40 protein-coding genes and 1 pseudogene are annotated in these 40,617 nt (G+C 44.8%); 15 read left to right on the top strand and 26 right to left on the bottom strand.

All coding sequences use genetic code 11. The features are described 5' to 3' along the window. Positions 1–186: 186 nt before the first annotated feature. Both LEP1GSC060_RS20775 and LEP1GSC060_RS20780 read right to left on the bottom strand, forming a co-directional pair. Positions 187–483: a tyrosine-type recombinase/integrase gene (locus LEP1GSC060_RS20775; RefSeq protein WP_080634616.1), complete on the bottom strand. Its 297-nt coding sequence runs from the start codon at positions 481–483 to the stop codon at positions 187–189. Continuing rightward, the gene (locus tag LEP1GSC060_RS20780; RefSeq protein ID WP_080634617.1) at positions 458–682 is read right to left on the bottom strand and encodes a tyrosine-type recombinase/integrase; all 225 of its coding nucleotides are present in this window, start codon (positions 680–682) and stop codon (positions 458–460) included. Before LEP1GSC060_RS20780 ends, LEP1GSC060_RS20775 begins: the two co-directional genes overlap by 26 nt. Positions 683–1,344: 662 nt before the next feature. Here LEP1GSC060_RS20780 and fliF point away from each other — a divergent pair. From fliF to LEP1GSC060_RS18715, 7 genes are all read left to right on the top strand, one after another. Beyond that, positions 1,345–3,045: a flagellar basal-body MS-ring/collar protein FliF gene (gene fliF / locus LEP1GSC060_RS18680; protein WP_003011245.1), complete on the top strand. Its 1,701-nt coding sequence runs from the start codon at positions 1,345–1,347 to the stop codon at positions 3,043–3,045. Continuing rightward, entirely contained in the window at positions 3,045–4,013 is a 969-nt protein-coding gene (locus tag LEP1GSC060_RS18685) for a FliG C-terminal domain-containing protein (RefSeq protein ID WP_003011251.1), read from the top strand. Before fliF ends, LEP1GSC060_RS18685 begins: the two co-directional genes overlap by 1 nt. Positions 4,014–4,016: 3 nt before the next feature. Beyond that, positions 4,017–4,940, top strand: coding sequence for a flagellar assembly protein FliH (gene fliH / locus LEP1GSC060_RS18690; RefSeq protein WP_002626492.1), 924 nt, complete (start codon positions 4,017–4,019; stop codon positions 4,938–4,940). 424 nt (positions 4,941–5,364) lie between these two features. Continuing rightward, positions 5,365–6,729, top strand: coding sequence for a flagellar protein export ATPase FliI (gene fliI, locus LEP1GSC060_RS18700; RefSeq protein WP_003011266.1), 1,365 nt, complete (start codon positions 5,365–5,367; stop codon positions 6,727–6,729). Positions 6,730–6,732: 3 nt separating this feature from the next. Continuing rightward, entirely contained in the window at positions 6,733–7,305 is a 573-nt protein-coding gene (gene fliJ, locus LEP1GSC060_RS18705; protein WP_003011181.1) for a flagellar export protein FliJ, read from the top strand. Positions 7,306–7,464: 159 nt separating this feature from the next. Then, positions 7,465–8,112 (top strand): periplasmic-type flagellar collar protein FlbB, encoded by a 648-nt coding sequence (locus LEP1GSC060_RS18710; RefSeq protein ID WP_003011187.1) that lies wholly within the window; start codon positions 7,465–7,467, stop codon positions 8,110–8,112. Between the two features lie 13 nt (positions 8,113–8,125). Continuing rightward, a complete protein-coding gene (locus LEP1GSC060_RS18715; RefSeq protein WP_003011272.1) occupies positions 8,126–8,536 on the top strand; it encodes a hypothetical protein in 411 nt (136 codons plus the stop codon). Positions 8,537–8,745: 209 nt separating this feature from the next. Here LEP1GSC060_RS18715 and LEP1GSC060_RS20695 read toward each other — a convergent pair whose 3' ends face one another. The 20 genes and pseudogenes from LEP1GSC060_RS20695 to asd all read right to left on the bottom strand — a co-directional run bounded on the left by LEP1GSC060_RS20695 (position 8,746) and on the right by asd (position 28,020). Beyond that, positions 8,746–9,159 (bottom strand): hypothetical protein, encoded by a 414-nt coding sequence (locus tag LEP1GSC060_RS20695; RefSeq protein WP_155119721.1) that lies wholly within the window; start codon positions 9,157–9,159, stop codon positions 8,746–8,748. Positions 9,160–9,411: 252 nt separating this feature from the next. Beyond that, positions 9,412–9,708, bottom strand: a complete 297-nt coding sequence (locus tag LEP1GSC060_RS20700; protein WP_003011234.1) for a hypothetical protein — start codon at positions 9,706–9,708, stop codon at positions 9,412–9,414. A gap of 31 nt (positions 9,709–9,739) precedes the next feature. Then, the gene (locus tag LEP1GSC060_RS18730) at positions 9,740–10,306 is read right to left on the bottom strand and encodes a guanylate kinase (RefSeq protein WP_080634618.1); all 567 of its coding nucleotides are present in this window, start codon (positions 10,304–10,306) and stop codon (positions 9,740–9,742) included. Beyond that, positions 10,303–10,584 (bottom strand): DUF370 domain-containing protein, encoded by a 282-nt coding sequence (locus tag LEP1GSC060_RS18735; RefSeq protein WP_003011184.1) that lies wholly within the window; start codon positions 10,582–10,584, stop codon positions 10,303–10,305. Before LEP1GSC060_RS18735 ends, LEP1GSC060_RS18730 begins: the two co-directional genes overlap by 4 nt. After that, on the bottom strand, positions 10,584–11,726 hold the full coding sequence (locus LEP1GSC060_RS18740) for a hypothetical protein (RefSeq protein WP_036097207.1): 1,143 nt from the start codon (positions 11,724–11,726) through the stop codon (positions 10,584–10,586). The genes LEP1GSC060_RS18735 and LEP1GSC060_RS18740 overlap by 1 nt, the downstream gene beginning before the upstream one ends. 49 nt (positions 11,727–11,775) lie before the next feature. Beyond that, positions 11,776–12,129 (bottom strand): hypothetical protein, encoded by a 354-nt coding sequence (locus LEP1GSC060_RS18745; protein WP_036097195.1) that lies wholly within the window; start codon positions 12,127–12,129, stop codon positions 11,776–11,778. A gap of 8 nt (positions 12,130–12,137) precedes the next feature. Beyond that, on the bottom strand, positions 12,138–14,123 hold the full coding sequence (locus LEP1GSC060_RS18750; protein ID WP_003011210.1) for a FapA family protein: 1,986 nt from the start codon (positions 14,121–14,123) through the stop codon (positions 12,138–12,140). 30 nt (positions 14,124–14,153) lie between these two features. Next, positions 14,154–14,954 (bottom strand): RNA polymerase sigma factor WhiG, encoded by an 801-nt coding sequence (whiG, locus tag LEP1GSC060_RS18755; RefSeq protein ID WP_003011217.1) that lies wholly within the window; start codon positions 14,952–14,954, stop codon positions 14,154–14,156. Between the two features lie 148 nt (positions 14,955–15,102). Continuing rightward, positions 15,103–15,576: pseudogene (locus LEP1GSC060_RS18760) on the bottom strand (hypothetical protein). 3 nt (positions 15,577–15,579) lie between these two features. Beyond that, positions 15,580–16,491, bottom strand: coding sequence for a MinD/ParA family protein (locus LEP1GSC060_RS18765; protein WP_003011163.1), 912 nt, complete (start codon positions 16,489–16,491; stop codon positions 15,580–15,582). 27 nt (positions 16,492–16,518) lie between these two features. Continuing rightward, positions 16,519–17,808: a flagellar biosynthesis GTPase FlhF gene (gene flhF / locus LEP1GSC060_RS18770; RefSeq protein ID WP_003011205.1), complete on the bottom strand. Its 1,290-nt coding sequence runs from the start codon at positions 17,806–17,808 to the stop codon at positions 16,519–16,521. A 50-nt stretch (positions 17,809–17,858) separates the two neighbouring features. Continuing rightward, positions 17,859–19,982 carry a flagellar biosynthesis protein FlhA gene (gene flhA, locus LEP1GSC060_RS18775; RefSeq protein ID WP_003011257.1) on the bottom strand — a complete coding sequence of 708 codons (2,124 nt, stop codon included), beginning with the start codon at positions 19,980–19,982 and terminating at the stop codon, positions 17,859–17,861. A 9-nt stretch (positions 19,983–19,991) separates the two neighbouring features. Beyond that, positions 19,992–21,269, bottom strand: coding sequence for an EscU/YscU/HrcU family type III secretion system export apparatus switch protein (locus LEP1GSC060_RS18780; protein WP_230458360.1), 1,278 nt, complete (start codon positions 21,267–21,269; stop codon positions 19,992–19,994). A 140-nt stretch (positions 21,270–21,409) separates the two neighbouring features. Then, on the bottom strand, positions 21,410–22,189 hold the full coding sequence (fliR, locus tag LEP1GSC060_RS18785; protein WP_003011269.1) for a flagellar biosynthetic protein FliR: 780 nt from the start codon (positions 22,187–22,189) through the stop codon (positions 21,410–21,412). Between the two features lie 6 nt (positions 22,190–22,195). Then, the gene (gene fliQ / locus LEP1GSC060_RS18790; protein WP_003011190.1) at positions 22,196–22,459 is read right to left on the bottom strand and encodes a flagellar biosynthesis protein FliQ; all 264 of its coding nucleotides are present in this window, start codon (positions 22,457–22,459) and stop codon (positions 22,196–22,198) included. Next, on the bottom strand, positions 22,456–23,253 hold the full coding sequence (gene fliP / locus LEP1GSC060_RS18795) for a flagellar type III secretion system pore protein FliP (RefSeq protein ID WP_036097209.1): 798 nt from the start codon (positions 23,251–23,253) through the stop codon (positions 22,456–22,458). Before fliP ends, fliQ begins: the two co-directional genes overlap by 4 nt. A gap of 44 nt (positions 23,254–23,297) precedes the next feature. After that, positions 23,298–24,119 carry a flagellar biosynthetic protein FliO gene (fliO, locus tag LEP1GSC060_RS18800; protein ID WP_003011248.1) on the bottom strand — a complete coding sequence of 274 codons (822 nt, stop codon included), beginning with the start codon at positions 24,117–24,119 and terminating at the stop codon, positions 23,298–23,300. Further along, the gene (gene fliN, locus LEP1GSC060_RS18805) at positions 24,116–25,180 is read right to left on the bottom strand and encodes a flagellar motor switch protein FliN (RefSeq protein WP_003011258.1); all 1,065 of its coding nucleotides are present in this window, start codon (positions 25,178–25,180) and stop codon (positions 24,116–24,118) included. Before fliN ends, fliO begins: the two co-directional genes overlap by 4 nt. Before the next feature lie 198 nt (positions 25,181–25,378). After that, entirely contained in the window at positions 25,379–25,708 is a 330-nt protein-coding gene (locus LEP1GSC060_RS18810; RefSeq protein WP_003011237.1) for a DUF971 domain-containing protein, read from the bottom strand. 80 nt (positions 25,709–25,788) lie between these two features. Continuing rightward, positions 25,789–28,020, bottom strand: a complete 2,232-nt coding sequence (gene asd, locus LEP1GSC060_RS18815; protein ID WP_003011178.1) for an archaetidylserine decarboxylase — start codon at positions 28,018–28,020, stop codon at positions 25,789–25,791. 64 nt (positions 28,021–28,084) lie between these two features. On the opposite strand from asd, the gene LEP1GSC060_RS18820 reads away from it, so the two are divergent. Next, positions 28,085–28,957, top strand: coding sequence for an LIC_11366 family protein (locus tag LEP1GSC060_RS18820; RefSeq protein WP_003011228.1), 873 nt, complete (start codon positions 28,085–28,087; stop codon positions 28,955–28,957). A 131-nt stretch (positions 28,958–29,088) separates the two neighbouring features. Here the strand turns inward: LEP1GSC060_RS18820 and LEP1GSC060_RS18825 are convergent, their stop codons facing one another. Further along, entirely contained in the window at positions 29,089–30,285 is a 1,197-nt protein-coding gene (locus tag LEP1GSC060_RS18825; protein WP_003011213.1) for a sterol desaturase family protein, read from the bottom strand. 6 nt (positions 30,286–30,291) lie between these two features. After that, positions 30,292–31,077: an SDR family NAD(P)-dependent oxidoreductase gene (locus tag LEP1GSC060_RS18830; RefSeq protein ID WP_003011255.1), complete on the bottom strand. Its 786-nt coding sequence runs from the start codon at positions 31,075–31,077 to the stop codon at positions 30,292–30,294. Between the two features lie 385 nt (positions 31,078–31,462). On the opposite strand from LEP1GSC060_RS18830, the gene LEP1GSC060_RS18835 reads away from it, so the two are divergent. Beyond that, complete coding sequence (locus tag LEP1GSC060_RS18835) at positions 31,463–32,128, top strand: glutathione S-transferase family protein (RefSeq protein ID WP_003011281.1); 666 nt, start codon at positions 31,463–31,465, stop codon at positions 32,126–32,128. Positions 32,129–32,205: 77 nt separating this feature from the next. Next, a complete protein-coding gene (locus LEP1GSC060_RS18840; protein WP_003011263.1) occupies positions 32,206–32,442 on the top strand; it encodes a hypothetical protein in 237 nt (78 codons plus the stop codon). Between the two features lie 3 nt (positions 32,443–32,445). Here the strand turns inward: LEP1GSC060_RS18840 and LEP1GSC060_RS18845 are convergent, their stop codons facing one another. Next, positions 32,446–34,401 (bottom strand): M3 family metallopeptidase, encoded by a 1,956-nt coding sequence (locus LEP1GSC060_RS18845; RefSeq protein WP_003011261.1) that lies wholly within the window; start codon positions 34,399–34,401, stop codon positions 32,446–32,448. A 169-nt stretch (positions 34,402–34,570) separates the two neighbouring features. Between LEP1GSC060_RS18845 and lsa23 the strand changes: the two genes are divergently transcribed. Next, positions 34,571–35,182 carry a surface adhesion protein Lsa23 gene (gene lsa23 / locus LEP1GSC060_RS18850; RefSeq protein ID WP_003011240.1) on the top strand — a complete coding sequence of 204 codons (612 nt, stop codon included), beginning with the start codon at positions 34,571–34,573 and terminating at the stop codon, positions 35,180–35,182. A gap of 63 nt (positions 35,183–35,245) precedes the next feature. Continuing rightward, entirely contained in the window at positions 35,246–36,424 is a 1,179-nt protein-coding gene (locus LEP1GSC060_RS18855; protein WP_003011199.1) for a MaoC family dehydratase, read from the top strand. A 379-nt stretch (positions 36,425–36,803) separates the two neighbouring features. Here LEP1GSC060_RS18855 and LEP1GSC060_RS18860 read toward each other — a convergent pair whose 3' ends face one another. Further along, a complete protein-coding gene (locus LEP1GSC060_RS18860; protein WP_003011175.1) occupies positions 36,804–37,403 on the bottom strand; it encodes a TetR/AcrR family transcriptional regulator in 600 nt (199 codons plus the stop codon). A gap of 119 nt (positions 37,404–37,522) precedes the next feature. On the opposite strand from LEP1GSC060_RS18860, the gene LEP1GSC060_RS18865 reads away from it, so the two are divergent. From LEP1GSC060_RS18865 to LEP1GSC060_RS18880, 3 genes are all read left to right on the top strand, one after another. Next, positions 37,523–38,305, top strand: a complete 783-nt coding sequence (locus tag LEP1GSC060_RS18865; protein ID WP_003011170.1) for a crotonase/enoyl-CoA hydratase family protein — start codon at positions 37,523–37,525, stop codon at positions 38,303–38,305. 235 nt (positions 38,306–38,540) lie between these two features. Beyond that, the gene (locus LEP1GSC060_RS18875; protein ID WP_003011208.1) at positions 38,541–39,569 is read left to right on the top strand and encodes a zinc-dependent alcohol dehydrogenase; all 1,029 of its coding nucleotides are present in this window, start codon (positions 38,541–38,543) and stop codon (positions 39,567–39,569) included. Between the two features lie 420 nt (positions 39,570–39,989). Further along, positions 39,990–40,526 (top strand): DUF1564 domain-containing protein, encoded by a 537-nt coding sequence (locus tag LEP1GSC060_RS18880; protein WP_003011231.1) that lies wholly within the window; start codon positions 39,990–39,992, stop codon positions 40,524–40,526. The last annotated feature ends 91 nt before the right edge of the window (positions 40,527–40,617 follow it).

Raw genomic sequence — 40,617 nt, forward strand, 5'->3', positions numbered from 1 at the left:
AAGAAAGAGTCAATGATTTTTTCGATAATTTGGCCAAAATGATTTTGAAACTGATAAATAGAGAAAAGTAGAAATTTTTGCTGACTTGCGTCTAACTCAAACTCGCCGAATGTTCTATAAAAGTCGGATCTGCGATCGTCTTATAAACGCTTCAATCGGCATGATAACCAAACGTCGTATAAACGTCTAATCTTCTTTGAGATTCGGAAGATCAAGAGGACTTACAACTTGAGCGAGACGGACATGACCGACTCTTGTATAGATCACAGTAGTTCGAACACTTTTGTGTCCCAACAAAAATTGAATGGGTTTCCTATTGGCTCCTGCCTCAAGAAGATGAGTCGCAAAAGTATGGCGGAGACTGTGGACACTCACTGACTTTTTAATGCCTGCTTTCTCTTTTTGCCATCTCGAAAATCCTTTCAACAGTCCTGGTAAAAATGTGTTTGGAAGAATCTTACCCGGGAAAAACCCATTCCTCATACGGATGAAATTCTTTCCAAAAAAGAACGCTGGCTTGAGACAAGATCGTAAACCGATCCTCCTTCCCTTTACCTTCTTTTGCTATCAAAATTTTTCTTTTCTCATCAATGTCCGTTGGTCTTAGGTTGACGAGCTCGCTCGCCCTCAACCCGGTTGCGTAACAAAACGAAAGCAAAAGTCTATATTTCGGATTTGGCATCGCAATAATAATTTTAGAAACTTCTAATGTAGAGAGAATATCCGGAAGTCTTTGTTCTTTCTTAGGTCTTGGAAAATCTTTGATCCAAGGTTTCCCAAGAAAGACTCAGAATTGAGAGCCTGAATTCACACATGATTGATCATAGCCGAACTTAATTTATTTACAAAAAAGGAATTTTCGATAAAAGCCGTAACGTCTCCCTTAACAATTTCTCTTGGATTTTTTCCGGACCGTTTCAGAGAAGCGATCGTATTTGCATAATAGGATCGGATCGAATCGTCCTCTTGGAAGTGTTTTCCAGTTTCAATTTTTTGACCCGAATTCTAAGTTCTAATTTTCCCTTAAATTCTATATTAGAATTTTATAAATCCAAGAAACGTTCCAAATTCTCCTCCGAAAATGAGAAAATCCGGAATTTATTTTTTGGATCCCGTCTCACTTTGGAAAAAGATCTTACGAACTGATAGGAATTTTGATCGTAGCCAAATCGAATACAGAGGAATCTCCCGTTCTTCTTTATGTGGAAACGCATGAGGAAGCTTTAAAGAATACTTAACATTTATGTACCGAAATAAATTTTTCCAAAAAAATCCGAAAAGGGATTGTACTTTCTTTCCGATATTCAATTATGTCCCGTATTGTAAATTCGGTGGAGATTCGTTATGCCTGAGCAGTTACAGAAAATCTTAAACAACATCCGGGAGTTTTTCACATCCCTGGACACGACTAAAAAACTAATCCTCGGCGGGGTTGCGTTAACCGTCTTGATCGCAATCGGAATTCTTTCCACGATCTCACTCCAAAAAAACCGAGTGGTTCTGTTTAAGGACTTAACGAGCAAGGACTTTGCCGAAGTAACCAAAAAACTGGATTCTCTCGGTTATCAATACGGCAGTTCGGACACGAGTATGGTCACGGTCGATCCGGAACAAAGACAAGAGATCGTCACCAAACTCGCACAGGAAAATTTAATTCCTGCGGGAGTTCAAGGTTGGGAACTTTTTAACGTGGACAAATTCACCGAGACCCAGTTCGACAAAGACATCAAAAAATACAGAGCCTTAAAAGGCGCCATCGAACAATCGCTCATGACGTTACGCTCCGTCGATAAGGCTTACGTAAACATCGCCTTTCCGGAAGACGAACTCTTCACGTCGAACGCTTCCCCTGTGAAAGCATCCGTCATCCTCCACTACATTCCAGGAGTTGAATCTCTTTCCAGAAAAGAAGTCAAAGGGATCGTCAACTTGGTTTCCAGAGCGGTTCCCAAATTAAAATCCGAAAACGTAAGCGTTGCCGACGCGGACGGAAAGATCATCAGCGACTTTGAAGAGGATCTGGAAAAAGAAAGACTCGAACTCAGAATCGTTCAGGAAAAATTAAGAATCGGAGAAGAACAACGAATCCAACGTTTGATCGATATGAGAAACACTCTGCGTTGGTTGCTCGGCGGAGAAGAAAGAGTCGATATTACACGTTTTGAATATAACTTAAACTGGGACAAGGAATCCTACAAAGACAACTCCGTTTCTCCGGTTGTGGCGATTCCGGATAATCCGAACACTCCTTATTCCGAACTAAAACTCGTGGACGGGTATTCTCTCAAAGTTTCCTCCAAAGAAACCAAAGAAGACTTCAAAGGAAGAGGTTTCACTCCGGACGGACCTGCGGGAACCGAACCGAACATTCCTCCGGGTTATAAGGACACGGACTATCAAAAATCGGAATATAGCAAAGCCGAGAACATCAACAACTACGAATTCAACAGAAGAGTTTCCGAAGTTCAGAAACAACCTTGGAAAGTGGAGAAAGTAAATCTCTCCGTAGTCATCGACGGAATGTGGGAGAAAAAAGAAAAGGAAGACGGAACCGGTTTCGATCGCAAATACGTTCCGGTCTCCGAAGACGAACTCAGACAAATCCGCAAAAACCTCGAGTCCGCGGTCGGGATCGACAAGGCGAGAGGGGATCAGATTTCAGTCATCACAATGCCGAAAGACAGATCGGCACAGTTCGCGGCGGAAGACGAAGAACTCCGCAAACAAAAAGCAATCCGTCAGATGATCATCGCATCTTTGATCATCGTTCTCCTCTTGATCGTAAGTATCCTGGTCTACAGAGCGGTTAAAAAAGAAATCGCAAGAAGAAGAAGACTCAGAGAAGAGGAACTCGCGGCTCAACAACAAATGATGAGAGAAGCGGCGCTTCGAGTGATGGACGAAGGCGGAGCCGAAGTGGAACTTTCTCTCGACGAAAAATACAGAAGAGAACTTCTCGAAAACGCGATCAACCTCGCCAGGGAAAAACCGGAAGAAGTCGCGCAGCTCCTCCGCACTTGGCTCTCTGAAGAGGAAGCAAGCTGATGAACTCCCTGTCCTCCAGACAAAACAGAGCGGGAAGTCTTCTCCGGATTTTGGGAGAACACCTCCCTCCCGAAGTCTACCGCCATCTGGGCCCGGAAACGACAGGGAAACTGCTGGAAACGTTTCACAAAACCGGAAAGCCGGATTCCAAAGAAGAGAGAGAGGTTCTCTCCTCTTTCTTAAACTCTCTGGGCAAGATTCAAAAAGAAGAAAACATCGATCCCGAAAGTTTACATCTCATCCGAGAACTCGAGGCCCTTCTCAAAGAAGAAAAAGAAGAAAGAGATCTTCTCCAAGAACTAAAGACAAAAAACGCGATGGAAATTTCTAGAATCATATCCGGTGAAAAACCGAGTATGATCGCTCTCGTTCTTTGTTTCGGAAATCCGGACGCCGCCGCTGCGGTGTTAAACGACTTTCCCGAAACGATCCAGGAAGAGATCCTGATCCAGATCCACGATTTGGATCTTTCCAGCGAATATGAGAAGAATCGTTTGGAAAGATTTTTAAGGTTCAAACTCGAGGCTTTGGCCCTTGAGGAAAAAAGTCTCCCGATCCATAACCCGAGAGGAAAGAAGGCCGCCGATCTTTTGGGGAGATTACGGCCCGGAGATTCGCAAAAAATCTTCGATCGAATCCGCGAGAAGCGGCCCGGTTTTGCCGAAAATATAATGGAACACTTCTTTCGGATGGAAGATCTGTTATTCTTAGAGAGAGAACCGTTAAATCGGTTTTTTATTTCCTTTCATCCGATCGTCCTCGCGTGTGCGCTCAAAGGCACCGAAACGGAAGTTCAGATGCGGATTCTTGAAAAATTAGAACCCGCCCTCTCCGCTTCGATTCGATTGGAATCCGATTCCATGGGTCCGATCAGTCTCGCGGAAATGGAGACCGCTCAAAACGGAATTTTGGAAAGACTCCGGGATGAGATCGAGGAAGGAAGTATCAAATTTTGGAGAGCGACTTAACTCATGGCGAAACTCGTCTTTAAACCGATACAAATCGCGGACATCAAAGATCAGGTTGAATTAGCAATTCCTGATAAATATAAAAAGTTTCACAGAGACGAGGACGCGGAAGAGTTCGAGGTAGACCAAGAAGGAAATATCATCGAACAGTATCAGGGGCCTTCGATCGAAGAGATCGAAGCGGAACTGAGTCGTTATCGAGAAGAGAACGAAGAACAAGTTCGTAAACTTCTCGAAGACGCAAGAAGAAAGTCCGAAGAGATCGAAGAAGAAGGTCGCAAACGCGCCTTCCAGATGATCCAAGACTCCAAAGAAAAAGTTAAATTAGAGGAAGATACCGGCAAAGCGAAAGCCGAACAGATTCTCGACCGCGCCAAGATGGAAGTCGAGAGGATGATCAAAGAAGCCGAGATGAAGGTCGCGGAGATCGAACACGAGGCTTACTTAAAAGGGTATGACGCGGGTCGCGAAGTCGGTTTTAAAAAAGGTCAGGGAGAAGTTAGGCGTCTTATCGACCGTTTGGGAACCATCGTGGGTAAGGCGATCGATATCCGAGAAGAAATCATCCAAGCTTCCGAAAAACAGATGGTCGAGATGATTCTCATCATCGCTCGTAAGGTCATCAAAGACGAAATCATAGAGAGAAAGGAAATCGTTCTCAACAATATTAGAGAAGCCTTAAAAAGAATCAAGGATCGCGACCGTGTGGACATTCGAGTCAACTTTGCGGACCTGGAACTTACCACGGCACACAAGGACGAACTCATCAAACTTATGGAATCTCTTCGCAAGGTCAATATTTACGAGGACTCCCGTGTGGATCGAGGCGGGGTCATCATCGAAACGGACGTGGGGGCGATCGACGCGAGAATCTCCACTCAGCTCAAAGAAATCGAGGAAGCGATCCGGAATGCGGAGCCGATTTAAAAACGACCGGCTCGCAGCTCGAGAAGTTTCCAGGGAACCCCTCTCGTTTCAGAATTTGTTTTTTAACCAAGACATTCTTCCCCCTTCTTATGGATCTCCCGGAAAAACCGAGAGATCTTTTCTTTTTGTGGGAACTCCCTCAATTTCTGCGTTGATTGTAGTTCCTACAATATTTCCGGAAAAATCTTCTCAGAGAGAAAACGCCAGAGTTTTTAAGAATCGAAAAGACATTCTCAAAAGAAGTGTGAGTTCCCACAAATTTTTTCCTAACCGAAATCTTCGTGGGAGTTCCCACAAATCCACTTTCGACGGGAATCTGTTTGGGAACTCCCTCACCCATTCTTTCTTAAGCGACATAATTCTTTTATTTTCGCATAGATACTTGACTTTCCTACAAATTCCCGGTACGAAGAAATAAGCTTCTATGATTGAGAAGAAATTTCACGAAAAAGTGGACGTAATGTCCAAATATTTCCTGATCATGGATCGCACGGAAACGATTCGAAAATCGGGAAAGGTCGTTCGAGTTTCGGGAAATGTCATTTATTCGGAAGGCCCGCCCGATTCTAAAATCGGAGAACTCATGGACGTTCAAAAGAGCGGAAAAGAAGGGTATCTCCAGTGCGAAATTGTGGGTTTTGAGGGCCACGTTTACACTCTTATGCCCCTCGGTCCCGTAGAAGGAATTTATCCGGAAGCGTTCGTATTCTCTTCGGGTCGCAAACTGGCGATCCCTGTCGGTAAAGAACTACTCGGCCGTGTTCTCAACGGGGTCGGAAGACCGATCGATAAAAAAGGCCATATCATCACCAAGGAAGAACGGCCTCCCGACAGCGAAGTACCCAATCCTTTGGATCGCCCCATCATTCGAGATATCCTTGCCACGGGCGTTCGGGCCATCGACGGAATTCTTACCATTGGAAGAGGACAACGTGTCGGGATCTTTTCAGGTTCCGGTGTCGGTAAATCCAGCCTACTCGGTATGATCGCCCGTTATACCGACGCGGACATAAACGTCATCGCTCTCGTGGGAGAAAGAGGTCGGGAAGTGAACGAGTTCATTGAAATCGATCTCGGAAAAGAAGGTCTTCAAAAATCGATCGTCCTTGCCGCTACATCGGACGCGCCTAAGATGGAACAGGTCAATTGCGCCCTACTCGCCACTTCCATCGCGGAATACTTTCGAGATCAAGGAAAACACGTAAACCTTATGATGGATTCGTTAACTCGTTTTGCCCAGGCAAACCGGGAAATCTCGGCGTCCAATCACGAACCTCCGATTACGAGAGGTTTTAGTTCATCAGTTTTTTCTAAATTAGCAAAACTTGTTGAACGTTCGGGAACATCCAAGTCCGGAGGTACGATCACCGGTTTTTATACGGTCCTTACGGAAGCGGACGAAATGGAAGACCCGATCGCGGACGCGGTTCGAGGTTACATAGACGGACATATCATCTTAAGTAGAAAACTCGCGGAAAGAAATCATTATCCCGCCGTGGACGTTCCCGCTTCTCTTTCCAGAGTGATGGCAAGGATCGCTCCCGAAGATCAAAACCTGAGAGCGGGTATGATTCGAGAACTCATCAGCGTTTATAATTCTGCGGAAGAATTGATCCGCTTGAGCGCGTATGTTTCCGGTTCCGACGATAGAGTGGATCTCGCGATTCGTAAAAAAGATAAAATCGATCGTTATCTAAAACAAAAGATCCAGGAACGAAGCACCTATTCCCAGGCGTTACAAGGTTTGAAAGATGTTCTCGACGACGAACAGGAAGACGAGGAATTCTAATCCTTGAAACGTTTTCAATTCAGTCTGGAACCGGTTTTAAATCTTCGAAAGAAAAAAGAAGACGAAAAACTCAAGGTGTTTTCCCTCGTCGCGGGAGAAATCAATCAGATCCGCAATTCCATCCAAGAAAACGAAAGGCAGATCGAACTTCTCACCGGCGAATCCGTTTCCCTTCACGGAGCTACTTTGAGGGATTATCAACTTCATCAGGGTTATATCCGTTCCCTCATCACTCAAAATGAAAACTTGGAGTCCGATATCGAAAGTAGAAGGCCGGAACTCGACGCCAAAAGGGCCGAGTTGATTGCCGCTCAGAAAGATCGTAAAATTTTGGAAATCCTCAAAGAGAATCAGTTCAAGACCTACAAAAAGTTATACTTTAAAAAAGAAAAATTCGAACTCGAAGAACATTACAATCAGCTAAAGTCCATCCAATGGAGAGAAATTTATGAATCCTCTGAACCCGAAACGGCTCCTAGAATCTTTACATACGACACGGGATCAAACACCGAATCCGCAAACGAAGACTCAGGCGCTTCCGAAATTAAAAAACTCTACGATCGATTCAAAAAATGAATCCCTATTTCAGAAAATCCTAAACGTAACGACCGGACATTCCCCTCAGGCGACGGATTCCATGTTTAACCTTCAGAAAAAAATCACCGATTTTCAAAACAAGGCGGAACAATTGGAAAATAAGATCAACGAAAATCGAATCGATCTAAGGGTTTAAATATGGCATCGTTAAGCGACAAGGCAAGAGCAACCTATCTTGTTTTTCTAATTCTATTTCTTTTGGCCATCGGCTTTTTTGTTTTTGATTATTTCCAAATCATCAACTCTTCCGAAATTTTTCCGTTTCTCCGAAAAGAGCCGGCGCTCGTCAATCAAGACAACGAATCTCCGACCGCGCTCCAAAAACTGGAATTCTCTAAAGCGCAGGAAAGGTTTGCGGAGGAATTGGACGAGCTTGAAAAAAGAAAAACGGAACTTCTCGCAGAAAAAGGAAAACTCGACTCTGAGATGGAAAAACTCGACGAAATGCGTAACGGTCTCATCGCAAAAGAGAAAGAGATGAAATCGGCCGACTCTGAAAAAAACAGCCGTCAAAAACTCGTGAAAGTTCTGGCGGATAAGGTAGGAAATATGCCTCCCGAATCTTCAGTGGGAATGTTGGTCAATTGGCCCGACGGAGACATCATCGACGTCTTTATTCAAATGGACAAGGACGCCGAAGAAGACGGAAGACCGACGATTACGACTTATCTCTTGACTCTTTTTCCCGCAGACAGACGCGCTATGATTACCAACAAATGGCTCAGCCGATCCGGTGGAATCAAAACCCCCGGTATTCCGGACGACGCAATCGAAGCCAATCCATAATTCCGGAGAAACCATGAACTTAAAACTAAATTCAACTTCACTCATATTTGGTGCTTTTGCGCTCATCGCATTTTTACTGTTAGTCGAATCTTCGATCGCTACAAAAAAGAAAACGAATTTCCCGCCGCCTAAAGTCAGCGGTTATGAACTTGTTTCCAATCCCTCCGCCGCTTTCGGAAAAACGATCCAAATCGCAGGAACCGTTTCGGAAATTTTGTATAAAGGAAATTCGATTCGTTTTGTCGTCTATTTTTCCGGCAAACCGGTCGCCTTGGATTCGGATTCGGATTCTTTAATCTCGAACGTTCAAGTGGGAAGTTACGTTTCCGTATGCGGCTTTTATCTCAAAGATCGGGAACTGAAAGCGAACGGGGTTCCTACCACGATGCCTTTTATTCTGGTGGATGCGCCGGATTGTAGATAAGAATCGATCCAGAACGGGAATCAAAGTTAGATTCATAATCTTATCTTAATTCTTATTTTTTTGAAAGTACAGTAAACGTTATTTTCGCTTATTTTAAAAATGCGTTTCATCCGATTTCAAAGCGCTTGCGCCTTAGAACCGCAGCATAAATTTTCCACCACGCCTCTCGGCATTTCGAAGATCATACTTTGAAATTAGGCCGGGCAAGATTATAAAGATAGATTTTTCAGGTATTTACTAAAATCATCAACTGCTTTTGCATAAAGATCTTGATCAAGTTTATTTGTAAAAATGGCAAAAAAGATGTTAAAATTTTTAATTCCATAACTTACTTTTATTTTTGGATAAGGGTGGCCGATGAATATGAAGTTTCCTGTAAAACGATTGAATTTTACTAATTTTATATCATGCCATGCAATTTTTTTTACTTTCGAAAATAAAACCCTCTCCGTCAAACCGATTTGATCCGTATACAACGTATAAAATTTCGAATAAGGAATTATGTAAATTCCTAACAAGCTAAGTACTGCGAAAATTATCGACACATAGAGGAAGTTTTCGGTTTCGAAAATCGCCAAAAAATAGAAGCCTATAGAAATTAGAGCAAAAAGAATCGCAAGCATGTAACCGGTTCGCAAGCATGTAACCGGTTACAATAAAACTTTTTGGCAATACGAAAATATTTCTTGCCGACTCCAAACTGTTACCTTGATCAGAAACAATTAATTTCTTAATCCAATATTTGAACAGAACTGCGGATATTAGATTTACGATAACCGCGACTATAACTCCGGAAATAATTTTAGTAGATAGATCAAACATTTAAAAAATTGAATATCGATCAGACCTTCTGCTCCAAAACGTCCATTCGAACTTCAATTTCCGGAACAGACCTTCTTTCCGAAACCGCCGTTCACACACTTACCTGCGCCGATACAATCCGCGTCTATATTGCAGGACTTTCCGCTTTTACCGCTTCCGCCGTAGTCAAATTCCTGCTTTTTGACGCATACATTTTCTTTGCACTGGAACTGAAACGCACATTCCGTATCCGCGATACATCGTTCACCCGCTTGACGATCTCCGGCCTGTAAAGAGAAGGCGAAAAAAAGGATAAAGGCGCAGAAAATCCATCTCGCCCGAATCATGTTTGTATTTGATTTAGAATTCATATCTTTCCTAGTAATTGAGTATTGTTGAATATTATGATTTCGTATCGGAGAATATAATTTTTTCCAATTGTTCAAGCGCCTTCTCCAAAACGTCGTTCACGATTTTATAATCAAACTCGTCCTGACGTTGCAGTTCCAACTTACCGTTTCGGATTCTTTTCAAGATATTTTCTTCCGAATCGGTTCCCCTTCCTCGAAGGCGTTTTTCCCATTCCATTTCGTTAGGCGGAAGAATAAAAATCGTCACGATTTTTTCCGGAAGTTTCTCTTTAATGATCTTCGCACCTTGAACGTCTATGTCCATGATCACCGAGGCGCCTTTTTCAAAAGCCTCTTCTATAAATTTCAAAGGAGTGCCGTAGTATTGGTCGTGAACCAAAGCCCATTCCAAAAACGCGGATTCTGAAATTCCCTTTTCAAATTCTTCTTTCGTTAAAAAGAAATACGTTATGCCCTCCTTGTCGCCGAGACGAGGAGGGCGGGTCGTACAGGAAATCGAAAACAGAATCTCGGGATGTTTTTCCCTGAGTTTTTGAATGAGTGTGGACTTCCCTCCTCCCGCCACGGAAGAAAGAACAAAAAGTTTGGGGGAGTTCAGTCTAAATCTTCCTCTTCGGAAGCGATCGAGTTATCGCTGGCCTCGATTCTTCTTGTAAGAGATTCCACTCTCAGATTGGAAAGAATGAGATGATTGCTGTCGGTAACGATGATCGAACGGGTTTTTTTTCCTTGAGTGGCGTCTATCAAACTGTTGTTGCTTTTAGCCTCGTTCCGAATTCGTTTAGCGGACGCCGAATCGGAATGAACGATGCCGACGATCTTAGAAACCAGAACGATATTCCCGAATCCCACGTTGAGTATTCTAAACTGCGACATCAGAACCTCCTATTTCTGTCCAACCTGAACCTTTCGATGATATCCACTTCTCCGAGCGCAAGGTCCAAAACTTCCGAAATTTCTTCATGAGTATATTTTCTTTTTAAAAGGAAAACAACTTTCTCGATTTTTGTGGAATCTTCTGCGATTTCGAGTAACGTCGCTTCGGCGGAAATACGGGTCGAATCCGGTTTGGGAGGTGTATAACCGGTAATATTATCCCGAAAAATTTTCGTAAAGTCCCCTTCCGTCGATTTGAGATTGTCCTTAAAATTCGGCGTTGCACTTAACGTGGAATCTAAAACCGGTGCGAACGGATCCTCGTCCAAGGAAATATCCAAAGTGGAATTTCGAGTTCCCGGAAAAAAATCGTTCAGAGCGGAATCGTCTTCTTCTCGGATCGTTTTGATTTCCCGGATTCCGAAAAATTTACGAACTCCCCTACCGATCGTTTCCAAAACGAGATTGGAAGTCGATCCCGGAGAAACGGACTCGGATTTGTTTTGCGGTCGAGAATTTTTCTGCGGAGCCGCAGGATTACTTTGCTGTTTTTGAATATAAGAATTGTGTGTTGTATTTTTTCGAGCGACGGAAGCGGGACCGACGTGAATATTCGGCCTTTCTCCCTCTTCTCCGATAAGATCCAGATTTTCTTTGTAGATATGCCCGATCCCTTGTTGAACGGAATCGGGAACATGAGCCGCGTTTACATTTCTGAGAGTCGCTTTTTCTCCATTTGCAACCTTCGCATTTTTTAAAGTCGGTTTTTCCTCTTCGGTCCGAGTAGACGAGATATACGGCCTTTCATCGAAAAAACGATTTGAACTTTCCTGACTTTGATTTTCGGAATTCAAGTTTTCGATCCGAATTTTGTCGAGAAGATCCGGAGTTGTAACCCGTTCGATTCTTTTGACGAGCTCTTCCGCCTTGGAAATCATCTCTTTGAAGGTGAGAATTCTGGAACCCATCAGATCGACCTGTCTGAGCGACTCCGTTTCCAACTCGTCCACAAAGTCCCGAATTTCCTCGTTGATCCGTTTGAGCATATGGCTACGAATCCTTTCGGTAACTTTCGAAGTGATCGTATAATATAGAACTACGGAAATAACCGCGTTGATCGTTAAAACTGCAAATAACTCCATACCTTTTTCTCCCGGTACCGTCTCCAACAACATTCCTTCGGAAAAAAGTCTAAGCGTAAAATTCGATTTGGCCTCGATGGGTCGGTGCGTTAGACACCTTTTGACCGTCGGCGGAATAAGTATCGGTCCTACCGTCCGAAGCCGGTTTGTATGTTTTTAACCGATCCTTAATCTGATCTATTTTTTGATTTCGTGCCGAAGCCATTCTTTCCCTGGATTCCGGAGAAAGGGAAAAAACGTCGGTATACAACTCGACGGCGTATTTGCGAGTATCGTTATATTCTTTGACCATCCGAGCGGTTTCGGAGATCATATGAGGCATGGTGAAAGGATTTTCCACCTGTTGCTTCCGGATCATGTCCGGAGCTTGACCGTAACCTAAGAATGTATCGCTCAGCCTCATCCTATGGTTTAATTACCACGGTTTCGCTTTTTTCTCCAGTCTTTTTTGTCCGGTTCCGGATCCTCGTAAGGCACTTGGCGAATCATACCGTTCTCTTCCACAAAGGTTTTGTTTTTAATTTCGTTTCTCGTTTTGAAATCCGAGTTTCGAATTTTCATCGTTACTCCGCCGTAGAGAACTTTTTCGATACTGATCTTACCGTGAGAAGATTTCTCTTCCATATAGTTTTTGAGATTGCTGATTTCCGTTTCAAATTCCCGAATCCGAGACTCGAGCTTGTCCACCGCCTTTTGCATTTTGCCGAGCTGATTCTCGTGTTCTTCCGTAAAAGACGCGGGATCGGATTCTTTTCTGGCCTGGAGAGTCTTGAGGCTTTTAAAAACCTGTTCGTGTTTGGACTGACTTTCGTGCATCTTGGCTTCGTAGTCGGCGATCTGTTTGAGGACCTTCGGATCGATTCCAACCACGAGCTCGGTCGCGGGGTTTGCAGAAGAGCCGATACTTCTCGCGCCGATCAACTCGGACGCGCGGACCGTACCTCCCACGATCTGACCTCGTTTCCCATTGCAGAGAATTTTTCCTCCTGCACTCACAAAGGAATGTAAAATTCCCTCTTGAACGAGGACGTCCTTTTCCGTGATCACGGTCGCGCTCTGAATGAACTTTGCGATCACGTTTCCGCCGGTGGATTCAATATGTGCTTCTTCGCGTCCGGAAATTCCCTGACGGATGATGATGTCTCCGTCCGCTTCGACTCTCGCCTTTTGAACCGTTCCGTAGATTTCTATATTGCCCGCGGCCTTGACGGAATAATTGTCTTCCACGTTACCCGTAATCACGATCGAACCGAGGAAGGTAACGTTACCGGTTTTGATACCGACGTCTCCGTTGACTCTGTAAACCGTTTCCACGGAAAGTCTTCCCGTAGCAAAAACGACCTGACCGTTTACCTCCGCCGTCAGTTTGCTTCTGTCTTCGGAAAGAATGGTTCCCTTACCTTGTTTGAGATCGGTATCGGTTCCGTCCTTAGCGGGAAGAAGTTCGCTAAAAAGAGTACGACCGTATTTTCCTTTTTCGGCGGGAATTTTTTCGGCGAGCAACTGACCGACGACTACGTTTTCGATCAGGTCCAAATCTTTGAAGTCCACTCTACCCGTTTCGTCCTCTCGGAAAGAAACGTTTTTGGAAGTTCGAACGTGATAGATGATCTGAGCGTTTTTACCGTTGATCGGATAATCCCCTTCCGCGGCGATGAAGGGTTGGTTGAAAAATTCCTCTTCGAGTTTTCTTTGGATCTCTTCTTCTTTAAACCCGTATTTGACCCCGGCGTTTTTAAGATGATTGACGATATCCCGAACGTCAAAGTCCCGACCTCCGGGACGAGGTGGAATCACGGTGACTTTCGCTTTCATCTTATCCGGAGAAATATCCAAAAGGAGTTTTGCTTCCATTCCTTGTCTCGGTTTTTGATCCGAGATGAGAACCGGTTCTCCCTTTGCTTCTTTTACGATTTTGCGGACGAGTTTGCCGTCTTCTCCGGAAACCCCTTTTAACGAAAGTTTTTTAGAGAGTTCGTCCATATCCACGGAATGACCATCACCTAACGGCGCAAAGACGGTGAGATACACGCCGTTTCGAAGAATTTGAATCAGAGCTTTTCCGTTTTTGTCCTTCGGTTGAATGAATTCTTTGAGATCCTTGGATACGAGTTTGCCCGAACCACCGGTGAGTTTTTGATCGAGTTCGGTGAGTTCGTCCAGGAAGTTGTCTTCGGGAAGAATGGAAACCCGAATATGCCAGGGTTCGTGCCCGAAAAGTTTTTTCTTTCCACGTTTTAAGACGACGTAGTCCAGTTCGTGAATTTGTTTTTTAAGATGTTTCGAGGCGAGACGGAGAGAATTTTCCAACGTGTCTCCGTAAACTTCCACCTGTTCTTTCTGGACTCGATCCAGTTCCCGGCCTTGGTCTTGTAAGAATGGTATTAGAGAACCCATATATTCTCCGTCCTAGTAGTCAATCGAAGATTACTTGCGAGAAATGACGGACTTTACTTTACCGAGTTTACTTCTCAGTCTGGAAACGGCTCTCGTATGGAGCTGCGAAATTCTGGATTCCGTAACTTCCAATACCTCGCCGATTTCCTTTAAAGTTAGATCTTCATAATAATATAATACGATTACTTTTTTTTCCTTTTCCGGAAGGGTTTTGATCGCTTCCACGATCACGTTTTTAATCTCTTCTTTTTCGATGATCGTGTCCGGGTTCATGTTCATCGGAGATTCGAGGGTTTCCATAAAGGAAACTTCGTCGTTCTCGTCTCCTAAAAACCAAATATCGTTTAACGAAACGAGAGAGGTTCCGCTGATCTTTGTAAGAAGAGAATTGTACTCTTCCATGGAAATTCCCAATTCTTTTGCGATCGCGTCGTCGTCGACTTGCTGGCCTTCTTTGTTTTCCAACATTCCGATAATCTGTTCGAGTTGTTTCGCTTTTTGACGGATGGATCTCGGAATCCAATCGATGGAACGAAGTTCGTCGAAGATACTTCCCCGAATCCGGGTCATCGCATACGTTTTGAATTTGATCAGTCTGTCCGGATCGAATTTTTCAATCGCGTCCAAAAGTCCGAAAACTCCGTAGGATACGAGATCGTCGAATTCCACATTCTGAGGCATACCGATAGCGATTCTACCGGCTACGTGTTTGACTAAGGGAGAATATTTCTCTACGAGGTAAGCTCGGATGTCCTGATCTTTGGTATCCCGATAGGATTTCCATAGTTCCGTCTCATCCTGCTGGTTATATTTATCATACTTTTTGGACATAAGCTCGGATCTGGAAGACCTTCATTCTAAAGTGTCGAGCTTCTCAGAAAATTGCAATAGCATTTTTTAAGCCAAAAACGGGGAAATCAAGCAGTTTTTTGTCTCATTCACTTTCTAAAACGGAATGAAACGAGTTTAGAAAGAACTCTTACTTTTCTCCCATGTCGTCTCGAGCCAACATCGTACGAATCGCTTCCGCCATGAGTTTCGGTTCGTTTTTGATCGCTATATTTTCGACCATAATATGATCCCCGAAGTTTCCGCTCTTTTGACGTTTGGGAGTCGCCGAGGCAAAAACTTACGCGCTGGAAGAAGAACCGCCGCTCAATTCGTCTTCGCTAGCCTGACTCGTATAATCGAATCCACCTGCACGGGAGTTATCGGAAGAAACGGCGGCAGGTGTATAGTCTCCGCCTAGATTGGAAAGAAAATCCAAAAACTCGGGTACTTTCATTTCCAAAATCGTATGAACTCCGAATCCAAGAACGGCAAAAACAACGACGGATAGGACGGTTACGAAAAGAATATGACCGAAGGAATTTCCGGTAAGAAATCCGCAGAGCGGACTTACGATCATTGCAAAAACGGCAAAAACGCCGGCGAATAAAATCTGAAGGTTCAAGGACTATTCTTCGTCGTTCTGGTCGAACTCTTTTTTCCGGACGTCCATAAAGTTGAAAAACTTTTTGAAAAACCCGCCGATACCGGCGTCTTCCAAGGGTTCTATTTCCTGATTTAAGAGAGAATACGTTATACGATTCAGGCAGGCCGCCGCCTTACTTTTCGGCGAATTGACGATATACGGTTTTTGTTCCCGAATACTCTTTTCCACCTCTTCATCCTGAAAGATAAATCCTAAATTTTCGACCTTCACTTCTAAGAATTGTCCGCTGATGTCGATCACTCGGTCCGCGACTTTTTTTCCTTCGATCGCGCTTCTGACTCGGTTTACTACCATCTTCAAATTCTTATCTCTGCTCTGGGATACGATGGCTTTGATCAGTCCGTAAGAATCGGTGATCGCCGTCGGTTCCGGAGTTGTAATCACGATCACGTCGTCGGCGGGAAGCGTAAGACCGATGACGTTGGAACTGATTCCGGCGCCGGTATCGATAATCATAATATCATAATTGTCTAATTCGGAAAAACCTTTGATCAGTGAATTTCTCTGCGTGTCGTTTAAGTTGGCAAGTTGGGAATATCCGGAGGCTCCCGCGATGATATCCACTCCTTCCGGAGTTTGGATAACGATATCCTTCAAGCTTTTGTGTCCCTTAACGACGTGATAAAGATTGTATTTGGGAATGATCCCGAGGATTACGTTTACGTTGGCGAGTCCCAAGTCCCCGTCGAACACGAGAACTTTCTGTCCGGCCCTTGCCATGGAGATTGCGAGATTTACCGAGATCGTACTTTTCCCGACTCCTCCCTTCCCGGATGCGATCGCTATGATCTTAGTCGTGGGTTTTCTGGACGACAGAACTTTTAGATTCGTATTCCCCTCGGTGAGTTTCCGTAAATGAGCCGCCTGGTCCATTCTTTACCTCTTCGAAAGCCGATCGAATCAGTCACCTACAACGGTGAAAACCTCTCCTCTCAGCTCAGCAATTTTCTCCGGAGTTACCACACATTCAGCCATTAGGTTTTTATCCGCAGGAAGAATATCAAAAGGAACTTCCTGTCCCACGCTGAAATAAGTGAAACTCTTAGAGTATGTATCGGCCAGTTCGAGAAAACCACCTAAAAAATCCGCCTCATCCAATTTTGTGAGAAGAATTCTTCGGTAGTTTAGGGACTCATAGGCTTTCAATACCGTACTCGTATGATGGTAGGAGGAAGTCGCGGAAAGGACAAGAAGATTTTCCACAGAGTCTTTTTCCCCGAAACAGGAAAGCAATGAATTCATCCTTTCGAGTTGTTCTAGATTTCGATGACTGTAACCCGCGGTGTCGATCAGGATCAGTTCGGAACCGTCCCGGGCCAGGGTTTCCTTGAATTTTTTTATGTCTTTAACCGGGTAAAACGGCATTCCCATTGTGTCCGCATAACGTTTGAGTTGTTCGATCGCGGCGATTCTATAGTTGTCCGTCGTATAAAGCGACACGGATCGGCCCCGATGCAGAAAGTATTTTGCCGCGAGTTTGGCGACACTCGTCGTTTTACCCGAACCCGTAGGTCCGACCAGAAACACTACTTTTCTCTGATTCTTTCCGGTTCCCCGAAATAGGTCCGAGTCAACGCTGACTCTTTCTTGGAACGTTTCAATCGCCCTTTCGCAAACCGCGTGATTGCGTCCTTGATCGATCGGAGAAAGCCTTTCTTCGATCTTGGAGAGAATCTCTTCCACATAACCGTGGCTCATTCCTTCCCGAACCCACTTTTCCCCCAATCTTGTCAAAGGAGAATCCTTTCTCCCTCGAACGGGAAACGTTTCTTTTCGACTCGGAGAATTTCCGTTAAAAAGTTCTTTCTCAAAAGAAAGGCCGACTCTTTCGGGTTCGGTTGTGATCTCTTCGAACTCCTCTTCGATCGTCGCCGTTTCCTTTTCTTCCAGAGTTCTGGAAAGAGGTTTTAAGGTATGGAGAGTTTTTTTTCTTTCCGGAGCCGCATACGATTTTTGTTTCAGCAGATCTTTTAAGTCCTGAAGTTTACGTTCTATTTTTTCGCGGGAAGCCTGTTTTTCCGGAATTCCGATCTGGATTTCGATCATCTTCTTTGCGAGAAGTCCCGTTCCCATCACTCCGCCTTCGGTGATTACGGTTTGGGAAATCACGGTCGCCTCGGGTCCGTATTTCATTTTCATTTCCATCAAACAATCTTGGTAACTTTTACCGCGAATTTTAGCGAATTCCATATCCAGCTCCCTGACCTTTCACTTTAGAAAAATTGAATATTCTAATCATTTCATGTTTCTTCCCCGACACCCGCTGCCGCGGTTTGTGTCTGAGAAAGTTTGAGTTCGGCTTCGATGACCGAATCCACGGAAGAATGTATTTCCTCGTAGGCGAGGACTCCGAAGTTGCGGGGAGGGAATTCCTTTGCGAGCAAATACGAGAACGGTAGACGCACTTCCCGGTTCACGACAAAAATCGGAAACTTTCCTTCGGTTCGAAAATTTCGATAGAGTTCGGCGACTCCGTCGATCAACCTTCTGTAAAAATCGGGGGCCAGAGAAAGGACGTCCCTGTTTTCGATTCTATCCTGAGTGATCGACTTGTTCAGTCGGTCTAGAATTCTACTTTCCAGAGTGATCACTCTCAGTTTGCCGTCCATGGAAAGATAATCCTTGACTACGGTTCTTGAAACCGACTGACGCACAAGCTCGGTGAGTATGTACGGGTTTTGATACTTGGACAAATTGTTCGCGATCGATTCCAAAATCGGAACGAGGTTTCGAATTCCGAGTCCTTCCCGCAAAAGATTTTGTAATACTTGTTGGATGATTCCCAAGTTGCCGGGTTTGTCCGCGTCCAACTCGCTAACAAGAGTCGGATAAGTCGCCTTGTAGTGATCCAAAAGTTTTTTGACTTCTTCTCTTCCGAGTAATGTGGAAGCGTGAGTCGCCAGAAGTTCCTTCAAGTGAGTGACCACGACCGTGGAAGCGTCCACAACCGTGTAACCTTTTCCTTCCGCTTCGGACTTGTCTTCGGAAGAAATCCACTTCGCCTTTTGCCCAAAGGAAGGTTCTAAAAAATCCTCTCCTTGAATCGACTCCGCGGTTCCGGGACTCGTATTGAGAGCCATGAGTTTGTCCGGTTTTACCGTGGAAGTTCCCACTTCGGTTCCGTTGATTTTGATCGAATACGTATCCGGGTTTAAATCAAGATTGTCTAATATTCTCACGGGAGGAATGACAACCCCGTTGTCTTGAGCGAACTTCTTTCTGAGATTGCTGATTTGATCCAGAAGCGCCCCGCCCTGGGAAGCGTCGACGAGCGGTATCAAATGATAACCGACTTCGATTTCGATCGGATCGGTTCTGAGTTCTTCGTAAAAATCCTTCGGCTTACGATCCTGACCGGATTCTTTTTCCTTTTTCTCGATCGACTCGAGTTGTTCCTTGACCGTTTGTTCGAGCGAATAACCCAAGTAAGCGATTCCCGCGGAAAGAATCACGAGAGGAATGAAAGGAAGTCCGGGTATAAACGCGGAAAATCCCAAACTTCCCCCGACCACGTACAGAACTTTGGAATTGCTGAAGAGTTGACTCTTGAACTGAGTCGCGAGATCGGACTCGGAACCGGAACGGGTTACGATGATACCGGTCGCAACCGTCGTGAGAAGCGCGGGAATCTGAGAGACAAGTCCGTCGCCTATCGTGAACTTTCCGTAGGTTTCTATCGCTTGGGTGAAGGATTCTCCCCGAATCGACGCGCCTATGATCACTCCGCCTAACAGATTGATGGCGGTGATGATGAGTCCCGCTCGTACGTCTCCTTGTACGAACTTACTCGCTCCATCCATGGAACCGTAGAAGTCGACTTCGGCTTCGATCTTCTTTCTTCTTTTTTTGGCTTCTTCCTCGTTGATATTTCCGGAAGAAAGTTCCATATCGATCGCCATCTGTTTTCCGGGTAAGGCGTCCAACGTAAATCGAGCCGCAACTTCCGAGATCCGAGTGGCGCCCTTTGTGATTACGAGGATTTGCACGAGTACTAAGATGATGAAGATGATAAATCCCACAACATACTTGGAAAGTCCGGACTCGCTTCCGATGATAAACGAACCGAAGGCGTCGATGACGTGGCTGTTCATCGCGGGCCCTTTGGAAAGAATCTGTCTCGTAGTCGAAACGTTAAGCGCCAATCGATACAACGTGGTGATGAGCAAAAGACTGGGGAAAATCGAAAAATCCGCGGGTTCGTTGACGGAAAGAGAGGTCAAAAGAACCAAAAGCCCGATCGCCAAACTGATAATAATCAAAATATCTAATATAAATCCGGGAAGCGGAATGACGAGCATCGCGACGATCGCCACGGCTCCGATTCCTAAAATAATGTCGGACTGATTCCACCATTTTTTTTCCATAGTTTCCTCTTACACGGCTTTCCGGAAAGATTCCAAACGAGAGAGAATGGCCGCGATGGCGCGATAGAATTGTTGCGGAACCTCCGCGCCGAGTTCCACTTCCTCGTAAAGTCCTCTGGCCTGAAGACGATCTTCCACGGTGGGAACCCCGTTTTCTCTTGCGATTCGAATGATCAGAAGCGCGAAGTCGTCCACACCTTTTGCGATTACGATCGGAGCCTTGTGAATTCCGGGTTTGTATTCCAACGCTACGGCAAAGTGAGTCGGGTTCGTGATCACCACGTCCGCTTCGGGAACTTTCGCGAGCATCTTTCGTTTATTCATCATGTCTCGCGCGAGTTGTCTTCTTCTGGCTTGGAGAGAACGATCCCCGTCGGATTCTTTCGCTTCCCTCTTTGCCTCGGATGGAGTCATCTTCAAGGATTCTTCGTATTCGTATCTTTGATACAAGTAGTCCACCACGCTGATCGCGAGTAGAATGATTCCGACCACGAGAAATATTTTGAAGGAACTGCTCATCACGAGAGCCACCGCTTGTTCGAGTCCCATTTCTCCCGAAAGAAGAATCGGAAAAAAGTCCTTACTGATGATGATGTAAGAAACCCACCCGATGAGTCCTACTTTTGCGAGCGACTTTCCCAGGTTAAAGAGCGTCTGACGTGTCGGAAGGACTTTTTTAAAGTTGGGTCTGATTCTGCTGAAGTTAAAACTCAAAGCTCTCGGTGTGAAAATAAATCCTACTTGTACGACGTTTCCGATGACCGCGCCGACGACCGTAATCCCGAGTAAGGGCCAAAGGAGGGTAAAAAGATCCGTGGATGCGTTTTTCAAAAGTTCGGTGACGGATTCGGAGCTGATATCGGTCCTAAGCCCGACCCCGTGTATGTATTTGCGGAGAATGTAAAACGTTCTCATGAAAAAATATTCGCCCATGAGATAGACGAGAATGACTCCGGCGAGTAAAACGACCGCCGCCGGAAGTTCGGGAGATTTGGGAACGTTTCCTTTGTCTCGTTCCTCTCTTCTCCTTCGTTCGGACCCGGGTTCGGTTCGACCTTCGTCCTCGGCGGCAAAAAGTTGGAGATCGATTTTGAAATCGAATGCGGAGTTCGTTAAACACGCGTTTGTCGGAGTTCCGACAAGTTCGATACAGGAAAATTTTACTTGAGAAAATAATGTTTTTATGATAGAGAAAAATTTCCCGATTCTTCCCACCAGCCCACCTCCTCCACCCAACCAGGGTGGGGAAGTTGTTTTATCGCAGAGGATGTCGGAACTACGACCTATTTCAGCGAGGTTGGGTCCGGGGAACGTACGATAAAATCCCCCGGAGAGGGGGTAGCAAAAGACGCGGAATGCGGCTTTTGCGAGGGGGAGACTTCCCCCTTTGGACGCGCCTTCCGAGAATTCTTCTTTCAACCTCCCTTTCACTTCGGCCACTCCTGAAGCATGAGATTGACTTTGTCAAAGGACAAATCAAAGGCCGCCCCCATCTGAGAAACCAGATAAGGAGTGATAAAAATCATCACGATCAAACCGATCGTAACTTTGATCGGAAAGGAAAGTTGCAATACATTGAGCTGCGGAGCCGCCTTCCCCATCAAAGCCTCGGAAACGGTAACAAGCAAAATGATACCAAGAACCGGAAGAGACAACTTAAACGCGACGAGAAACATCGCTCCGACCGCGTCTTCCATCGCCTTGTAAATTCCGTTTTGAATCTCGGGAGCGAATTTCAAAACCTGAATCTTTTCAAACGAATACGCAAGACTCTCGAACATAACTCGATAAGCGCCTAACGTTAAAAATAAAAGCATTCCGAGCAGGTTCTTTAAGGTGCTGATCACCGGCAAACTGGTCTGAGTGACGGGATCGAGAATTTCCGCGTAACCGAAACCCAATTGAACGTTAAAAAATTCCCCGGCCATCTGAAAGGCCGCAAAAATCAAACTGATCAAAAAACCCAGAAGCATTCCGATCAGCGCCTCCGCGATTACGACAAGTCCGTAGTTTCCCATATCCCCGGGAACCGGAGGTAAAAAACCCGCCGTCACCGGAAATAAAATCACGGAAACCAAAAACGAAAAGATCATCTTCTGAGGAACGCTGATGGAAGGATAGGAAAATACGGGCGCAACGGACAACAACCCCATCAATCTCGAAAGGATCAGCAGAAACGTCTGAAAATGATTGATAAAGTATTCCATAATATTCTAAAATTTCTCGATCATCATGAATAGATTGCGCGTGTAATCCGTCATCGTCTGAATCATCCACGAGGAAAAGATCACGATCACGATAAAAATCGCCGCGAGTTTGGGAACGAATGCGATCGTTGGTTCCTGAATCGAAGTGGTGGTCTGTAAAATCCCTACGATCAAACCTACGACGAGCGCGGTCAAAAGAATCGGAGACGAAATTTTCAGAGTGATATAAAGCGAATCCCGTATGAGAGTCATTGCGTCGAGTTCCGTCATTTATAACTCCTAACGAGTTCGTATACGATCAGGTTCCATCCGTCCACAAGAACGAACAGGATCAACTTAAACGGAAGACTGACCATCACGGGCGGCAACATCATAAGACCCATGGAAAGAAGAGCGGATGCGACAACGAGATCGATTACGATAAACGGAATGAAGATGATGATCCCGATCCAAAAAGCCTTTTTGATTTCGCTTAACATAAACGCGGGAATCAAAACGTAGGAAGGAACGTCGTCGAAAGATTCCACCTTTTCAACCTTTCCGATTTTTAAAAATAATGCGACATCCTTGGCGCCCGAGGTTCCGATCTGACGCATCATAAATTCTCGAATGGGAACCATTCCTTTTTCAAAAAAAGCGTTCGTATCGATTTTACCTTCGAGATACGGAGTGAGCGCCCGTTCGTTCACGACATTCAAAGTAGGAGCCATGATAAAGAAGGTCATAAAAAGCGCGAGCCCCATCATCACCTGGTTAGGCGGAAGGTTCTGGATCGAAAGCGCCCTTCTCACAAAATCCAAAACGATCACGATCTTCGTAAAAGAAGTCAGGGACATTACGATCGCGGGCGCTAAAGAAAGAATCGTAACCAGAAACAAAACCATCAGAGAAAGACTCGTTTCCCTCGGACCCTTTGCCTCGTTTACATTGAAGTTCAAATTCGGAATCGGAATCCGAGTTCCCGAAGACTGGGCCTCCAAGGTGAAAAAAGAAGAACCCAGGAACAAACTCGCCGCGAGTAAGAAGTTCCAGGTTATGTTCTTGATAAACTTTTTATGTCTCATTTTCGCCAAAAGGAATTTTCCCTCAATCTCCGATTTATCCCGTGTTATCTCAAATCGAAAAGCCCGCTTTCGAGCGAGCTTGTTTTCTCTTTGAGTTCGTCCAATTTTTTACGGGCCTGCCTTCGTTTTTCTTCTCGAGCGGCCCCGCCTTTCTTCCCGTCCACATCGGGCGGACCCTCCTGATTTCCGGAAATCCTAGAATTCAGATCCTGGATCTGTTCCAGAACCGTAACCAAAAATCCGCCCTCCGGCGGTTGGAAACTTTCTTTCTTTTGCAGAATCCTATGTTTCACTTCCGTATCTGAAATCTCCGTAATCAGGTTGATTCCGTTGTCGGCGACCCCCAGAACGAGTAACCTTCCCGAAACTTCCACGATCTGAAGCTGTTTGTTCGGACCCAACATCAGGCTGGAAAGAACGTTCATCTCCCCTCGAACCGGAAGGCGACCTTCCCGATTTTTAGATACGTATTTTAGAATATAATAAAGCGCTACACAAAGTAACCCGAGTATAAAAACGACCCGAAAAAGAGTTCCCGCAACCCCCGGTCCGTCGTCCTGAGTTTTATAACGTTCGGCAACCGGGTTCGTTTCGGCTTCCGCCGCGTTGTTTCCGGAAGATTTTACTTCCGTAGACGGACTTTCCGTCTTGGAAGAATCGGTTTTTTTTTCTCCGGAATCGCCTTCCGGATTTTTCTTTTCGTCCTGGGAAGAAGACCGACCCAATTCTTTTTTGAGAGCCTCGTCCATCAGCTCCCTTTCGGATTGCGCCGATAAAGAAACAACAGTAAAATGGAATATAATGAAAACCGCAAGAACGGTCGGAGTGTTCCTTCCATTCACTCGGAAGGTTTCGAAAAATCTCACTTACCCTCCGGCTTGATCCGATCGATAGGGCTTACGATATCCGTTACGCGCACCCCGAAGTTTTCGTCGATGACCACAACCTCTCCTTTTGCGATCAGCTTTCCGTTTACCAAAAGATCCACGGGTTCACCCGCGAGTTTGTCCAACTCTATGATGGAACCCTCGCCCAGCCCTAGGATATCTTTGATATACATCTTGGTTCTTCCCAGTTCCACCGTGACGCTCATCTGAACGTCCATCAAAAGATTTAAGTTCGGAGTACTGGACGCTCCGCTCGCGGTTCCTAAATTTGGAAACGCAACCGACTTAACCGACATGGAACCGGCGGACATTCCCATTCCACCCATCCCGCTCATTCCCATCCCGCCCATATCGCCACCGGAACTTCCGGAACGGCGGTAGAGATTTAACAAATCCGCTGCAGTGGAAAAAGAAAGTAAGAACTGAACTCGAAAAGAAGGTATGCTTTCGATGGTAAGATTGAAAAAAACTCGAACCAAAGTTTCTCCGTCCGGTAGAACCAGCGCGGCCGGAGAAGTCACGTTTCTGGTTTCGGAGGGAGATCCGTTTACCCCGCCCCCGGTTTTTGTACTGATCTGAGAAATCAAAGCTCCCATCACGGGAGTCAGGGAATCTCGCAGAGTTTGCATTTGAGCTTCGTCCAACTCGCCGGAATCAAAACCGCCCATCATAGAATTTGCGATCTTTACCGCATTTTCTGCGGACATGGCAAGAACGACTCTTCCGTTTACGCTTCCGGAAAGAGTCGAATACAAAAGAAAAGATCCGGATTTCAATTCGGATTCCACGTCTTTGCGCGCCTTGGTTTCCACATTCGGATTTAAGAATGCGGAAGAACGGGAAAGAACGGCGCCTAACGTGTTCCCGGCGACTTGAAAACAGGAAGAAAGAAGATCCGACAGGATATCCCGATCCACGGGGGACATTCCCGGAACTTCTTTTTGTGCGGCTGCGGATGTAACCGTACCCGGATCAAACGAATCGCTCGCTCCGGCTAATAATGCGTCAATCTCTTCCTGTGAAAGGGAACCTTCACCCATTTTGGGAACTCTCCCGGAATTTTAGTTAATGGGACATAAGAAAAGGGTTTTTGTCACCTCCTTTTTTTCTTCCCAACCTGATTCCACCCAATTTTCGAGTTAAAACAACCTTTTTTCTGTGAGATCTCCTCTGATCTTTGAGCTTGTCGGGAAAACGTAAAAAAGACTAGGAACTCATATTACGACTCTTCCGCCTTCTTAAAGAGCCAGCTCCCCTCCCAAACCATCCGCGAGCATCCGAAGAGAATCGTATGAATAAATCCCGGTCTGATGATTGTCGCTCCAAACCGGTTGGATCGCGTATCTTCCTACTTTGTTGACGGAATAGAGTCGAATCGACTGGATGTTTCCGGTTGTAGTTCCGACCTTTCCTCCGTGTCCGCCCTTACAAACCACACAAGGACAACGTTTTCTCAGATCCAAGGTTTCAAAAACCGAAGTGACTCCGTCTTTCCAAGTGATCTTCAGTTGGTTCTCGTCGAAATCAATCTGCTCCGGCGTGGTTGCTTTTAAACTGAGTTGTGTCATTTTTTTTCACAATCATCCTTCAATATCGAAATCGATCGATCCGGAGTAGTCGCTTTTAAACTGAGTTGTGGTATTCTTTTTCACTTAGGAAGTTTGCACTTCTTCTCTTTAAATCTACCGATCGAGGTTCCGTATAAAATCTTTTCGTTCACGACAAGGGAACCGAACTGAAACGTATCTTTTTCCATCAGAAGAATCACCGTCGATCCCATCTCAAAACGTCCGAGTTCGGCTCCCTTATCGATCATGATCGAAACGTCCTTATATTCGACGGTTCTCGCGGTGCGGATGAGTGTGTTCGTTACGATCTTATTGTCGTACGTCACTCGAATTCTACCTACGTTGGAAGCGCCTACCTTGATGACCGCTACTTTGCCGTACTCGGTCTGGAGATACGTGATCAATCTTTCGTTTTTCGGAAACAGTCCTCGGATTCCGAAAACCGCGAGTTCGTTTACCGGAAATAACTTTCCGGGCTCGTAGTAATATCCCAAAATTTTTCCATACGCGGGAGAATGGATCCTATGATAGTCCTGAGGAGAAAGATAGAACGTGATGTATTTTCCGTTCGTAAAGTCGTCTATGTATTTCGAGCCGCCCCCACCCAGTAACTCTTTCAGATTGTAATCCACACCTTTTGCCTGAATGATAATCCTCTGATTGATATCTCCGTAACCCGTGATCCTTGCGTCCACGGGTGAAACCATCTCGTTGTCGGCGGAATCGATGATTCTTGCCTCCGCCTTTAAGGCTCTTGTGAAAAACGCATTGAGAGAATTGAATTCCTGGATTTCGAGTTCCGCCTCGTCCACGTTGATCTTATACATTCTCGCAAACGCTTTTAAAATCGGAATCATCACAAAACGAGGAAGTCGAGAGGACGCGAGAAGCCCGAACAATCGGGACAATAAATTCTTAGGAAGAATGGAAAGTAACAGAAGATAAAAATCCTTTAAGACCTCGTATCTGGCCCCGCTTTCCGTCAAAAAACGCTTCAACTCGGTTCTCGCGATCTTTTCGAGCAACACGAGTGAAATCAACACCGGAACCGCCGTTACGATCGAAAGTGAATATCCCAGACCGAAGGCTTCGAACAGAATCCGATCCCCATCCTTTCCATAAAGATAAGCGGCCGTAAGAATCGTTACCAAAAAGAGGATTCTAAAAAAGTTCGCAAACTTTTCTCCGAAGACGTAGAGAGCGTTCTGTTCTCCCGTATAAAACCAGCCCGTGATCGAAACGACTCCGAAAAGCAGAAAGGAACCGAAAAACGCGAGGTTCACCGGACTCGTATGTCCTTGAAACAAGGCGTTTAAGAATACGAGTTGCTCTTCCATTTTGAAAGCGCCGTAGGAAGAAAGGGCGTAGATCACGAGAGTCGATACGATAAAACCTTCGAAAAAAGTGGCGAGCATACTCACCAATCCTTGTTTGGCGGGATAATCCGTTCTTACAACCCCGGACAAACCCGCGCTTTTGCCGATCCCGGTTTCCGTGGATACGAAAAAGATTCCGGAGGCCATACTGAAAATCCTGGCAAGAACGAAACCTCCTCCCGCAACGGCTGTCGTCGGTTGAAACGCTTCCTGAAACGTCATCCGTAGGAAATCCTGGAAATTCATCAGTGAATTTTTGAACAAAAAGAAATACCCGGAAAAAAACAATAAGATCCCGATCGGAGCCAAATACGCCGAAATTTTTCCGACCCTTCTCACTCCGCCTAACACGATAAATACGAGAATCACGGACAACAAAAACGGAACCGTCATTCCGGTTATATCGAAGGCCCGGTTTGCGATATGGGTCACATACAACATCGGGACCGCTCCGCCCATCACGAGTACGGTCAAAAGTCCCGCGGTCGCAAAACTCACGGCGAGCCATCTCGCCTTAAGTGCGCTTTCGATAAAATACATCGGACCGGAAAGATATCGTCCGGATGCGGTTTTGGTTCTAAAACGAATGGCGAGCGTGGAAGATACGAATCGAAGAGGCATGATAAAAAAGGAAGTAATCCAAATCCAAATTAAAACTCCCGGTCCTCCGATCATTAGCGCCAAAGCCGAACCGATCACCGCACCCGGTAAGAGGGAGGAAGCCGTTCCGGAAAAAAAAGCCTGAGAGTGAATCAACCTTCCTCGGGAACCTTTATAGTCCATGTTGCCCGAAAAAATTTTTACCGCGAGAAAGAGGAACCGAAGTTGCGGGAACCTGAGTCTGAACGTTAAGAAGATTCCGATAAAACTCAAGAAATAGAAAAAGAATTTGAGTAAATCCCAATCGAAAAACTGAAAATAATGAAATTGCAACATGGCCCTACCCGATAGGAAAGAAAATCCGCTTTTTATGGAAGTCCTTGCTAGAAATCCTGTTATTATGCGGACTACCAGCAAAATTTTCGGGATCTCATTTTGTGTCCTACTTTTTTTCCTTTGTCCAAAATCCGCTTTAAAGGCACAAAGCGAGTTTCCAAAAACAAAAGCTCACTCTTCCAAACCCGCGCTTGAAATCCCGGACCGCGAAGAGGAAAACTGGGAACTCGGACTCCGAGCCGGAATCGGCTACAAGGGTGAGGATCGACTCAATTCCTTCTTGAGAGGTTTTACGGACACCTATGATCCTCGGTTCGCCTCCAAAACCGTACTCGACCCTCCCAACCGTATTACTCAGGGAGAATTTTTTCTTCGTAGAAATATCTCATCCGAAAGTCGGATCGGTTTCATCGGAGGTTATAGAGAATGGCAAACGTTCGGGTTGAAACAATTTTCTTCCGAACCTTTTTACACGGATCTGAAGTTTAAACTTTCCAACCCTTACTTTCTTTTGATGTACTGGCACGAGTGGAATTACAAACGTTGGATCTTTCAAGGCGGACTCGGCGCCGGAATGTCCCAAGTGTATTGGGATTCCCAAGGTTACGCGACTTCGGGAAAGGAAACCTTCAGTCAAGAAGGTTCCCTTTCGGGAACCGGAATCGAATTTCGTCTGGAAGGAACCGTCAGCAGAAGGATCACGGAATCCGTAAGTCTCCAACTGGGAATCGCACTTTCCTGGATCAACATTCCTTCCTTATCCGGAACCTTCAACGGTGAATCCGCGAGTTTTTATCTGAGAGAAAACGGAAGTGTGACCCTTCTGACCGAATCCACAAACCAAACCGCGATGTTGGTCACCAACCAATTCTCTCGTAAATTGGAATTTCAGGTTTTGACAACCACGTTGTTTCTGGGAGTCGCCCGTAAATTTTAAATTCTTTTTTTTGAATATATATTTTTTATAATACGTTTGGAAAAAAATTTCACGTTATCGATCTCTACAAAACGGGTGTCTTTAATTTTTTTCGCAGAAACACGACTCCCACGTTATGATTTCTTCGATGTTCAGAGAAAAAACAATACCCAGGAAAGAATCGCTCCTCCGATCAAAAGAAAACCGATCCGGGATCTTCTTAAGGGACTTCCGTCCAAGACGAATCCCGTATGTCTGAATCCGTAAAAGACGTATACGACCGCGGGTAGAATTTTCCAAAGAACCAAGTTTCCGGATTTAAAATATTTCAGTAATAGAAGGGAAAAAACGGTCCAGAGAAAAAATTCCAGAACTCCTAAAACGGTCCTTTGTTTGGATACGACCGGATCGAATTTCGTATATCGGTTTCGATCTATTTCTTGCGGGAGAACGGAAGGCCCGAGACTCGCGGGTCTCCATCCGGGTGGTTTGAGAAAAATAAGAACTTTCTCCTTGAGACTTTTCGTTTTTTGCACCAAAGAAAGAATCTCTTCGTAAACGTGAAAGTTCGTATAAACCGGATCGAACGTCGTCACCGGTTTTGTAAGTCCGTAAATCGGTTCCTCTTCCTCTCTTGCAAAGGACCCGAAAATCCGATCCCAAAAAATCAAAATTCCCCCGTGATTCTTATCGATGTATTTTGGATCTCTTCCGTGATGTACTCGGTGATGCGCCGGTGTGACTAAAATTTCTTCCAAAAATCCGAGCTTTCCGATCAGTCTTGTATGGACCCAAAATTGGTAGATTTTTAAAACTCCGTGAGCCAATAAAAACGCCTGCCAGGGAACTCCGCAAAATGCGATCGAAAGATTAAACATATATTCGAAAATTCTCTGAACGCTCGATTGTCGCAAAGCGACGGAAAGATTGAATTCTTCGCTGGAATGGTGCGTAACGTGACAAGCCCAGAGAAAATTGATTTCATGGGTCGCCCTATGAAACCAATAATAAACGAAGTCGACAGCCAGAAATACGAAAATCCATCCCGTCCAATTCTTAAAATGCCAATACGCCCCGAGGTGATCGTACGAAACCAACGGCCCGAGCGGAATTTCGGGAACCCCGAATAAGGTTTGCAAAGAACAGTATATTCTAAACTTCTCATATACCCAAAGGGAAACGATCGTCACAAGAATTCCGTTCAAAGAGAATAAGATTCCCGTGCTTAAATCGGCGACCGTATCGTTCCAACGATATACTTTTTTTCCTACGATTTTGGAATAAAAAAACTCAAGTGCGATCAAAATCAGAAAAAAAGGTACCGCTAAGTCTAGGATGGATCCTTGCATTTTGTTTTAGCCGTTTTGATTGAAAAATTTAGCGATCTTACGAATGATAAATCGAGGTGTGATCCTCACACTCTGAGCCAATATCTTATTCAGAGCGCCCGAGATCACGACCGGTTTTCCTTTTTTTAGCGCGTCATAGCCGATTTCGGCCACATCCTTTGCGCTCATGATCGGAGCCATCGGGTTGCTCAAAAGTTTCGAGTTGGTGATCTCCGCCCTTTCAAAAAATTCCGTTTTTGTAGGTCCGGGGCAAAGAGTGGTGATCGTCACTCCGTCCTTATAAACCTCTTCGTAGATCGCTTCCGATAAAGACAACACGTAAGCCTTTGTCGCATAATAATTGGCCATGTTCGGTCCGGGTTGAAACGCCGCGATGGACGCCACGTTCAGAATTTTTCCGTTCTTACGTTCCACCATACCTTGTAAAAAGAGATGTGTCAACTCCGCCAAGGAAGTTACGTTCACTTGAATCATCTGAAGTTCCTTTTTCAGATCCATTCGATCGAATCTTCCGTTCGTTCCAAAACCCGCGTTGTTCACGAGAACTTCCACGATCGCTTTGGATTTTTTTGCGAAGTCGAAAATCTTTTTGGGAGCCTTCGGGTCCGCAAGATCCGCGGAAAGAATGTCCACCTTTACCTTGTTTGACGATTCGATTTCCTTCTTTACCTTCTTTAAGGTTTTTTCATTCCTCGCGACTAAGATCAGATCGTATCCGTCCGCCGCGATGAGTTTACTGAGTTCGTAGCCGATGCCGACCGTGCCGCCCGTAATGATTGCCGTTTTTGTCATTTCCAGTTTCCTTTTGCGGTCGAAATTAATCGCGGGAAAAAAGAGAGAAAGACTTTTTTTATAGACTGAGGCTTCGAGGCTTCGAGGCGTTAGGGGTTAGGGGGTTAGATGTTAGGAGTGACCTTGCCTAATAAAGGAATCAGACTTTAACAAAGCATGATTTTCTTCTTCTGTAAATGATTCTGAACTCTGATTTCTGAAATCTATTTACTAGGCTTCGAGGGTTTAGAGTTCAGTTATATTTTTCTAATAGAGCATTGGACTTTGACAAAGTACAATCTCCCTCGCCGATCGATTGATTTTTAAGAATCCATTTTCCGGATAAGAACATCTCCGATCCTAAAAAAAAACTTTTCCAAAAAAACCCAATCTACAATATCCCCCCATGATCAAACTTCACGGTGCAAGCGTCAGCAACTTCGTAAACAAAGTAAAGCTGGGGATTTTGGAAAAAGGATTGGAATACGAACAACTTCGAATCTCCCCTTCTCAAGACGAAGAATTTTTAAAAATCAGTCCGATGGGAAAAATTCCGGTTTTGGAACTGGACGGAAAATTCATATTCGAGTCCGGAGCTATTTTAGAATTTTTAGATACGATTTTTCCGCAAGCCCCCAAACTCATCCCCGCAGATCCCTGGGAAGCGGCCAGAGTCAGGGAAATCACGACGATGATCGAAACGTATTTGGAAATTCCGGCGAGAAAAATTCTCCTTCCCGCCACAAAAGGAAAGGAAGTTTCTCCCGAGCTGATCGAAGAAGTTCATCCGATTTTAGTAAAGGGAGTAAGGGCTCTTCAAAGAACGGTTCGATTTTCTCCTTACATTGCCGGAGACGTTTTTACGATGGCGGATTGTTCCGGTTTTGCCCACCTAACAGTGATCGACGAAGAACTGCGGCCCTTTTATCCGGACAACCATCCGTTGGATCTGTTGAAAGGTTGGAAGGAATACTTTGAATTTATGAAAACCAAACAAGGTCCCGCGCTCGTGGAAAAAGAAAAACAAACTCTCAGGAAGATTCTCGCAAGAGCCAAAGTAAAAATCCAATGAACGTCGGAAATTCTTATCGATGATTTTAAAATTGATTTGACTCTTCCCGGTACGGAAAATAGTCTGCTCTGGTCTTTATGGAACCGGAAAAAGTAATTTCTATCCCGATCCGGGAACTTCCGCATCTCAAAGTTCTCTTGGCAGGTTGGTATAATTTTCTAAAGGAAAACTACGATCAAAAAAAGATCGACCAGAACGAGTTCAAAGACGCACTTCGAAGCAACGTAGTTTATAACATTGATCATGACCAAATAGAAGTGCTACTCGCCGGAAAGGAATCCCTGCTCCAAAATTTCAGAAAAAGTCTTTCCTAACTTTCAAGCCGCGTTTTTCAATCCATACAACTTCAGAAGCGATCCGACCTCGGGCTCTCTTCCTAAAAATCGTTTGAAAAGAATCATCGCGTTTTCGCTTCCTCCCCTTTCCAAAATTTCCGTAAAGTATGCGTTGCTGAGTTCCGGATCAAAAACACCCTTATCGACAAACGCGAAAAAGGCGTCCGCGCTCATCACCTCCGCCCATTTATAACTGTAATACCCGGCCGCGTAACCTCCGGGAAAGATATGAGAGAATCCGTTTTGAAAACGATTGTATTCGGGAGGAATCACAACCGCGACCTCTTTGCGAACCTTCCCGAGAATGGAATGAACTTCCTCTTCCGTATGACTTTTTTCGTGAATGAGAATGTCGAACAGGGAAAACTCGAGTTGCCTTACGATTCCCATCGCGGAAAGAAAGTTTTTGGTCTCCTTGAGTTTTGCGATCATCGTATCGGGAATCGTCTCCCCGGTTATATAATGTTTTCCGAATATCTTTAAGACACGCGTTGTAGTCGCAAAGTTTTCCAAAAACTGGGAAGGAAATTCCACCGCGTCCCACTCGACTCCGTTGATCCCGCTCACGGGAGGTTCTTCTATTTTTGTACAAAGATGATGTAACGCGTGTCCCATTTCGTGAAAAAAAGTGATCACGTCCCCGTGTTTCAAAAGAGACGGTGACGTGTTTGTGGAAATCGGAAAGTTGCAGACTACAAACGCCGTAGGAAGAATCTCCCGGTCCGCGATCCGATTTCTGGAATACCAGTTGTGCATCCAAGCCCCGCCTTGTTTGTCCTTGCGCGCTTCCAAATCGACGTACAAACGGGAAAGTAGTTTTCCGGCTTTGTAAAGGTCGTAGACCCGAACCTTTTCCTCCCAGACCCGAGCGGAAGTTTCACGAAACTCCAAGCCGAAAAGTTCATTCAAAAATTGGAATGTTCCGGCGACCACGTTCTCCTTCTCGAAATAAGGACGGGTTTCCTCTTCGTCGAAATCGAATCTGGACTTCATCAACTTCTCGCTCGCAAAAGCCGTATCGTAAGCCTGAAGAGAATCGATTCCCAAGGTTTTTGCGAAGTTCGAAAGATCGACAAACTCCTGTTCGGCGATCGGCTTTGCCTGTTCGGCGAGATCTCTTAGGAACTTTAGAACCGTTTTTCCGGAATCGGCCACCTTAGTCGCCAAAGAAAGTTCCACGTAATTTTGATAACCGAGCAATTTTGCGAGTTCGTATCTTAGGGCAAGAATCTCCTGGATCAGTTTTCCGTTCTGAGGCGCCCTGGTTGTATAAGCCTTATATAATGATTCCCTAATGGACCGATTGGGACCGTGAGTCATATAAGCGATGTAACTCGGCATCTGAAGGGTGAAACGAAATTTACCGTCCTCCGTTTTAGCCGCGTTCAGGTCGGATTCCGGAATTCCTTCCACGTCTTCGGGACGATCCAAGACGAGTTCGAAAGCGTTCGTCGCTTCGAGCAGATTTTGGGAAAATTGATTGTCCAGGTCGGAAAGACGAATCTGAATCTCTTGAATTCTTTTTTTAATTTCCGGAGGAAGCCCGATCCCGCTCAATTGAAACTGTAGGATGGAATCTTGAAGCGTTTTTTTTCGGGGAACGCTCAGAGTATTTTCTTCGTTCTTTAGAATTTCCTGATATACGAGATTCAATTCCTCGTTTTGTCCCAGATCGGAATAAAAAGCTGTAATCTCCGGAAGGACTTGGGTATAAAGGTCCTGAATTTCCTTGGAATTTTTTACACTATTGAGATGGGCAAGAACCGTAAATTCCACCTGCATCTCTTGAACGAGATCGTTTAAAGGACGAATAACGTGTTCGTAAGTTTTTTCCTTTTTGGAAAGTAAAATCGGAAGTTCCTCTCGAATCGTTTTGATCTTTTCTAAGATGGAATTTTTAGTCTTTTCAGGATCGTCTGTTTTGAATTCGGGTAGCATTTCTCCGCCAATTTCCTTCTTCCCATCGAAACTTCATCCACTTTTTAGAAGTTTAAAATCCGAATCGACTAATCGATTCCGACTTTTTAAGCGTTTAAAAAATCGAAGGACTGTTTCGAATCCCGTTTCCTGTTTGACTCCGTTGTGTTAAATTTTATAACACGAATTTATGTTTGCCTCTCCTCTTTTGCGATTCGGATTTTTCATTTTTCTTTCCGTAGGATGTTCACAAACAAAAAATCAACTTCCCGTTTTTTCTCAAAATTTGGAATGTTCGCAGGAAGAACTTCCTCTTTTTATCCAACCGACCCGCGACATCGAAGACGGAAACCGATTGGAAATCATCTATTGCAATCGAAGGGAAACCCCTTCCGGAAAAAAAATCGAACTGAGTCTCGTCTTTCAAGACGAACGACATCCTTCCTTTTGGAAGGACGGAATTTATAGAATCTATAGGGGTTTTCAATACGGCAGACATAAAGACATTGAAAGTATTCGTCTTCATTTTTCAAAAACCGGAGAATTGTCGACGGTGCATCTCAAGAACGTTTATTCCGGCGAACAGAGATTTGCCGAAGATCCTGTGCGTCATTTTGATTCCGTTTTGAAATCGGAACAACTGATGAAGGAAGATCGAAAGCCGGTTCTGTTTATCAATACCTGGAATCATATGTTTTCTGAAAAAGATCTGAACCCGGAACTCTCCAAAAAAAAATTAGACTCGGTCGAACTCCGCACCGGAAGCAGAGACGACTTGGACGCGTTCTATTCCGGCAAATAAAACACTTTTCCGAAAGATCACTTTCGCGAGACTGGAAAAAACCGAAAACACGAAGAGGCCCATATGACCAAAGTTCCAAACAAACCTTTTGCGGAGCTGGCTCCGAACGCTGCAGTTTCCAAAGATCAGGTAAAACGGAATATTTACGGAAGATATCTGGAAGAATTTACGGAAGGGGAAATTTTCGAACACCCTAGAGAGATCACGATCGACAGAGCCTTTGCTCAGGAATTTGCAACGACGTTTATGGACGCAAATCCTCTTTTTTTGTCGGCGGCTTACGCTCAAGCGCACGGCTTTCCGGATATGTTGGTTTCATCCCTTCAAGTTTTTAACATCGCCCTTTCCCTCGGAGTTCAAAACGATTCCGAAAAGGCGCTCGCAAACCTCGGCTACTACAACGTTCAATTTTTAAAACCCGTTTATCCGGGAGATACTCTTTCCGCAAAAACCAAAGTATTAAAAATCGATGATAAAGGCCCGGACAAACCCGGTATAGTCAGCGTCCGTACGATTTGTTTGAATCAAAAGAAAGAATTGGTTCTACAATATGAAAGAAAGATCATGATCTATCATTCCAACGGAAAACCGAAAGGAACTCCGAAACCGGTTGTCAAAGAAGCGTTCTTTCCCGAAACGGACAACCCCGTAATCGAACTTCCTTCCCTCAAATTTCCGACCGAATTCAAATCCTCCACCGGATCCGATACGTATTTCGAAAACTTTCAACCGGGTCAGATCTACATTCATCAAAACGGAAGAACGATCACGGACGAACATTTTCCCTGGACTTACAGAGTCGGAAACACACACCCGCTTCACTACGATAAATTGTATTCCGCCGGAATCTCCGGTCCGATGGGCGGGGAACCGGTCGTTTACGGAGGTCTCGTCTTTGCGTGGTTATGCGGAATGGCTTCCAGAGATATCACCGAAAACATGATCTGGGATCTCGGGTTCACCGAAGGTTATCACACTCAACCGTCTTTCAGCGGAGACACTGTAACGGCGATCACTCGAGTCCTGGCAGTCGAAGACCGGGGAAACGATTTTGGAATTCCGGCGGGTGCGGTTCATCTGCAAATCATCGGTTTGAAAAACGTCAAAGCGAACGACGCTTTCGATAAATTCGGAGAGGACCTTTTTCTAAAAGAGAACGACAAGAAAAAACACGGAAAGGAAAAACTCGCCGAAAAGATTTTCGAAATCGAAAGAAAAATTTTGATCAAGAAAAAAGGTTAATGTTTCGATCGTTCTCGATTTTAGGCTATAAAAATCGAGAACGAAATTTCCGCCGCGATCCTTTTCCGGAGATTGTGTCGCTCTCATCGAAAGCCCCGTCTAAGACGGAGCTTTTTCATTTGCAGAATCAAACAAATTAAAATATTAGAATATTCAAATAATATCGTTCGCCAAACTAAATCGTAAACGGATCCGTTAAAACGACTAAGAAATTTAGAGCTTGTCCCAAAACTTAAAACAATCGCAGAGATTTGCGGCCATTTCGATAAAATCGGACGGTTGGCGGACAAACTCTTAAATCGACGTCGGGATTCTTTGTAACATTTCAAAAATGAGGATTCCGATTGGAAAAACCGATCGTCAAGACGACGGCGCGAATCTACTTCCTCTTCCCGCCCAAAACTTCCACCATCTCCGTTTTGAGTTCTTGAAAGTATTCTTGTTTCCCAGTAATCCGAAAAAGTTGAGAACTCCCTTGAAAAAGTTTCAGAATTTTTTTGGCTGCGGAGAGAGAATTCAGAGCGGAATCCAGATGTCCTTTTTTCTTTTCGGATTCGAAATAAGATTCAAAAACTTGAATCCAGTTATGTAGAATTTTTTCGGCCACGAGTTCGAATTCTTCGTGTTTTTCCTCCACGCTGTTTAAAAAACGAGCGATCGGGCAACCGATAAACTTGCCGCTTTTCACTTGTTTTAACAAAAGCGAATTCCAAGTATGAATGAATTCTTCCCAAGATTTGGAACGTTCCATCATCCTTTGCAAACCGTTTTCAAAATCCTCCCCTTGCAATTTTAAGTATTCCAGAGCGATTTCTTCCTTGGATTGAAAGTAACGATAAAAGCTGGCCTTATGAGTTCCGGAATCGGCAATCAACTGATTTGTGGAAGTACCGGAATATCCCCTATGATAAAAAAGATCCAATGCGGAAGTCATCAGGCGATCGTACGGATTGTTTTGTTTGTCGAAATTTTGGGCCATTCTATAAATCAGAATCCATAAGTCCGAAAAAAGTTCAACAATAACTAAAAAATGATAGACTTAATAGTCTATTTTAATCTATCAAGAATAGACCAAATAGTCCACAAAGGAAGTCACGTATGTCGGAACTCATTCTCACCCGGAAAAATGGACACGTTTTACATATCATTTTCAATCGTCCCGAGGAAAGAAACGCATTCAACGTCGATATGCTTTTCGCTTTGAGCCGCGCGTACGATCAGATGGAATCGGATCCGGAAGTCAGAGTCGGTCTCGTCTACGCAAACGGAAAACATTTCACCCTCGGTCTGGATCTCAAAAACGTCGCCGAATTTTTAAGAAAGGAGAGAAGATTCCCACTTCCTCCGGAAAGCGTAAATCCCTGGGGGACTACGGGCCGGATTAGAAGCAAACCGGTCGTCGTCGCGGCTCACGGAATGTGTATTACGCTTGGAATCGAACTTATGCTCGCGAGCGACATTCGAATCGCCGCCAAACGCACGTTATTCGGGCAAGTGGAAGTACAAAGGGGGATCTTCCCTTTCGGCGGAGGAACGATGCGTTGGCCCGCGCAATGCGGTTGGGGAAACGCCATGAAATACATTCTCACGGGAGAACCTTTCGAGGCCGACGAAGCGTTTCGTATCGGTCTCGTTCAGGAAGTTGTGGAAAAGAGCGAGCTGATTGAAAGAGGGATCTGGTTCGCCGAAAAAATCGCGGCTCAGGCTCCGCTCGGCGTTTACGCGACACTGAAGTCCGCTTTGGATTCCATTCGGTTCGGAGAATCCCAAGCCGCAGAAAACTTATTTCCGCAAATTTTGACTCTGATGGATTCGGAAGACGCAGAAGAAGGACTCGCTTCCTTTGTGGAAAAAAGGCAAGCCGTATTTAAAGGAAAATGAATATTCTAATATTAGAAAACACTAATTCGACATCATTTTATTCTCCGAAAATAAACGGGGCGATTGGTTTTCATTTTAGACAAAATGGCCCGCGTTTTGCGTTTACCACAAAACAAAAACCGACAGAAGGAACTTGCGTACAAAAAAAGTATTATGTAGGTATGAATGTCCGCAAAAAATCAAAAGAATATTCAATAAATAGATTTTATTCCTAAATTACAAACCAAGGCGAACTATGAAACGAATCGTATTCAAAAAAAGGAATGTTTTAGAATGGGAAAACGTCCCTGAACCGTCCATCGAAGGCAAAAATCAGGCCGTCGTAAAACCCATTGCCGTTTCCCGTTGCGACCTGGATCTTGCCATCGTCAAAGGTTACACGCCTTTTCGTCCCGGATTTCCGATCGGCCACGAGTTCGTCGGAGTGATCGAAGAAACGAGTCCTGAAATCGCAAACGAATTTCCGCAAGGTTCCAAGGTAATCATTCCCTTTCAGATTTCCTGCGGCCTCTGTCCCGATTGCAGGGAAGGTCATTCCAAAGCCTGCACTACGACTCCTTACGGCCACTACGGGATGGGACCCTCCGCAAAAGAATTTGGCGGCGCCTTATCCGAAAAAATCCGGATTCCATTCGCCAAACAGATGTTAATTCCTATGCCTTCGGAGATGGACGCGATCGCTCTCGCTGCAATCAGCGATAATATCGTGGAGGCTTGGAAACTGATCGGACAGTGGCTTGAAAAAAAACCGAATTCTCCGGTGATGATCCTGGGTGGATTGGCTTCGAGTATCGGTCTTTATTCCGCTTCTCTCGCGGTCGGAATGGGCGCATCCGAAGTTTTGTATTTGGATAATGATTCGGAAAGACTGAAAATCGCGGAGAATCTGGGAGCGACAGCGGTTTCTTATACCACTCTCCCCAAGGTATGGAATAAAAAATTTCCTTTGATCGCGGACTGTCACGGACTGAAAGAAGGAATGGATTTTTCTTTAAAGTCCCTTTCCACGGAAGGAATCTACGGCACCGCTTCCATTTTTTGGTCAAATAAATTAGAAATTCCTTATTTAGAATTATATAATACCGGGGCTACCTTGAAAATCGGCCGGGTCGATTCGAGGGAACACATTCCTATGATTTTAAATAAGATCGCTGAGAAAAAAATTGAACCGGAGAAGATCGTAACCAAAATCTGTTCCTTTGAAGAAGCGAAAGATGTTTGGTTCGAACCTGCGATCAAATTGGTCGTCAAGATGGACCTTTAAACTTCGAATCGATTTTGAAAGCGATTCGGTCCCTTGCGTATTTCGTTATTTTAACGTGAGTTCGGTATAACCTATGCGAAAGCGATTCTATGTTGCGACCAATCGAACGACCCATAGGGAGTAACGCGACCCATAGGGAGTCGTTGCATGAGTTTCTTCAGAGCGACCTATCAAACGACCCAGGTAACTAAAGTGGCACTGCTCCCTAAGGGTCGCAGCACCAGGGAGTGAGATTGAGTTTAGGGAGAAATATAAGGTAACAGAATCTGTGGGGAACTCCCGCGTTTTTCTTTTCAGGTTTTTTTTGGGACAAAGGTCTAAAGAACTTTGTTTGCCGGTTTATGTTAGCTCGTATCTAAAATTTTTCTTTTTTTTCGTAAATCCTATCCGTTGTGACCGGGTTAAAGAACCGCTTCGGGTATGGACCTTCTTTTACTTTCTTGCGAGAAAAAAATTCAATCCTCTTTGAATGAAGGGGAGGTTGGCACCGATTCTCTTTTGATTCCGATGAGTTATTGGAACCGGTTGGATACGGTTCAAAAGAAGGCTCTTTCCAAAAAACTTCCCTTTTTACTGAAGAGATATACGAAGTATATCGCCTCCTTGGATCGACTTCATTGGAGAGCCGGGAAAATCAAATACAACTGGGGCGTGGGTGAGTTGAAGAAGATGACGATTCATGTGAATTCAGGTGTTTGGGCGGTTTTGGGGGCTTTGGCGGCTGCACACGGGGTTTCCAGGTGTTTTCTTTTTAATTATCTTCTTTGGTTGGAAGACGTTGGAGTCGGGGATTCGATTGTGAATACGATGAACCGAGGAGTTCCTCGGTTTCATGGGACTTACAAAATGACTTGGACCTTAAATCTACGAAAAAATCAAATTTCCAGGGCCTTATTCTTCGAACCGAACCCGATCACGAGCGAACATTTATACATCTTACCAAAACCAGACCTCTAAAAAAACCGTCTCACACGCGTTAGACGACAAAATCCGCGTCCTCGAAACCCATACTAGGTGTCGAGGATTACGTTTTCGTCGTACTAGGTGT

The organism is Leptospira weilii serovar Ranarum str. ICFT (assembly GCF_000332415.1).
GTDB lineage: Bacteria > Spirochaetota > Leptospiria > Leptospirales > Leptospiraceae > Leptospira > Leptospira weilii_A.

What these genes read in the sequence shown, in the direction of transcription:
- LEP1GSC060_RS20775 (WP_080634616.1), bottom strand. Translation starts at nt 483, where the DNA reads ATGAGGAATGGGTTTTTCCCGGGTAAGATTCTTCCAAACACATTTTTA.
- LEP1GSC060_RS20780 (WP_080634617.1), bottom strand. Translation starts at nt 682, where the DNA reads ATGCCAAATCCGAAATATAGACTTTTGCTTTCGTTTTGTTACGCAACC.
- fliF (WP_003011245.1), top strand. Translation starts at nt 1,345, where the DNA reads ATGCCTGAGCAGTTACAGAAAATCTTAAACAACATCCGGGAGTTTTTC.
- LEP1GSC060_RS18685 (WP_003011251.1), top strand. Translation starts at nt 3,045, where the DNA reads ATGAACTCCCTGTCCTCCAGACAAAACAGAGCGGGAAGTCTTCTCCGG.
- fliH (WP_002626492.1), top strand. Translation starts at nt 4,017, where the DNA reads ATGGCGAAACTCGTCTTTAAACCGATACAAATCGCGGACATCAAAGAT.
- fliI (WP_003011266.1), top strand. Translation starts at nt 5,365, where the DNA reads ATGATTGAGAAGAAATTTCACGAAAAAGTGGACGTAATGTCCAAATAT.
- LEP1GSC060_RS18710 (WP_003011187.1), top strand. Translation starts at nt 7,465, where the DNA reads ATGGCATCGTTAAGCGACAAGGCAAGAGCAACCTATCTTGTTTTTCTA.
- LEP1GSC060_RS18715 (WP_003011272.1), top strand. Translation starts at nt 8,126, where the DNA reads ATGAACTTAAAACTAAATTCAACTTCACTCATATTTGGTGCTTTTGCG.
- LEP1GSC060_RS20695 (WP_155119721.1), bottom strand. Translation starts at nt 9,159, where the DNA reads ATGCTTGCGATTCTTTTTGCTCTAATTTCTATAGGCTTCTATTTTTTG.
- LEP1GSC060_RS20700 (WP_003011234.1), bottom strand. Translation starts at nt 9,708, where the DNA reads ATGAATTCTAAATCAAATACAAACATGATTCGGGCGAGATGGATTTTC.
- LEP1GSC060_RS18735 (WP_003011184.1), bottom strand. Translation starts at nt 10,584, where the DNA reads ATGTCGCAGTTTAGAATACTCAACGTGGGATTCGGGAATATCGTTCTG.
- LEP1GSC060_RS18740 (WP_036097207.1), bottom strand. Translation starts at nt 11,726, where the DNA reads ATGGAGTTATTTGCAGTTTTAACGATCAACGCGGTTATTTCCGTAGTT.
- LEP1GSC060_RS18745 (WP_036097195.1), bottom strand. Translation starts at nt 12,129, where the DNA reads ATGAGGCTGAGCGATACATTCTTAGGTTACGGTCAAGCTCCGGACATG.
- LEP1GSC060_RS18750 (WP_003011210.1), bottom strand. Translation starts at nt 14,123, where the DNA reads ATGGGTTCTCTAATACCATTCTTACAAGACCAAGGCCGGGAACTGGAT.
- whiG (WP_003011217.1), bottom strand. Translation starts at nt 14,954, where the DNA reads ATGTCCAAAAAGTATGATAAATATAACCAGCAGGATGAGACGGAACTA.
- LEP1GSC060_RS18765 (WP_003011163.1), bottom strand. Translation starts at nt 16,491, where the DNA reads ATGGACCAGGCGGCTCATTTACGGAAACTCACCGAGGGGAATACGAAT.
- flhF (WP_003011205.1), bottom strand. Translation starts at nt 17,808, where the DNA reads ATGGAATTCGCTAAAATTCGCGGTAAAAGTTACCAAGATTGTTTGATG.
- flhA (WP_003011257.1), bottom strand. Translation starts at nt 19,982, where the DNA reads ATGGAAAAAAAATGGTGGAATCAGTCCGACATTATTTTAGGAATCGGA.
- fliR (WP_003011269.1), bottom strand. Translation starts at nt 22,189, where the DNA reads ATGGAATACTTTATCAATCATTTTCAGACGTTTCTGCTGATCCTTTCG.
- fliQ (WP_003011190.1), bottom strand. Translation starts at nt 22,459, where the DNA reads ATGACGGAACTCGACGCAATGACTCTCATACGGGATTCGCTTTATATC.
- fliP (WP_036097209.1), bottom strand. Translation starts at nt 23,253, where the DNA reads ATGAGACATAAAAAGTTTATCAAGAACATAACCTGGAACTTCTTACTC.
- fliN (WP_003011258.1), bottom strand. Translation starts at nt 25,180, where the DNA reads ATGGGTGAAGGTTCCCTTTCACAGGAAGAGATTGACGCATTATTAGCC.
- LEP1GSC060_RS18810 (WP_003011237.1), bottom strand. Translation starts at nt 25,708, where the DNA reads ATGACACAACTCAGTTTAAAAGCAACCACGCCGGAGCAGATTGATTTC.
- asd (WP_003011178.1), bottom strand. Translation starts at nt 28,020, where the DNA reads ATGTTGCAATTTCATTATTTTCAGTTTTTCGATTGGGATTTACTCAAA.
- LEP1GSC060_RS18820 (WP_003011228.1), top strand. Translation starts at nt 28,085, where the DNA reads ATGCGGACTACCAGCAAAATTTTCGGGATCTCATTTTGTGTCCTACTT.
- LEP1GSC060_RS18825 (WP_003011213.1), bottom strand. Translation starts at nt 30,285, where the DNA reads ATGCAAGGATCCATCCTAGACTTAGCGGTACCTTTTTTTCTGATTTTG.
- LEP1GSC060_RS18830 (WP_003011255.1), bottom strand. Translation starts at nt 31,077, where the DNA reads ATGACAAAAACGGCAATCATTACGGGCGGCACGGTCGGCATCGGCTAC.
- LEP1GSC060_RS18835 (WP_003011281.1), top strand. Translation starts at nt 31,463, where the DNA reads ATGATCAAACTTCACGGTGCAAGCGTCAGCAACTTCGTAAACAAAGTA.
- LEP1GSC060_RS18840 (WP_003011263.1), top strand. Translation starts at nt 32,206, where the DNA reads ATGGAACCGGAAAAAGTAATTTCTATCCCGATCCGGGAACTTCCGCAT.
- LEP1GSC060_RS18845 (WP_003011261.1), bottom strand. Translation starts at nt 34,401, where the DNA reads ATGCTACCCGAATTCAAAACAGACGATCCTGAAAAGACTAAAAATTCC.
- lsa23 (WP_003011240.1), top strand. Translation starts at nt 34,571, where the DNA reads ATGTTTGCCTCTCCTCTTTTGCGATTCGGATTTTTCATTTTTCTTTCC.
- LEP1GSC060_RS18855 (WP_003011199.1), top strand. Translation starts at nt 35,246, where the DNA reads ATGACCAAAGTTCCAAACAAACCTTTTGCGGAGCTGGCTCCGAACGCT.
- LEP1GSC060_RS18860 (WP_003011175.1), bottom strand. Translation starts at nt 37,403, where the DNA reads ATGGCCCAAAATTTCGACAAACAAAACAATCCGTACGATCGCCTGATG.
- LEP1GSC060_RS18865 (WP_003011170.1), top strand. Translation starts at nt 37,523, where the DNA reads ATGTCGGAACTCATTCTCACCCGGAAAAATGGACACGTTTTACATATC.
- LEP1GSC060_RS18875 (WP_003011208.1), top strand. Translation starts at nt 38,541, where the DNA reads ATGAAACGAATCGTATTCAAAAAAAGGAATGTTTTAGAATGGGAAAAC.
- LEP1GSC060_RS18880 (WP_003011231.1), top strand. Translation starts at nt 39,990, where the DNA reads ATGGACCTTCTTTTACTTTCTTGCGAGAAAAAAATTCAATCCTCTTTG.